This is a genomic window from Pseudonocardia sp. Ae331_Ps2 (assembly GCF_001932405.1).
GTDB lineage: Bacteria > Actinomycetota > Actinomycetes > Mycobacteriales > Pseudonocardiaceae > Pseudonocardia.
This window is the reverse complement of sequence record NZ_MCIM01000001.1, coordinates 5,387,350-5,444,872: the sequence shown is the minus strand read 5'-3', so window position 1 is coordinate 5,444,872 and position 57,523 is coordinate 5,387,350. Positions and strand designations below refer to the sequence as shown.

Below are 57,523 nucleotides of genomic sequence, written 5' to 3'. Positions count from 1 at the left end.
GCGAGTCCGCGGACGTCGGCGGGGGTGCGCGGACGAGAACAGAGCGGGCAACTCGGGATCGTGTCCATGCCCTGTGAGCATGCACGGGATCTGTTGCGAGGCGGTGACACCGCGCGTCCGCGGCGTTGCGTTCCGGCGACGATCCGGGGTCGGAGACGATCACGGTGCGTACGCGACGGTCACGAATCGGGGGCGAGCCGGTGAATTCGGCGCCGCCGCACCCGGTCCGCAACTAGGGTCCGCGCGCATGAGCAGCAACGAACCGCCGCGGGGCGAGGACCCGCAGGCCGGTCCCGGGGGCGCCGCGACGCCCGGTGGCGCCCAGGAGCCCGGCCACGCGGCCTGGAGCGGCGACCGGCCGGACACGCCGGAGGGTGGGCAGTACGGCCAGGCTCCCCACGGGCAGGACCCCGGCACGCAGCACGGGCAGCCGGGCCAGCAGTACGGGCAGGACCCGGGGCAGCAGTACGGCCAGCCCGGGCAGTACGGCCCGCCCGGCCAGCCCGGGCAGTACGGCCAGCCGGGGCAGTACGGCCAGCCGGGGTCGCAGTACGGTCAGCAGCCGTACCCCGGCCAGTACCCCGGCGCGGGCCAGCCCTACGGCGGCCAGCAGCCCGGGACCCCGTACCCCGGCCAGTACCCCGGGGCCGGGCAGCAGTACCCCGCCCAGTACCCGCCCGGCCAGCAGTACGGCGGTCCGTACCCCCAGGGCGGCTACGGCCAGCCCGCCTACCCCGCCGGCGGCGCCCCGCCCAGCGGCACCTCCCCGGATCCGCTGGTGCCGTTCTCCTTCGGCGACTGGTTCTCCAAGATCGTCGGCGTGCTGCAGCGGAGCTGGAAGCCGCTGCTGGTCATCAACCTGATCGTGCTGATCCCGACCGCGATCCTCAGCGCCCTCGGCTACGTCCTCGACGGGAGCACGCGGTCGTCGTTCGACCCCGTCGACCTCGACCTCAGCGCCGGCGTCGTGGCGGGCCTCGGCCTGACCACCCTGCTCCTGGCCGTGGTCACCCTCGTGCTGTCGGCTCTCGGCTATGCGGCGTCGGTCTTCGTCGTCGTGCGCGACGCGGCACAGCGCCCGTGGAACCAGGACCAGGTCATCGCGTTCGCGAAGAACCGCGCACTCCCGGTGATCGGCTGGTCGTTGCTGGCCGGGCTGCTGTTCGTCATCGGGTTCTTCCTGCTCGTCATCCCGGCCATCTACCTGGGCGTGGTGTTCACGGGCGCGCTGATGGGGGTCGTGGTGATCGAGCGGGCCGGGATCGGCCGGGCGTTCACCCTGGTCAACCCGCGTTTCTTCCCCGTACTCGGCCGGCTGGTGGTCTTCTTCCTGATCGCGGTCGTGTACTCGATGATCATCTCGCTGGTCATCGCCACGCCGCTGATGTTCCTCAGCCCCGTCCTGGGTGAGCTCGTGGCGGTCCTGCTGCAGCTGCCGCTGCAGATGGCCGGTGTCGCCGCCATGATCGTCACCTACGCGGAGTGCCGCTTCCACGAGCACAACCCGGTGCACACCCCCGTCCTCGCCGACGAGATCGACCGGGCCTGAGGCGCTCGTCCCCCGGGGCCGGTGTCCTGGCAGGCTGGATGCGATGAGCACCGACGGCCTGTTCGACATCGACCCGGGGGGCGACGAGCGCGACACCGGTGACGGCGACGCCGTCCGTCCCGACGCGCCGCTCGCCGCCCGGATGCGTCCGCGTACCCTCGACGAGGTCGTCGGCCAGGCCGACCTGCTGAAGTCCGGCGCCCCGCTGCGCCGCCTCCTCGACGGCGGTGCCGCGGCGTCGGTGCTGCTCTACGGCCCGCCCGGCACGGGCAAGACCACCCTCGCCCGGCTGATGGCCGGCGCCGGGGGAGCCGACCGGCACTTCGTCGCCCTGTCGGCGCTGTCGGCCGGGGTGAAGGAGCTGCGGGCGGTCATCGAGGAGGCACGCCGGCGTCGCGACCGCAGCGGCACGACCACGGTGCTGTTCATCGACGAGGTCCACCGCTTCTCCCGCACCCAGCAGGACGCCCTGCTCGGCGCGGTCGAGGACCGGCTCGTCCTGCTCGTCGCCGCGACCACCGAGAACCCGTCGTTCTCCGTCGTGTCCCCGCTGCTGTCCCGCTCCCTCGTGCTGCAGCTGCAGTCCCTCGGGGAGGAGGACGTGCGCACCCTGCTCCATCGCGCCGTCACCTCCGAGCGCGGCCTGAACGCGACCGTCGAGCTCGCCGAGGACGGCGAGGAGGCACTGGTCCGGCTCTCCGCGGGCGACGGGCGCCGCGCGCTCACCGCGCTGGAGGCGGCCGCCGACGGCGTCCTCGGCGCGGGCGGCGACCCGGTGATCGACCTCGCCGCCGTCGAGCGCGCCGTCACCGAGGTCGCCGTGCGCTACGACCGCGCCGGCGACCAGCACTACGACGTCATCAGCGCGTTCATCAAGTCCATCCGCGGCTCCGACCCCGACGCCGCCCTGCACTACCTGGCCCGGATGCTCGTCGCCGGGGAGGACGCCCGCTTCATCGCACGCCGGCTGATGATCCACGCCTCGGAGGACGTCGGGCTGGCCGACCCGACCGCGCTGCCCGCCGCCACCGCGGCCGCCCAGGTCGTGCAGCTCGTCGGGATGCCCGAGGCGCGGATCGCGCTCGCCCAGGTCACCGTGCACCTGGCGACCGCGCCCAAGTCGAACGCCGTGATCACCGCGATCGACGCCGCGATGGCAGACGTCCGCTCCGGCAAGGTCGGCGGGGTGCCCCCGCACCTGCGCGACGGCCACTACGCCGGCGCGCAGAAGCTCGGCAACGCCGTCGGCTACCGGTACCCGCACGACGACCCCGACGGCGTCCTGCGCCAGCAGTACCCGCCCGACGACGTCGTCGGCGTCGACTACTACGCGCCGTCCGGGCGTGGGCACGAGCGCGTCCTGGCCGAGCGGCTGCCGAAGCTGCGGCGCGTCGTGCGCGGTACCCGGGACTGAGCCCGGATCAGCCGGTGCGCAGGGTCAGCCCGAGCGCTCCGGTCGCGGTGCGGATCGGGGTGAAGTAGCTGGTGCAGTTGCCGTCGCCGCCGGCGCCGGTGTGCACGCCCTGGGCCTGCCCGGACGAGGTGATGTAGGGGGCGCCGGAGTCGCCCTCCTGGGCGCACGCCGCCACCGAGGTCAGCCCGGACTGGCTCTGGCCCTCGAAGTTCACCGTCATGTCGGTGCGCTGGATCGTGCCGCAGGACCGCCCGCTGGTGGAGCCGTAGAGACAGACCGAGGAGCCGACGGGCGCCGGACGGCTGCCGGCGACCCGGATGCCCGACACCGTCGGCGACACGCTGCCCGGGCCGACCGCGATCGCCCCGACGTCGACCCCGCCGCCCGCGGTCTCGACCTCCGAGCCGATCGTCGAGCCGTCGACGGCGTACCAGGACGACGAGTTCCGGGTGCAGTGCCCGGCGGTGATCAGCCAGTCGCTGCTGCCGTCCGAGGCGGCGAACCCGGCCGTGCAGCGGCGGGTCCCGTCGGTGATGGTGTCGCCCCCGCCGACCGCGGCCTGCCGGTGCGCCGGCGCCGCGACCCGTTCCACCCGTACCGCGGACGGGTCGAGCCCACCGGTCAGGCGCGCGGCCAGCGCGTCGGCACCCGGCCCGTCGACGACGCTCAGCACGACCTGCTCGGTGCGGGGGTCGACGCCGTAGGAGTCCAGGCCGGCGGGCATCCCGGTCGCGGTGCGGGCGGCCAGCGCCGACAGCACCGCGACCGGGTCGCGGCGCGGCTCGTCGCGCACCACCGGCGTCGCGCCGAGCGCGGTGATCAGCGGAGCCGTCCCGGCGTCCCAGGTGCCCACCATCAGCCGGTCGCCGGCCAGCCACGTCCCGGCCAGTGCGGGGCCGAGTGCCTCGGTCACCGCCGGCACCAGCGCCGCGGCCGCGTCGTCGCCGACCGTGACCGGGGCCGGCTCGGGCGCCGCGGTCGCCGGCACGGCCACCGCCACACCGATCGCGACGGTGCCGAGAGCGGCGAGCAGGAGACGGTGCGGGCGACGCAGAGGCACGAGCGTTCCTTCGGGCGGGCGGAGCGTGACACCCGGCCCAACGACGCTGCTCCGCATGGGTCACGCCCCGCAGACGGATGGCACCCCACTGTGAGATGGAGACGTCCGTCCGTGGCCTGGGTCACCCCCGTCAGGACCCGAGGCTCCTACTGTCCGTCGTCATATACCGCAAATTGTGCATATTAATTGACCCCGAAAGGGTGCACCGCGAGGGTTGAACGCAGGCCGGGGCGCGGCCGGGCGGACCTGCCGGCAGCGCCGACCACCACCGGCGGAGGACAGCGCGACAGTCGCGCCGCCCGACCTCTCCCGGGGTCGGACGGGCGGTGCCGGCGCCTGACGCGCCCCCCCCGGGGCGCGACCGAGGAGAGCTGGGTAGATGCACGACGGACCCGTGGCCATCGCGACCGCACCCGACGACACCGCACCCGACGACACCGTCGAGGAGACCGACCCCGGGCAGGCGCCGGACCTGCTCCCGCCGGAGATGCTGGCCGCCGCCGTCGCCGGCGACGAGCGCGCCGTCGCACTGCTCCTGGCCAAGGTGCATCCGCAGGTGGCGCGCTTCTGCCGCGCCCGGCTGGGCCGGCGCGAGACCATCCTCGGCTGCGCCGACGACGTCGCACAGGACGTCTGCATGGCCGTGCTCTCCGTACTGCCGGACTACCGGCCCTCGGGCATGTCGTTCCGCGCGTTCGTGTTCGGCATCGCCCGGCACAAGGTCGCCGACGCGTTCCGGGCGATGGCCCGCAACCGCTGCGACGCCGTCGAGGAGGTCCCCGAGCGGTTCAGCCGCGAGGAGGACCCGGAGCAGTTCGTGCTCCACGCCGAGCGCAACGACCGGCTGTCCGACCTCATGGGCCTGCTCGGCCCGCGCCAGGTCGAGATCCTCACGTTGCGCGTCGCGGTCGGGCTGAGCGCCGAGGAGACCGCCGACGTGCTCGGCTCCACCCCGGGTGCGGTCCGCGTCGCCCAGCACCGCGCGCTGCAGCGGCTGCGCCGCGAGCTGGAGGACCGCGCGTCCCGCCGGGCGGGTGCCCCGGTCGTCGCCGTCCCCGCCCCGCGGGCCCCCGTCCGCGCCCCCGCGGCCCTCGTCCCCGCGGTCCCCGCGCCGCGGCCCCCACTCGACGCCCCGCTGCCGGTCGCGGTGTGACCGCGGCGTGACGGCGGGCCCGCCCGCTCCCCGGTCGACCCCCCGGACCGGGAGCACGGCGCGGCCCGCAGGCGGCCGGTGCCGGTGCGCTCGGGCGCGCACCGGCACCGGCCGTCGCTGCTGCGGGTGCCGGTAACCTGGCACGACCGGCCTCCCGCGGCGTCCCCACGCCGCGCGGCCTACGGTGTGGCGCGGGCGCAGGGCGCCCGCCCCGTCGCCGACCCGTCGCCAGCCGTACCCGTCACGAGAGACCCACCGGTGCAGACCCACGAGATCGTCCGTCGTTTCACCGCCCACTTCGAGAGCAACGGGCACACGCCCGTCCCCAGCGCCTCGCTGATCCTCGAGGACCCGCAGCTGCTGTTCGTCAACGCGGGCATGGTGCAGTTCAAGCCGTACTTCCTCGGCGACGTCCCCGCGCCCTACCCGCGCGCCACGTCGATCCAGAAGTGCGTCCGCACGCCGGACATCGACGAGGTCGGCAAGACCACCCGGCACACCACGTTCTTCCAGATGGCCGGGAACTTCTCCTTCGGCGACTACTTCAAGCGCGGCGCCATCGAGTTCGCCTGGTCGCTGATCACCCGCAGCCAGGACGAGGGCGGCTACGGCTTCGACCCGGAGATCATCTGGGTCACCGTCTACCACGACGACGACGAGGCCATCGCGCTCTGGAAGGAGATCGCGGGCCTGCCCGAGGAGCGCATCCAGCGCCGCGGCGGCGACGACAACTACTGGGACATGGGCGTCCCCGGTCCCGGCGGACCCTGCTCGGAGATCTACGTCGACCGCGGCCCGGAGTTCGGCGCCGAGGGCGGCCCCGAGGCCGACGAGGACCGCTACCTCGAGATCTGGAACCTCGTCTTCATGCAGGACGAGCGCGGCGAGCTGTCCCCGAAGAAGGGGCATCCGCCGATCGGCACGCTGCCGCACAAGAACATCGACACCGGGATGGGCGTCGAGCGGGTCGCCTTCCTGCTGCAGGGCGTCAACAACGTCTACGAGACCGACCTCGTCCGACCGGTGATCGCCAAGGCCGAGCAGCTCTCGGGCCGCCGCTACGGCGAGAACGAGGCCGACGACGTCCGCTTCCGCGTCATCGCCGACCACGCCCGGTCCTCGATGATGATCGTCGGTGACGGCGTCACCCCGGGCAACGAGGGCCGCGGCTACGTGCTGCGCCGGCTGCTGCGCCGCATCGTGCGCTCCGCCCGGCTGCTCGGCGTCACCGGTCCCTGCCTGGGCGAGTTCGCCGAGGTCGTGCGCGAGACCATGTCGCCCACCTACCCCGAGCTCACCACCGACTTCGAGCGCATCTCCGCGGTCATCCGGGCCGAGGAGGACACCTTCCGCGCCACGTTGACCGCCGGGGAGCGGATCTTCGAGGGCGCGGTGTCGAAGGCGCGCTCCGCCGGGAGCGACACCCTGCCCGGCGACCAGGCGTTCGCGCTGCACGACACCTACGGCTTCCCGATCGACCTGACCCTGGAGATGGCCGCCGAGGCCGGACTCACCGTCGACCGGGAGCGGTTCACCGCGCTGATGGACGAGCAGCGTTCGCGGGCCAAGGCCGACGCCGCCGGGCGCAAGGTCGGCTTCGTCGACGCCTCGGTGTACCGCGCCGTCCTCGACACCCACGGCGCCACCGACTTCACCGGGTACCAGACGCTGCAGTCCGAGGCCCGGGTCGTCGGGCTGCTGCGCGACGGCGCCACCGTGCCCGCGGCCGAGGAGGGCGAGCAGGTCGAGGTGCTGCTCGACCGCACCCCGTTCTACGCCGAGGCCGGCGGCCAGCAGGCCGACACCGGTGTGCTCCGCGGTGCGTCGTTCGAGGTCCGGGTGGACGACGTCCAGTCGCCGGTGGCCGGGCTGCGGGTGCACCGCGGCGTCGTCACCGCCGGCACCGTGACCCTCGACGCCGAGGTCGTCGCCGACGTCGACCGCACCCGCCGGTCCGCGATCTCGCGCGCCCACACCGCCACCCACCTCGTGCACGCCGGGGTCCGCGGGGCGCTGGGCAGCGCCGCCGCGCAGGCCGGGTCGCTCAACGCCCCGGGCCGGCTGCGGTTCGACTTCACCTCCCCGACCGGGGCCGTGCCGCCCGCGGCGCTGGTCGAGATCGAGGAGGAGGTGAACTCGGTCCTGCAGGAGGACCGGGAGATCCAGACCTACGAGACCTCCATCGACTCCGCGCGCACGCTCGGCGCGATGATGCTGTTCGGCGAGAAGTACGGCGATCGCGTGCGCGTGGTCGACATGGGCGACTACTCGCGTGAGCTGTGCGGTGGCACCCACGTCGGGCGCACCGGCGAGCTCGGCCTGGTCCGGGTGCTGTCCGAGGCCTCCATCGGCTCCGGCGTGCGTCGGGTCGAGGCGCTCGTCGGACTGGACGCCTTCAAGCACGCCACGACCGAGCACCTGCTGGTCAACCAGCTCGCCGACCAGCTCAAGGCCCGCCCGGAGGAGCTGCCGGAACGGATCAACGGGATCGTCGAGCGGCTGCGGACGGCCGAGCGGGACCTGGAGAAGCACCGCGCCGACGCCGTCCTGGCCTCGGCCGGGGCGCTGGCCGAGCGGGCCGAGGACCTCGACGGCACCGCGCTCGTCGCCGTCACCGCCCCGGAGGGGGTGACCGGCAACGACCTGCGGACCCTCGCCGCCGACGTGCGCGGCAAGCTGGGAGACCGGCCCGGTGTGGTCGTGCTGTTCGGCGTCGACGGGGAGAAGGTGTCGTTCGTCGTCGCCACCACGAAGGCGGCACGGGACAACGGGGTCGCCGCCGGGAAGCTGATCGGCGAGTTCGCCCCGGCGGTCGGCGGGCGCGGCGGCGGCAAGCCCGACCTCGCCCAGGGTGGCGGCACCGACCCGGCCGGGATCGACGCCGCGGTGCAGAAGCTGCGCACCGCGCTGCGTCCGTGACGCCGGTCCGCGGGCGGCGCCTGGGCATCGACGTCGGCGCCGTCCGCGTCGGCGTCGCGATGTGCGACCCGGACGGGATCCTCGCGACCCCGGTCGAGACCGTCGCGCGCGACGCCGAGGGCGGCGCCGACGTGCGCCGGATCGCCGATCTGGTGGCCGAGCACGACGTCGTCGGCATCGTGCTCGGGCTGCCCCGGAACCTGCGCGGCGAGGACGGCCCGGCAGCCGTCGCCGCGCGGGAGTTCGCGGCCGCGCTGGAGGCGGGTCTCGCCGCCGCCGGCTGCGCGGTGCCGGTCGAGCTCACCGACGAGCGGATGACCACCGTCGTCGCGACCCGGCAGCTCGCCGGGCGCGGCGTGCGCGGCCGCAAGCAACGCTCCGTGATCGACCAGCAGGCCGCCGTCGCCATCCTGCAGGGCTGGCTGGATACCACCCGCGACGGCTGATCACCGCCACCGGGGGTGACCACCCGGCGGGCGCCGGGCCGTTACCCTCGTGCCCGTGACCGGCGCCGGCGAGTACGACGTGACGTCCCGGGGCCCGGTGTGAGCACGACCGCGGGCCCCGTGCGGCACCGTCCGACCCCGGTGCACTTCCGGCGGCGGCGGCTCGCCCTGCTGGGGTCGGCGCTGCTGGCCGGTGCGGTTCTCGTCGCGGCGGGTCTGTACCTGCGCGGCGCCGACGACTACACCGGTTCCGGCAGCGGCTCGGTGGTGGTGCGGGTCGAGTCCGGCGACTCCACCAGCGCGATCGGGGACACCCTGGTCGGGTTGGACGTGGTGAAGTCCCGGGCGGCCTTCGTCGAGGCCGCCGCCGAAGAGCCCGGCATCCAGCGGGTCCAGCCCGGCTACTACGAGCTCCGCTCGCACATGTCCGGCGACTCCGCGGTGGAAGCGCTGCTCGACCCGGAGCGGCGCGTCGGGTTCTTCGACGTCAAGGGCGGCGTCCAGCTCGACGACACCCGCGCCCCGGACGGCACCGTCTCCCCGGGTGTGCTGTCCCAGATCTCCCGCGCCACCTGCCTCGGCGCCGCCGACGGCGACCCCACCTGCACGAGCGTCGACGCCCTGCGCACCGCGATGGCCGACGCCGACCCGGCCGCGATCGCCGTCCCCGACTGGGCCCGCGCCGGCTACCGGGCCGCGGCGCCCGAGCGCCGGATGGAGGGCCTGGTCGCCCCCGGCCCCTACGACCTGGATCCGCGTGGCACCCCCGAGCAGGTGCTGCGGCAGGTCCTCACCGCCTCGGCGAAGCGGCTCGACGCCGCCGGGCTGGGCGGCGCGAACTCCTACCGCACCCTCGTGCTCGCCTCGGTCGTGGAGAAGGAGGCGCTCGTCCCCGACATGCCCAAGGTGGCACGGGTGATCGAGAACCGGCTCGCCGCGAACCAGCGACTGGAGATGGACTCCACCGTCAACTACCCGCTCGACGTGCAGGCGCTGCGCACCACCGCCGAGGCCCGCAACACCCCCGGCCCGTACAACACCTACCTCAACACCGGGCTGCCACCGACGCCCGTCGCCTCGGTGTCCACCGCCGCGCTGGCGGCCGCGGAGAAACCGGCCGCGGGGCCCTGGCTGTTCTTCGTGCGGTGCACGACCGAGGGCGCCTCCTGCTTCGCCACGACCTACCCCGAGCACCTCGGCAACGTCGACCGTGCCCGCGCCGCCGGAGCGTTCTGACCCATCACCGGGCGCGCATGCAACCCCGCCCCAACCCGTGACGGCGCTCACCCGCCACCGGTAGACCGGTCCCGACAACGACGTCAGGCGAGAGGAGCCAACGATGCGTGCGGTCGTCTACCGGGGACGCGGGGACCTCGACATCACCGACGTGCCCGAGGGCGAGGTGGGCCCCGGCGAGGTCCGGCTCAGGGTCGGGTTCAACGGCATCTGCGGCTCGGACCTGCACGAGTACTACGCGGGGCCGATCTTCATCCCGAACGGGCAGAAGCACCCGCTGACCGGCCGCGAGCTGCCGTTGACCCTCGGCCACGAGTTCTCCGGCACCGTCGTCGAGATCGGGTCGGGGGTCCAGGGCGTCACCGAGGGCGACCGGGTCGCGGTGATGCCGCTCTACAGCTGCGGGACGTGCTCGCGCTGCGCCGAGGGCCGCGAGAACGTGTGCGCGCAGATCGGCTTCCACGGGCTGATGGCCGACGGCGGCATGGCCGAGTCGACCGTCGTTCCGGCACACATGCTGCACCCGCTGCCGGAGAACGTGTCGCTGGAGATGGGCGCGCTCGTCGAGCCCATGTCGGTGGCCTACCACGCGGCGAAGCTCGGCGAGGTGGACCCGGGCGACACCGCCCTGGTGTTCGGCGCCGGGCCGATCGGGATCGGGCTGTGGTTCGCGCTGCGCGGCATGGGCGTGGAGAACGTCCGCGTCGTCGAGCCGTCGGCGACCCGGCGCGGCGCGATCGAGCGGCTCGGCGCCCAGACCCTCGACCCGACCTCCCAGGACGTGCCCGCGATCGTCGCCGACCTGACGAACGGCCGCGGCGCCGACGCCTGCTACGACGCCGCGGGCGTCGCCCCGGCCGTCGCGACGGCGCTGGACACCCTCGGTGCCGGCCGTCCGATGGTCAGCGTCGCGATCTACGAGACGCCCCTGGTGACCCCGCTGCTCAGCCTGGTCCTCGGGGAGTCCCGCATCCAGGGCTCGCTCTGCTACACCCACGACGACTACCGGGCGGTGATCGAACTGATGGCGGGCGGCCACTACGACACCACCGGCTGGACGGAGAGGATCGCGATGCGCGACGTCGTCGAGGAGGGCTTCGAGGCGCTGCACGCGGGCCGGAAGATGAAGGTCCTGGTCGACCCGTCCCTGGCCTGACCGGGGGTCCCTGACCGGGGATCACTGCCCCCAGAAGCCCTCCGGCGGCCGCGGTGAGGGGACCGCGTACGCATCGGTGACAACGCCCGCGCCGCGGCCGAGGGCGCGGGTGTCGGCGTCGTCGAGGACCCGGGCCGGGAACGGGTCCCCGGCCGCGCGGCGGGTCACGCCGGGCACCGGGAGCTCCCGGTCCGACGCGGCGAGCACGAGGTTCCCGAACCGGCGACCGTGCAGCACGTCCGGCGCGGCGACGAGTGCGAGCTCGGCGAACGCCGCGCCGGCCGTCGCGATCTGACCGGGCAGGAACGGCCACGGGGCGCCGTCGCCGAGGTTCGCCACGTGCATCCCGGTCGGCGCGAGCACCCGGCGGACGGCGGTGAGGAACTCCGCCGTCGTCACCTGGGCCGGGGTGCGGGCGCCGGCGAACACGTCGACGACGACGACGTCGAACGACCCGGGCGCGAACCGGCCCAGGGTGGCGCGTGCCTCCCCGGTGACCACGGCCAGCCCGTCCGCGACGCCGGGGCCCGGCAGCCGGTGTGCGACGAGGGCGGCCAGCTCGGCGTCGAGCTCGACGACGGTCTGGGCCGACCCGGGGCGGGTCGCGGCGACGTAGCGGGCCAGCGTCCAGGCCCCGCCGCCCAGGTGCAGCACCCGCAGCGGCACGGCGGGCGGCGCGGCGAGGTCCACGAGGTGGCCGATCCGGCGGACGTACTCGAACTCGAGGTGCTCGGGGGCGTCGAGGTCGACGTGGGACTGGGCGGTCCCGTCGAGCAGCAACGTCCACGACGCCGGCCGCGCCGCGTCCTGCACCAGCTCGGCGACGCCGTGGTCGACCTCGGCGCGGACCACCGCGCCGGCCCGACGGTCGTCCTGCGGTGCACGGGATCCCATTCCGGTCATCCTGCCCCGGGCCGACGAGTTGTCCACAGGCGGGCGATCGGTCGGTCCGGGCGGCGCCCCGGGCCCCAGGATCGGGGTATGAGCCTCGTCGTCCTCGCCGCCGCCCTGGGTCTCGTCGCCGGTGCGGGTACCCGGTACCTGCTGGCCCGGGCGCCCCGCGGGGCGCCGGTACCGGAGCGGTGGTGCGGGCCGGGGACGGCACTGTGCTGGGCGGCGGTTGCGCTGGCGGTGCAGACCGGACGGCTCGACCCGCGGTGGGCGGCGCTGCTCGCGGTGCTGTCCTGGCTGGCCGTGGCCGGGTCGGCGACCGACCTGCTGGTCCGCCGGCTGCCGAACGCGCTCACGGTGCCCGGGTTCGTGCTGGTGCTGGCCGCGCTCGTCCCGGCCGGGGGCGGCGCCGTGCTGCGCGGCCTGGCCGGCGCGGTGCTGCTCGGCGGCGCCTACCTGGTGGTGCACCTGGTCTCGCCGCACGCGATGGGCGGCGGCGACGTGAAGCTGGCCGCCCCGGTGGGAGCCGCGGCCGCCGGGACGGGGTGGGCGCTGCTGCCGGTGGTGGCGGTGGGCGCCGCGATCGCCTCGGCGGTGGTGGCGCTCGTCGTGGTTGCGGCCGGCCGGGCCGGGTGGGGGAGCAGGCTCCCGCACGGGCCGGTGCTGCTCGGTGCCGCCCTGGTGGTCGTCGCCGCGACGGTCGTGGTGCCGTCGGGTGCCGTCGGGGCCGGGTGAGAGGATGGTCGCCGTGCTGCGATGGATCACCGCCGGGGAATCCCACGGTCCGGCCCTGGTGGGCGTGCTGGAGGGCATGGTCGCCGGTGTCTCGGTCACCACGAAGGAGCTGCAGGCCGAGCTGGCCCGCCGCAAGCTCGGCTACGGCCGCAGCCCACGGATGGCGTTCGAGGCCGACGAGCTGGAGGTCCTGGGCGGCCTGCGGCACGGGGTCACCCAGGGCGGCCCGGTCGCGGTCCGGATCGGCAACACCGAGTGGCCCAAGTGGGAGACGGTGATGGCCGCCGACCCGGTGGACCCGGAGCTGATCGCGCACCGCGCCCGCAACGCGCCGCTGACCCGGCCCCGCCCCGGGCACGCCGACCTCGCCGGCATGACCAAGTACGGCTTCGACGAGGCCCGTCCGGTCCTGGAGCGGGCCAGCGCCCGCGAGACCGCGGCGCGCGTCGTGCTCGGCACCGTCGCGAAGGCGTTCCTGCAGCAGGCGCTCGGTGTGACGATCGTGTCCCACGTCGTGGGCATCGGTGCCGTCGACGCCCCGGACGACGAGCCGCTGCCCGGCCCCGCCGACCTCGACCGGATCGACGCCAACCCGGTGCGCGCGTTCACCGACGCCACGGGTGCCGCGATGGCCGCCGAGATCGACGCCGCCCACGACGCGGGCGACACCCTCGGTGGGGTCATCGAGGTCATCGCCTACGGGATGCCGGTCGGCGTCGGCACCTACGTGCAGGCCGACCGCCGCCTCGACGCCCGGCTCGCCGCCGCGCTGATGGGCATCCAGGCGATGAAGGGCGTCGAGATCGGTGACGGTTTCCGCACCGCGCACCGCCGCGGCTCCGTCGCCCACGACGAGATGGTCCCCGCCGGCTCGCCCGGGCAGGGCCCGGCGGGCACCGTCCCGGTCACCCGGCTCACCAACCGGGCCGGTGGCATCGAGGGCGGGATGACCAACGGCGAGCCGGTCCGGGTCCGGGTCGCGATGAAGCCGATCTCCACCGTGCCGCGGGCGCTGCGCACCATCGACACCACCACCGGTGAGGAGGCCACCGCCATCCACCAGCGCTCCGACGCCTGCGCCGTGCCGCGTGCCGGGGTCGTCGTCGAGACGATGGTGGCGCTGGTCCTGGCGCAGGCCGCGTTGGAGAAGTTCGGCGGGGACTCGCTCGACGAGACCCGCCGCAACGTCGCCTCCTACCTCGCGGGGCAGCGATGACCGCGCCGGGCCCCGATGCGCAGGGCCGCCCCTGGCTGGTGCTCGTCGGCCCGCCCGGGTGCGGCAAGAGCACCATCGGGACCCTGCTCGCCCAGCGGCTCGGGCTGAGCTTCGCCGACACCGACGCGGTGATCGTCGAGCGCATCGGCAGGCCGATCGCGGAGATGTTCGTGCAGGAGGGCGAGCCCGCGTTCCGCGCGCTGGAGCGGGAGGTCGTCGCCGAGCAGCTGCACGCCGGGCACGGCGTGCTCGCCCTCGGCGGCGGCTCGGTGCTCGCCGCCGAGACCCGGGCGCTGCTCGCCGGGCACCGCGTCGTCGCCCTGGAGGTGGACCTCGCCGACGGGATGCGCCGCACCGGCATGTCCACCGCGCGCCCGCTGCTGGCCGGGGTGAACCCGCGTGCCACCTTCCGCGCCCTGCTCGCCGAGCGCGCCCCGCTCTACGCGGAGGTCGCGACCGTGCAGGTGAGCACGGTGCGGCGCAGCCCCAACCAGGTCGTCGCCGCGGTGCTGGCCGCGTTCGGCCAGGGCCCGGACACCCTGCCCGAGGCCTCGCCCGACGCGGCCGACCCGTTCGACCGTCCCACCCCGCGCCAGGACTCGACGCTCCCGGCGCCCGGCTTCGGCTCACCACAGGACGCCACCGGGACCGGCACAGAGCGGGCGGAGGCCCGATGACCGACACCACCACGCTGCCCGACACCTCCGGCACCCTCGAGTCCGACGGTGCGGTCCGCATCGACGTGCGCACCGAGCAGCCCTACCCGGTGCTCGTCGGCGCAGGGGTCGCCGCCCGTCTCGCCGAGGTCGTCACCGGGACCGGCGCCGGCCGGGTGCTCGTGCTGCACCCGCCGACCCTCGCCGACCGCGCTGCCGCCGCCTGCGACGAGCTCGCCGCCGCCGGGCTGGCCGCCGCGCTGCACGAGGTCCCCGACGCCGAGGGCGGCAAGTCGCTGACCTCGCTGGCCGACTGCTGGGACGCCTGCGCCGAGGCCGGGCTGACCCGCGCCGACGTCGTCGTCGGGTTCGGCGGGGGAGCGGTCACCGACCTCGCCGGGTTCGTCGCCGCCACCTGGATGCGCGGGGTGAAGGTCGTGCACGTCCCGACCACGCTGCTCGCGATGGTCGACGCTGCCGTCGGCGGGAAGACCGGCATCAACACCGCCGCCGGGAAGAACTTGGTCGGCGCGTTCCACGAGCCGTCCGCGGTGCTGGTCGACCTCGACACGCTGCGCACGCTGCCGCGCGCGGAGCTCGTCGCCGGGTCCGCGGAGGTGTGGAAGGCCGGGTTCATCGCCGACCCGATCATCCTCGACCGCGTCCGCGCCGACCCGGCCGCCGCGCTGGACCCGACCGGGCCGGTGCTGGCCGAGCTGGTGCGCCGCGCGATCCGGGTGAAGGCCGACGTCGTCGGGGCGGATCTGCGCGAGTCGCACCTGCGCGAGATCCTCAACTACGGCCACACCCTCGGCCACGCCGTGGAGCGCCGCGAGCGCTACCGCTGGCGGCACGGGAACGCCGTCGCCGTCGGCCTGGTGTTCGCCGCCGAGCTCGCCCGCGCCGCCGGGCGGCTCGACGACGCCACCGCCGACCTGCACCGCGAGGTGCTGGAGCTGGTCGGGTTGCCGACGAGCTACGAGCCCGGCGTGCTCGACGAGCTGACGGAGACCATGCGCGGTGACAAGAAGTCCCGCGCCGGGACGCTGCGGTTCGTGGTCCTCGACGGGCTCGCCGAGCCCGGCCGCCTGGAGGGCCCGGACCCGGAGCTGTTGGCGACCGCGTACACCGCGATCTCCCGCTGAGACCGTGCCCGTGCCGCGGGCCGATGTCCTCGCTCCGCTCGCCGTGGTCGCCGGGGGGTCAGCGGGTCGCGTGGGACTCGTAGCGGTACAGGACGGCCAGCTGGGGGACCGAACGGCGCACGTCACGCGGGGACGCGACGGCCAGGGCCGTCAGGTCGTCCGCCGCGGCCCACAGCTGCTCGGCCGACGACAACTCGCCGTCGTGAGCGCGTGCGGTGAGATGGGCGATGGCGGCGTCGCCGCGCGGGTTCAGGTGCGCGACCCGCCACAGCAGATGACGGGCCGCGGCGAGGTAGGCGTCGTCCGACCTGGAGGCCTGTTGGTCGTCGAGATGGGCGAGCAGGTCCCAGGTCGGCTCGCCGGCGGCCGGACGTACCGCGAACAGCGGCCGTGCCCCCTCGCGCTCCCGGACCGCTCGCTCGCGGCTGCGCATGCGGCACGCCCAGGCGACGAAGCCGGTCGCAACAGTGAGCAGAAGGAGCACCAGCAGCGCTTCGGACGCCTGCAGGACTGCTGCGCCGAGCCCGCCACCGACCAGCAGCGAGACCACGATCAGGCGCGCCCGGCGGGGCCCCGGCGCGGACGCGGTGTCGGCGGCGTCGGACAACAACGCCATCATCAACGGCCGGGGCAACAGCGGATCGGCCACGATCAGCTGACCTGCGTGCGGCAGCGCTGCACCCCACCAGGTCAGCTCGGCGCCGACCCGTGACGGGGCAGCAGCTCCACCGAGCTGCCAGCTGTCGCGCGCGGTCACCTGCGCAGCCTCCGTGAACACGTCGCTTGCCCGCCCGAGCCCGTTGGCGCTCATCCGGCGGGATGGAGCAGCGAATACAACACATTGAGGTGTTCTCAGTAGCGGGTTGATCATGTCGTGCGGTCGTACTCGGTGTGGAGTAGTACGAGCGCAGCTGCGGTGATCGCGCCGGTGCGCCAGGGACATAGCGTGACTCGCCGCAACGCGGCGAAGGTGGTCTTGAGCAGGGCGTTTCCGCGTTCGGCCAGAGCACGAAGGGCTGAGTGCAGGGTGTTGACGGTGCGCTGGTTGACCGTCTGCCCGCGGCCGGGGACGGGTTTGATGGGCACGGTGAGCCGGTCGGCTTCGCCTTCGTAGCCGAGGTCGCCCAGCGCGGCGTGGGTGTCGTCGGTGAACGCGGCCAGGCCCTCGAGCAGCCCGGGGTGGGTACGGGCGCAGCGGGTGTCGTGCTCGCGGCCCGGCCGCACGTCGCTGGTCCATAGCGGCCATCCATCAGGTGCGGTGAGGACCTGGATGTTCCCGCCGTGGCGGCGGTGCTTGCCCGACCACCACAGGTCGACCCCGGGGGTGAGGCCGAGCGCGCGGCACCGGTCGGTGGCGATCAGGGTGCCGTCGAGATTCACGTGGGTGTGCCCGGCTGTGCGGGCGGCGAGCAGGGCTCCGTGCAGGCCGGGTGCGGCCGCGGCGAGGACGTCGATGCCTTCGTGCAGGTAACGGTAGGCCGTTGCAGTGCTGATCGCGTTGTCACCGGCCAAACATCGGACCCGGGTAGCATCACAGAACCAGCGGATCACCAGCACTGCCTGGGCGAACGGGGTCAACGCCCGCCGCCGGGTGCCACGTCGACGGCGTTGAAGGACCAGGAGCCGCGCCAGATAGGCCACGGTGCGCTCCCCGATCGGGAGGACAGCGGTGTAGGTGACAGGATCAGACATGCAGGACCTCGGTGACGGTGTCGATCTGTGCTGGACCGAACCGATCTACCGGGGTCCTGCCCCGTTCCCGCTCATCTCACCACCCTCGGCGTGTCGCCACGACCTGCCACCCCGCTACTGAGAACACCTCATTGCGTCCTGTAGGGCCATACGATCGAGCACTCCGTCACCTGGTGAGACCAACCGCCTACACGAAGCGCAACGGATCTTGTGACGCCAGGTAGTTGAAGGCGGCACGGGCAGCATGGCGGCAGTGATCGACCCGACCGTCGAGCTCGCCGAGGGCGTGACCCCGAACAGAGGCCGACACCGGTCGAGATCAGGTGGCGCCCGCGTCGTCGGTGCGTACGTCCCTCATGGTCCCGGGCGTGGTGACGGCACCGACGGGTTGGACGGAGGAGCGGCCGGGCCGTGGCTGACCAGGACCTGGTTACGGCCGGCGTTCTTCGCGGCGTAGAGGGCCTCGTCGGCGGCCGCGAGCAGGACGTCGAGCTCGCGACCGGCCTGCGGGTAGACCGCGGCCCCGATCGAGGCGGTGAGGTCGGTGACCGCGACCGGGGGGACCTCGTCGTCGACGTGGACCGCCAGGCGCTCGATCCTGCGTCGGATCCGCTCTCCCACCTCCAGGACCGCTTCTGCGTTGCGGCTTGCCGAGGTGAACATCCCGGCCAGCGCGATGATGAACTCCTCCCCGCCGAAGCGACCCGCCGCGTCGTCGTCGCGGATCTCGGCGACGATCGCCTCGCCGACCGCGCGGAGCACCGCGTCACCGACCAGGTGCCCGTAGCGGTCGTTGACCTCCTTGAAGAAGTCCAGGTCGAGGATGAGCACGCCGGCACAGGTGCAGTCGCGCTTCGCCGCGCCGAGCAGCTGCAGCGCGCGGGAACGCCAGCCCTCGGCGTTCAGCAGACCGGTCTTCGCGTCCGTCGATGCCCGTGTCTCCAGCTGCCTGATGAGGGTCGTCTGCTCCATCAACACGAGCGCAGGGATCAGCAGCCAGACGAGCAGGACGTGGTCGGGGACGATGACAGCCGCGACGATTCCGCCGAGGCTCAGTGTGGCGGTCTCCAGCGCGATCTCCCCTCCCGCGAGGATCGCGAGGAATGTGCTGCCCGGCTGCGCGAGCCGGATGACGCTCACGACCAGCAACATGTTCGTACCGGTGTAGGCCACCAGGCACGCGGCGATCTCGACGATCGCCCACCAGGAGTCGAATCCGCCGGATCCGGGAAAGATCAGTGTGACCGCGGAAACCAGGTAGACGGCCAGGACGACCGTCGACGTCGAATAGAGCTGTCGATGCGGGGGAGTTCCTGCGGGTCGGAACACGCGGAAGTACAGATGTGTGTAACTGGCGATCACCGTGGCCGCTGCCAGCATCGGCGGTAGCAACAACGCGCCCGCGAACGTCCACACCGAACTCAGGTCGACATATCTGGTCTCGGCGATGCGCCGCCGTAGTCGTTCGGCACGCAGTGAGATCTCGGCGTGGAACCCGCTCAAGATCACCAGTGTGCCTGCGATCAGCCATGCCGACAGATCGCGCGGGACGCCGCCGAGGACGATATCGACGGTGAGTAGGCACACAGCGGCGAGCTCTACCGCGACGAGTAGCGCTCGGACGCCGATCGGAAGTGACCACAGCTGCCACGCCGCCAGCCACGACCGGAGCGCACTCCGGTCGGTGTCTCGCGCGGCGGATGAGGTCACCGAAATCCCCGAATCGTAGATCGTTTTCTCTCGTGTCAGCATAGACGTCGTCCAGCGGTTTCATCCCTGCTCAGTCGTGTCGCTCTCACCGATCTGCTGGGCGCCACCCGGGCTCGAACGACCTGCCAAGATCAACTAAGAGGTCGCGCGGATTGATGGATGATCATGGGCGGCGGTGTGGTCGGCTGTCCCAGCGGTGCGTGGTCCAGGCCTGCCGGATCAGGCTACGGAGTGTGATGATGGTGTCGGCGAGGTCGAAGAACGCGTCGACGACGGTTTCGCGGCGTTCGTAGCAGCGCTGCAGCCGGTTGAAGCTGTTGTGCCAGGCGTTGGTGCGCTCGATGTGCCAGCGTTGGGTGGCCTGGATCGGTGCTTTCTCGCCCTTGCGCGCGATCTCGCTGTGCAGGCCCCGTTCGGTGAGTGTGTCGCGGGTCTTACCGGAGTCATAGCCGGCGTCGAGGTGCACGGTGATGTCGTCGGGCAGCGGGCCGAGAGCGTCGAGGTGGTCGAGAGTGGGGCCCAGTAGCGGGGAGTCGTGGCGGTGTGCCCCGGCCAGGACCCGGCCCAGTGGGATGCCATGGCCCTCGACGAGCACCGATCGCTTCATGCCCTGTTTACGCCGGTCAACCGGTGACGGTCCGGCGACCTCACCGCCGCCGGGGGCCTTGGTGATGGCGCCGTCGACGGCAACGTCGTCAAGCAACAGGCCGACGATGCGGTCGTAGGCGTCCAGGGCGATCCGGCGTAGCTGGGCGAAGACCCCGAGCCGGATCCACTCGTCACGGCGATCGCGGATGGTGGTCGCCGAGCAGGTGCTGTCGGAGACGCCCTGATACGGGCAGCCGAACCGCAGCACCTGCAGGAGCTTGTCGAACACGACCCGATCCGCGATCCGGCGGCGGTGACAGCCCCACGGATGAGTGGGATCGAACTCGCCCCGGGGCGGCAGCAGCGCGGCGAACTGGTCCCACAACGGCTCGGTCAACCATGATGGCAGGGCGGGCACGCGGCCTCCAGACGATCACGAAGAGTCAACAACTTCATGATCGACAGGCCCGTGCCCGCCCCTCACCATCGACACCCGGCCGCGACCCAGCTGTGATCAATCCGCGCGACCTCTAAGGCGCTGACGTGGTGATGCTTCTCGCCTACCCTGTCGAGGTCGCCGCGAGGCGGGGCTCGGCGCCTCGGCGGCTCGCCGTCGGCGGACGGTCGGCGACTGGGCCGTTCGCAGTAACCCGACAGAAGGGGCTGCCCGGAGAGGGGGAGTCGTGCGTAACTGGAACTGGTGACGGAGCGCGGTTCGGTGTAAAGATTCTCCACTCCATCGAAAAGGGGGCGTAATGCGCAACTGGAACTGGTGACTGCAGTGGTCGAGCGGAACGGTGTCTGCGATGAGGGGTGGGTGGCGAGCGTGCGCAACTGGAACTGGTGAATGCGACGACGTGTTGGTCACGATGGTCTGGGAGGTGTCGACATGCGTAACTGGAACTGGTGAGGCGTGGATGCAACGACGGGTCGAAGAAGCAGGCGGGGAGGTGTGGGCGATGCGCAACTGGAACTGGTGACGGTGACCGAGTCGGGGCGGGTGTCGAGCCATCCGGCTGTCGGCGCCGGCGGGGATCGTCGGAAAGGGGAATGCGGGATGCGCAACTGGAACTGGTGAGCGTTGTGATCGACGGACACGAGCGGAGAGGGGAGATGGCTGTGCGCAACTGGAACTGGTGACGTGGTACTGCCGTCCGAGATCGGGAAGAGGCAACTCGTGACATGTAGCCGTGTACGGATCTGAAGCACGCGCCGGCGACGTCCGGCCGGGGAAGGCGCGACGCGCGACGTCGATGAGGTGGCGGGGAGCCGTGAGTCGTCCGTGGCGACCCGCCCCTCAGAGTGCTCGCGCGGGCCGCGACATGGCCACGGCTGCGAGCCCCGCCGAGGCCACCGCGGCGGTCACCGCCACCGCCACGGCGGGGGAGGACCACTCGGCGAGCAGACCGGCAGCGAGAAGACCGAGCCCCTGCGCGCCGATCAGCCCCGCGGCCGCGAGGCCGGTCGCGCGCCCTCGCGCCTCGGCCGGGGTCCGGCGTACGAAACCGGCCTGTGCCTGGATCAGCGCGGCGGCCACGGCCGCGCCGCTGAGTGCCCACAACACGGTGATCGCCGCGACCGACGGTGCGAGCGCGCTCACCATCAACGGAACGCCGGCGGCCACGGCGAGCGGGAGCATCCACCGTTCCCGGGTTCGCTGGGGGACCCAACGCGTGAACACGATCGCCCCCACGACACTGCCGGCCGGGATGGCGGCCAGGAGCAACCCGACGGCGACCGGCCCGGCGCCGAGCTGCGCGGCATAGGGAGCAGCGACCCCCTCCGGGGCGATGTAGGTCCCGGCCAGCCAGACCACGACGGCCAGCGTGCGACGCGAGGGGTCCGCGAAGACCGTGTGCGCTCCGGCAGCGATGTCGCCCGACCAGGAACGGACCGCACCGGCGGCAGGGGCGGGCGCGGGACGAGGTGCGACCCCGTAGGCCAACACCGCCGCGGACAGTACGAAGGTCACCGCGTTCATGACCAGCGCGGCGTGCGGACTCAGCAGGGCCAGCAGCGCTCCGCCGGTCGCGAACCCGGCAACCTGCGCGAGCTGGCCCGTCACCTGACGGACGGCGTAACCGCGTTCGAGCAGGTCACCGCGCAGGATCTCCGGCAACAACGCCCCCTGCGCGGCCGAGTGCGGTGAACCTGCCAGCACCAGGACCACGATCAGGGCACACAGCACGGGCAGCGGGAGGCCGGGCCACGCCATCGGCATGACGAGCGCCGCTCTGGTGAGGTGACTGCCGATCATGACCCGCCGACGCGGATACCGGTCGGCGACCCAGCCCAACAGTGCGCCGCCCAGCAGCGCAGGGAGGAAGGTCAACGCGTACACCGCCGCCGACAGGGCCGCTGAGCTGGTGCGCTCGTAGACCAGCACCGAGAACGCCACCCGAGCGAGCTGGTCGCCCAGGATCGAGACGACCTCGGCAGACCAGAGCGCACGGAACTCGCGAAGCGTGAAGACCTCGGTCAGGCGCCGGGGCCTCGGCACGGCGGCTGCGGAGTCGGCATCGTTCATAGTCGGCCTGCTGACCATGTCACGAACAGCAACGCGTCGGACACTCAGGGTTCGAGCAAGCACACTACTAGGCGATCAACGATCGCGAACAGTCGACCACCGACCCCCGGACGTCGGCGCCGGAGGAGGAACTAGTCGCGCACCGCGGCGACCGCTTCGATCTCGACGAGCTGATCGTCATAACCGAGCACGGTCACTCCCATGAGGGTGCTGGGTGGGTCGTGGTCACCGAAGGCGTCACGGACCACTTCCCAGGCGGCCACGAGATCGGCCTGCTCGCTGGACGCGACGAGCACCCGGGTGCTGATGACGTCACTCAGCGACGCGCCGCTCTCGGCCAACGCGGTTCTCATGTTCTCGACGGCGTGCGCTGCTTGGCCTGCGACGTCCCCGACCGCCGCGGTCGAGCCGTCGGCGTGGAGGGGGCAGCTACCCGCCAGGAAGATCAGTCGTGCGTCCGCGGGCGCGGTCGCGGCGTAGGCGTACTCCGCCACGTCGGACAGGCGGGCAGAACGGATCAACCTCACGATCGTGGTCATCGGCGACGACCCTAGCCACGTCTGCCGATCCGCGCGGTCCGATTTCAGGCTCCGCCGAGCTGGTCAACCGATGTGCGCGACGAGCGTGGGGGCGGCGTCGGTCGTCGCCGGTCCGGAACCGGGCCTCCGTGGCCGCGGTGCGCTCATCGAAGGTCCAGGCCGGGGGTGATGAAGTCGCGGTAGTAGGCGACGACCGTGGAGCGGGGGATGTCGGGCCGGGTGAGCCACCAGCGTCCGAGCTGTTCGCCGACCCCGCTGATGGCGTAGGCGAAGGCGAGGCTGCGCTCGTCGTCGAAGGTCCCGAGGTGCCGGACCATCCCCGCGATCCGCGTGATGGTCTGCTCACGCAGCTCCGTGAGCTGTGCGTTCAGTTCCGGGGACAAGGCGGTGCTGGGGTTGAACAGCACCATCCAGCGGCGCGGATCGCGCTCGAGGATGCCGAAGAACACCTCGCCCGCCCGCGTGATCACGGTGCGGGCGTCGGCGCCGGCCTCGATGAGGATCTCCGGCTCGCGGACCCGGTCCTCGAGTTCGGCGCGGGCCTGTCGGACACATGCGACGAAGATGTCGTCCTTGGTGGCGTAGTGGGCGTAGACGATCGTGCGGCTGACCCCGGCCTCCCGGGCGATGTCCTCGATGCTCGTGCCCTCGAAGCCCCGATCGGCGAAGAGGCGCTCGGCGACGGCGACCAGCTGCGCTTGCCTGGCCTCGCGGGACAGGCGCCGTCGCGGGGGTCGCTCGGTCATGTACGAGACGGTACGTCGCCGCGCGGTATCGACCCGCGCCCACTCGACCGTCACCCCGAGAGCCGGCGCTCCGACACGAAATCCCACATCACAGCGGCAAGGTCGGGGCCGCGCCGGTCGACGAAGAGCCCTGTGCTGCGGGGCCCCGACCATGCGTGGCCCTGTCCGTGGATCAGTACCCGCTGGACGACGAGACCGGGGGTGGTGGGGCGGCGGTAGGTGTCGGTCTCGAAGGCGTGTCCGTCCGGCGGCGTGGAGTGCACCGCCGTGTCGGGTCGGACCGGAGTCGACGCGTCCGGGATGCGGCCCTCGATGAGTTCGCCGAGTGCGAGCCACTGCTGTACGAGTCGCTCCGCCATGACGGGCGGAACGGTGGTGTCCTGGTCACCCTGAACGACCAGGAGCGGGACCTGGCGGGCCCGTGGCCCCATCTCGGCGCGAGCCGGCACCGCCGTCTCGGCCGGTGACGGCGGGACGGGCTCCTCGGCGAACTCGCGCCGGAACCCGTACTCGCCTCCGGCCACGGACGTGACCGTCGCGAACAGGTCGGGATAGGTCACGCCGAGGATGACGGCCGTGCCTGCTCCGGAGGACACGCCGAGGGCGTGGACGCGGTCACCGTCGGCATGGTGCGTGGCCACGACCTGCCGCACGGCTCCGGCGATCAGCTCCGGCTCACCACGACCGCGGTGCTGGTGTTCGGGCGACAGCGAGTTCCAGCACAGCTGTGGGTTCCGCAGCACGGACTGTGTCGGGTAGACGACGATGAAGCCCTCTCGGTCGGCCAGATCGTCGAGCCGCGTCGTGTCCTTCATCGAGTTGAGCCCGAAGCCGGTCATCGCGCACCCGTGGATCGCGACGACGACCGCCGGCGGCGCGCCCGTCGAGCCTTCGGGCCGCGGCGGCGGGAGATGTACCTGGTAGCGCAGAACCCCTTCAGCGCTGGTGTAGGACTCGTTCCGGTCTTCGCCCCGTGGGCCTGACGGCCCGGGCAGCGCCGCCGCGAAGCCCGGCGCGACCGTCATCAGGACGAGCGCGACCGCCAGCACGATCGCGTGTCCCCTGAACCGACGTCCCGACATCCACCGACCTCCAGTAGCGCCATTGCCGTAGTTGGCACAGCGTAACTTATGGTGGACACCATGTTCAGTTGAGTTGCTCGGCACTTCGTTGCGACAGTGGGTCTCCGTGTGCGGGAGGCCCCGCGCTGCCGCGGGATGTCGAGTCCTCCCGAGCGAGCCAGCCCCGTCAGCGGCGACGACGACGGGCCAGGGCGTGGCGGCGATTCACTCGGAGAGGGCAGAGCTGCTCTCCTCCAGGGGGCTACGCGCAGGTGATCAGGTTGGTCTTCGTCATCTCTGCGCGCCGCTCCATGAAACGTGCGAGATCAGGAGTGCTGACTGTGGATTCGCGCTCGGTCACCTACGGTGACAGAGGTGGCCAGTAGTGGCCTGGAGTCGACCTCCGACGAGGGCGGCCGACCTCGCCCCACCGGCGGGCACGACGCCGTCCACCACGTCTGTCCGTTGAACGAGGTGCTGGACCGGGTCAGTGGGAAGTGGGCGATCGGTGTGCTCACGCTCATCGGTGCGGAGGAGGTCGCGCGGTTCACCGAGCTCGAGCGGGGCATCCCGGGGATCAGCAGGCGGATGCTCACGTTGACGTTGCGGAATCTGGAGCGGGACGGGTTGCTGACCCGCACGGTGTACGCGACGGTGCCGCCCAGGACGGAGTATCGGTTGACCGAGGCGGCTCGGGAGCTCGCGCGGACGCTGTCGCTGCTCACCGACTGGGCCAAGCGGCACCAGTCGCACGTCCAGATGTCTCGGCTCGACTACGACGAGACCCACTGAGGCAGCGTGAGCAGGCGGTCGCCGTCCGGGCCGTGATCACCGCCCACGACGCCGGGTTGGCTCAGGAGCCGAACGCCGCCACGAACTGCTCCGCCGACGTCGCCCGGTAGACGGTGTTCGTCCGCTGCACCTCGGCCAGCGGGGCGTGCGACGCCGGGGAGTAGCGGTGCCCCGGGTACACCGTCGGGTTGCCCTTCAGCCCCGCCAGCTGCTGCAGCGAGTGGTACATCTGCGCGGTGTCGCCGCCCGGGAAGTCGGTGCGCCCGCAGCCCTGCAGGAACAGGGTGTCCCCGGCGACGAGCCGGTCGCCGTCCGGGTCCGGCACCAGGAAGCACTGCGAGCCCGGGGTGTGGCCGGGTGTGTGCAGCAGCCGGATCGCGACGTTCCCGACCTCGACGACGTCGTCGTGGTCGTGTGGGGTCAGGTCGGTCGCCGACAGCCCGGTCACCCGGGTCACGTAGTCGGCCTCGGCGCGCTGCACGTGGATCGGCACCGGGTGCGACCCGATCAGCTGCGCGACGCCGACGAGGTCGAAGCCCATCATCGTGCCGCCGACGTGGTCGGGGTGGTGGTGGGTGGCGAGCACCCCGGTCAGGCGCATGCCGTCGGCGTCGAGGGTCGCGACCAGCTCGTCGGGGGAGTAGGCCGGGTCGACGACGACGGCCTCGCGGGTCTCGTCGTCGCCGATCAGGTACGAGAAGTTGACCATCTGGGTGGCCACCTGGTCGCCCACGGCGTAGTCCTGGCCCGACAGCAGCTGGCGGAAGTAGAGACCCATGGCCGCGACCCTAGACATAGGGTTCGTGGCATGTCCCACCCCGCCCGGCGCGACACCCTCCGCGCCCTGCTCCCCGCCGCTGGACTGGACGCGCTGCTGGTCACCGAGCTGCTCGACGTCCGGTACCTCACCGGGTTCACCGGCTCCAACGCCGCCGCGGTGATCGCCGCCGACCCGGGGGAGGACCTGCTCTGCACCGACGGGCGCTACCGCGTCCAGGCCGCCGAGCAGTGCCCCGGCCTGGAGATCCTCGTCGAGCGGCCGAGCGCCCCGGCTGCCGCAGCCCGCGTCCGGGCCGGGCGGACCCTCGGCTACGACTCCGCCACGCTCACCGTCGACGGCCTGGCCGCCGTGCGCGACGCCGTCCCCGGCCGCCGGCTGCGCCGGGCACCCGGCCTGGTCGGGCGGCTGCGCGCGGTCAAGGACGCCGACGAGGTCGAGCGGATCGCCGCCGCCTGCGCGCTCGCGGACACCGCGCTGCGCGGCCTGCTCGACGACGGCGGCCTGCGCCCGGGACGCACCGAGGCCGACGTCGCGCGTGAGCTCGACGACCGGATGCGCCGCCTGGGCGCCGACGGCCCCGCCTTCGACACCATCCTCGCCGCGGGCCCGCACTCCGCGGTGCCGCACCACCGCCCCACCGGCACCGAGCTGCGTCGCGGCGACCTCGTCAAGATCGACTTCGGGGCGGCGCTGGACGGCTACCACTCCGACACCACCCGGACGTTCTGCCTGGGCCCGGCCGCGGACTGGCAGCGTGAGCTGCACGCCCTGGTCGACGCCGCGGCGGCGGCCGGGCGGGCCGCGCTCGTCGACGGTGCCTCGGTGGCCGCCGTCGACGCGGCGGCCCGGGACATCGTCACCGCCGCCGGGCACAGCGAGCGGTTCCCGCACGGGCTCGGGCACGGGGTCGGGCTCGCGGTGCACGAGCCGCCGTGGCTCGCGACCACCGCCACCGGGCGGATCGACGCCGGCGCCGTCGTGACCGTCGAGCCGGGCGTCTACCTCGACGGTCGGGGCGGGGTGCGGATCGAGGACACCCTGCACGTGGCCGCGGGCGGCCCGGCCAGGGCACTGACCGGGCTGCCCCGCGAGCTCATCGAGATCTGAGTGCCTCCCGCCACGGCACCGTCGCCCCGATCCGCAGCACGGACCGCTCGTACACGCGGGCCCCGGCGCGGGCCAGCAACGCCACGGCGACGATCATGACCAGCGCCGAGCCGGCCACGTGCCAGGCCGAGACGGTGCCCTGGGCGACCATCAGCGGCATGAGCATCGCCGGGAACGGCGGGATCCACGACAGGACCTGCAGCGCCGTCGCGTCCGGCGAGCCGAGGTACCAGAACGAGGCGCCGTACATCGCGAACATCAGCATCATCAGCGGCCCGGTCGTCGAGTTGACGTCCTCCTGGCGCGACACCAGCGACCCGGCTGCGGCGTAGAGGACGGCGAAGAAGGCGTAGCCGAGCACGAACCAGGCCAGCGCCGCGCCGAACACCCCGACCGCGGTACCGGTGATCGTCAGCAGCCCGGTGGCGAGCCCGGTCGCGATCCCGACGACGCCGTAGAGCAGCAGCTGGACCAGCCCGACCGCGCCGATTCCCACTACCTTGCCCCAGAGCAGGTCCAGCGGGCGGATCGTGGACAGCAGCAGCTCCACCACCCGGCTGGACTTCTCCTCGACCACGCCCATCGCGACGGTCAGCCCGAAACCGACGATCTGCATGAACATCACGATCAGCACCGCGAACGACAGTGCCGACCGCTGCCCGGCCTCCGGGTCGGTGGGGTCGAGTGCGTCGACGGTCAGCCTGGCGGGCGGGGTCGCGGCGGCCAGCTGGGACGGGGTCACGCCCACCACGGCGAGCCCGACGCCGGTGGCCCGGTCGGCCAGTGCCGCGTCGAGGACGGCCCGGGTCGTCGGGGCGAGCTCGGAGTCGACGACGGCCGTCGCGCCCGGCCCTGATTCGTCGCCGAGCAGGGCGACGTCGAGGTCCCCGGCGGCGACGGCGGCCCGGCCGTCGCCGGCGGAGGCGATCTCCCGGACGTCGACGGGTGACCCGAGCCGCTCCGCGGCGGCGGTGACGGCCGCGGCCAGTGCCGGGTCACCGGCGACGCCGACCGAGGGCCGGTCGTCGCCCGTGCCGAACAGCGAGAAGGCGATCATGCTGCCCGCGATGAGCAGGAGCATGATCGCGTTGCTGACCCAGAAGCTGCGTTTGTGCACCTGCACGCGGAACTCGCGACGAGCGACCAGCGCGATGGCGCGCCGCGCCGGCAGGGTGGTGGACGGGGCGCTCATGCGACGACTTCCCGGTACAGATCGGTCAGCGACGGGGTGGTGACGGTGAAGCCGTGCACCGGTCCGGTGGACAGGGCGGCGGCGAGGACCCGCTGGTCGTCGACGCCGTCGCCGAGCGCCAGCACGGTGCGGCCGCGCTCCTCGGCGAGCACGGTGACCCCGGTCAGCCCGTGTGCCCAGCCGGGTCCGGCGGCGGGGGCGCGCACCTCCAGCCGGGTGCCGCCACCGCGGCGGACCTCACCGACGGTGCCGACGGTCCGCATCCGGCCGGCCACGAGGATCCCGACCCGGTCGCAGAGCCGCTGCACCAGGTCGAGCTGGTGGCTGGAGAACAGCACCGGCACCCCGGCGCGGGCCTTCTGCCGCAGCACCTCGCTCATCACGTCGACGGCGACCGGGTCCAGCCCGGAGAACGGTTCGTCGAGCACCAGCACGGCCGGGTCGTGCACGAGTGCCGCGGCCAGCTGGACGCGCTGCTGGTTGCCCAGGCTGAGCGCGTCGACGGTGTCGTCGAGCCGGTGGTCGACGCCGAGCTGCTCGGCCCAGCGCAGCACCGCCCGGCGCGCAGCGACCCGGTCGACGCCGTGCAGCTCGGCCAGGTAGGCGAGCTGCTCACCGACCTTCATCTTCGGGTACAGCCCGCGCTCCTCGGGCATGTAGCCGATCGTGCGGCGGACGTCGAGGTCGATCGGGCGCCCACCGAGACGGACCTGTCCGGAGTCCGCCGCCAGCACGCCCAGGGCGATCCGCATTGTCGTCGTCTTCCCGGCGCCGTTGGAGCCGACGAAGCCGAAGATCTCGCCCGGGCGGACGTCGAAGCTCACCCCGTCCAGGGCGACGGTGCCGCCGTAGCGCTTGGTCAGCGCGTCGATCTCGAGTGTGGCGCCGGTGTCCGCCACCGGCCCGGCCCGGAGCTGCTGCTGCTGTGTGGTCATCGGTCCCTCCCCCGCTGTGGGGACCGACGCTACGAGCCGGGGGTGCCCTCGCGGATCGGCGCGAAGGACGAGATCGGTGCCGCGGCGGGGTCGTCCTCGCGGACGAGCGGGCTGCGGGGCAGCACCGCGCGGACCGTCCACCCCTGCCCGTCGCCGGGGCCGGTGTACAGCTCGCCGCCGACCAGCGCGACCCGTTCCCGCATCCCGAGCAGGCCCAGGCGGGAGCCGGTGTCGTCGGGCCGGTGGCCGGGCACCGGGCCGTCGTCGTCGACCTCCACGACGAGCGGCTCGGCGGCGCCGCCGTGGACGACCCGCACCCGGGTGGGGGTGGGCCCGGCGTGGCGCAGGGTGTTGGTCAGTGCCTCGGTGACGATGCGCCGCGCGAACAGCTCGGCCTCGCCGGGCGTCGCCGTGGGGGAGCCCTCGACGGTCACCGCGACCGGCAGCCCTGCCGCGCGTGACGGCGCGACCAGGGCCTCCAACGCGGCGGGGGACAGGTCCGCGCCGTCCGGGTCCGGCCCCAGATCGGCGAGGGCGGGCAGCGCCTCGGCGACCCGGCGGACCGAGTCCGCGATGTGCCCGAGCGCCTCGGCGCGGGCCGCCGGGTCGGCGGCGAGCCGCGCCGCCCCGGCCTGCACCGCCACCGCGGAGACGTGGTGGGCGACGACGTCGTGCAGGTCGCGGGCCACTCGCAGGCGTTCGCGGGTGAGCGCCTCGCGCACCCCGGCCTCGGTGAGCGCGCGTCGCCGGGTCGCGGTGTCGAGCCGGTGGTGGCGGACCGCGACCCCGGCCGCCCACAGCGGCACCACGGCCAGGAAGCTGAGCACGACCACCGACGCCGGGGTCCCGAGCCGGTGCCACACCCCCGCGAGGGTGCCCCCGGTGAGGACGACCAGCGTCGACACCGCCACTGCCACCGCGGACGTCACGACCGGCGCCGTCGACGCCGCGCCCCACACCAGGAGTATCCAGGTGGACTCGGCGAACGTGTTGGAGCCGTCGAGCATGGTCGCGACGAACGACGCCACTCCGGCGAGCAGCAGCGCCGGCACCGGCGCGGTCCGCCACCACGCGACGAGTGCGAACTGCACCGCCACGACCAGCGCCGCGGCCGGGTTCCCCCACGGCAGCTGCAGCAGGCGCAGGAACCCGTCGACGACCACCAGCCCGGTGTCCACGTCGCCCGCCGAGGAGACGAGCGCACCGATCAGCAGAGCCGGGACGACGAACGCGACGAGCGCCCACAGCCCGGCCCGGTCGGGCAGCGGCACCCGGCGACACCGCGCGGGCGCGGCCGGGGCCGGCACCGGGACGGCGACGGGTCCCGGTTCGGCGGCGGGGGCGCGGAGCACACCCAGGACCCGGCGCATCGCGGCCAGCACGGACCGGGCCCGTTCCCGCACGGCCCGCAGGTCGGCCTCGGTCGCGTCGGGGCCCAGTGCCCCGGCCTGGGCGACCAGACGGCGCAGACCGCTGAGCACCCCACCGCCGATCTCCTCGGCGATCCGGGACCGCTCGGCGCCCAACGCGGTGCCGTGCTGCAGCCGGTCGGTCTCGGCCCGTTCGCGGTCGGCGCGCAGCGCCACGGACCGGCTCCAGCGCCCCGCGATGGTGGCGATCACCAGCATCGGCATGACCACCATCGCGCCGCCGACGATCAGCCCGGCGTCGGTCGCCACGTCCGGCGAGACCAGCAGGCGCAGCAGCCCGGCCAGTCCGAGCGAACCGAGCCAGGGCAGGGCCACCCACGCCGCAGCGCCGACCGGTCCGCGCTGCGGCGCCCGTGCGACGGAGAACGCGAGCAGCGGCCACACCAGCGCCGCGGCCCCGCCGAGGAACGCGATCCCCGGGGCGGAGATCACGGCCAGGACCAGATAGGCACACCGCGGCCGCCGGCGGCGCAGCAGCATCGCCGCGGCCGCCGCCAGACTCAGCCCGACCGCCAGGGCCACCTCCAGCGGCAGCGGCAGCCGGTGGACGTAGCCGTAGGTGTTGACGACCAGGGCCGTCACCATCTCCTGGGCGGCGAGGATCAGCGCCAGCACCGCGAGCGCGATGTCCCCGGCTCGGCTGCCGGGCAGCGGTGCCGGGGGAGCGTCCGCGCCGGGCTCAGCCGTCGGCACCGGCGGCCCCCACCAGCCCGTGCTCGTAGGCGAACACCACGAGCTGGACCCGGTCGCGCAGCCCCAGCTTGGTGAGCAGGTTCGACACGTGGGTCTTGACCGTCGTCCCGCCGAGCACCAGCCGGTCGGCGATCTCGGCGTTGGACAGCCCGGCGGCGACCAGCCCGAGCACCTCCCGCTCCCGCTCGGTCAGCGCGGCGGCGGGTCCGGCCTGCGCGGGCGGGTCGGTCGGGACGAACGAGCCGACGAGCCGCCGCGTGACCGACGGCGCGAACAGCTCATGGCCTGCGTGCACGGTGCGCACCGCGACCTGCAGGTCCTCCGGCTCGACGTCCTTCAGTACGAAGCCGGACGCGCCGGCCCGCAGCGCGTCGTAGACGTGGCGGTCCAGGTCGAAGGTCGTCACCACCAGCACGCGGATGCCGGGGTCGCGCAACGCCCGGATCCGCCGGGTCCCCTCGATGCCGTCGGTGCCGGGCATCCGGACGTCCATCAGGACGACGTCCGGACGCAGGGTCTCGGCCAGCTCGGCGGCCTCCGCACCGTCCCCTGCCTCCCCGACGACGTCGATGTCCGGTGCCGCCGCCAGCACCGTCCGCAGCCCCGCCCGCACCACGGCCTGGTCGTCGGCCACCACCACCCGCACCGTCATGGCGCCCATCCTGGCAGGTCGCCCGCCCCTCGGGCGGGCCGGTGAACCCGGTGGCGGTACCCTGACCGACGCACGAATCCGAGATCCGAGCAGGAGAGCGCGCACGTGGCGACCACGAACGACCTGAAGAACGGCCTGGTCCTGAACATCGAGGGCCAGCTGTGGACCGTGACGGCGTTCCAGCACGTCAAGCCCGGCAAGGGCGGTGCGTTCGTTCGCACCACGCTGAAGAACGTGATGTCCGGGAAGGTCGTGGACCGGACCTTCAACGCGGGCACCAAGGTCGACACCGCGACGGTGGACCGCCGCGACATGACCTACCTGTACCGCGAGGGCACCGACTTCGTCTTCATGGACGCCGACACCTTCGACCAGATCCCGATCCCGGAGAAGGCGGTCGGCGACGCAGCGCGCTACCTGCTGGAGAACGCCACCGCCCAGGTGTCGCTGCACGAGGGGGAGCCGCTGTTCGTCGAGCTCCCGACCTCGGTCGAGCTGGTCATCTCCCACACCGACCCGGGCCTGCAGGGCGACCGCTCCACCGGCGGCACCAAGCCCGCGACACTGGAGACCGGCGCCGAGATCCAGGTGCCGCTGTTCCTGGAGAGCGGCACCAAGGTCAAGGTCGACACCCGGGACGGCCGTTACCTCGGCCGCGTGAGCTGAGGTGCGCGCACGCACCAAGGCCCGTAAGCGGGCACTGGACATCCTGTTCGAGGCCGAGGCCCGCGGTGAGGACGCGCTGTCCGTGCTCACCGCGCGCCGCGAGACCGACGACGCGCCGCCCGTCCAGGACTACGCGGCGCGGCTCGTCGAGGGCGTCGCCACCCACCAGGAGCGGATCGACCAGCTGATCGCCGAGCACGCCGAGGGCTGGGACGTCGACCGGATGCCCGCGGTCGACCGCGGCCTGCTGCGGCTCGGGATCTACGAGCTGCTGTGGGTCGACGACGTCGACGACCCGGTCGCGATCACCGAGGCCGTCGAGCTGGCCCGGACGCTGTCGACCGACGACTCCCCGCGCTACGTCAACGGGGTGCTGGGCCAGATCTCCGACATCGCCGAGCACCTGCGCGCCACCCTGTAGGCCCCGGCCGCTCGGTGCCGGTGCCCGCGCGGTCCCGGGCGGACGGTGGCCGCGTCCCCGCCGCCCCGGGACCCGGGCGTGACCGCGGTGCGATCCGCACGGTGGGGCCTCTCAGGTGTTCGTGGGGAAGCCGAGGTTCAGCCCCGCGTGGCTGGGGTCGAGCCAGCGGGTGGTGACGACCTTGGCACGGGTGAAGAAGTGCACGCCCTCGGTGCCGTGGGCGTGGGTGTCGCCGAACAGGGAGTTCTTCCAGCCGCCGAAGCTGTAGTAGGCCATCGGGACGGGGACCGGGACGTTGACGCCGATCATGCCGACCTCGACCTCGTTCTGGAAGCGGCGGGCGGCGCCGCCGTCGTTGGTGAAGATCGCGGTGCCGTTGCCGTAGGGGTTGGCGTTGATCAGCTCCACGGCGTCGGTGTAGGTCGCGACGCGCACCACCGACAGCACCGGGCCGAAGATCTCGTCGGTGTAGACGCTCATGTCGGGGGTGACGTGGTCGAGCAGGGTGGGGCCGACGAAGAAGCCGGACCCGTCGGCGTCGAACTCGCCCTGCCTGCCGTCGACGACGACGGTGGCGCCCTCGGACTCGCCGGCGTCGATGTAGCCCGACACCCGCTCCTGGGCCGCCCGGGTCACGAGCGGCCCCATGTCGCAGGAGCGGCGGCCGTCACCGGTGCGCAGGTTGCGGGCGCGGTCGGCGATCTTCGCGACGAGGGTGTCGGCGACGTCGCCGACGGCCACCAGCGCGGACACGGCCATGCAGCGTTCGCCGGCGGAGCCGAACCCGGCGTTGACGGCCTGGTCGGCGGCGAGGTCGAGGTCGGCGTCGGGCAGCACGACCATGTGGTTCTTCGCCCCGCCGAGTGCCTGGACGCGCTTGCCGTGGGCGGTGCCGGTCTCGTAGACGTGGCGGGCGACCGGGGTGGAGCCGACGAAGCTGATCGACTTGACGTCCGAGCTGGTCAGCAGGGTGTCGACGGCGGTCCTGTCGCCGTGCAGGACGTTGAACACGCCGTCGGGCAGGCCGGCTTCCGACCAGAGCTCGGCGAGCCAGAGCGCCGCGGAGGGCACCTTCTCCGACGGCTTGAGCACCACGGTGTTGCCGGTGGCGATCGCGATGGGGAAGAACCACATCGGGACCATCGCCGGGAAGTTGAACGGGCTGATGATCCCGACGACGCCGAGTGGCTGGCGGATCGAGTGGACGTCGACGCCGGTGGAGGCGTTCTCGGTCGCCGAGCCCTTGAGCAGGTGCGGCATGCCGCAGGCGAACTCGACGACCTCCTGGCCGCGGGCGACCTCGCCGGCGGCGTCGGAGAGGACCTTGCCGTGTTCGGCGGTGATGAGTGCGGCCAGCTCCGGGGCACGGGCGTCGAGCAGCTCGCGGAAGCGGAACATGATCTGGGTGCGCTTGGCGAGGCTGGTGTCGCGCCAGGCGGGGAACGCGGCCTTCGCCGCGGCGATCACCGCGGCGGCCTCGTCGGCGCTCGCGAGGGGCAGGTGCGCGGTGACCTCGCAGGTGGCGGGGTCGGTGACCTCGCAGGTCCGCCCGGAGCTGCCCTCGACCCGCGTGCCCGCGACCCAGTGGTGGAGCGTCTTCTGCAGCGTGCTCGTCATGATCCTCTTCCGTGTCGGGGCCGTGGTCGGACGACGGACGCGGCGTCGCCGGTCGTCCGCCGTCGGATCCGCTCCATCTCGTCGGACTCGGTCTACCCGCAGACGAGCCGGAGAGCGACCTGCACGACGTCACCGCGGTCGTCGGGGCGAGTCGCTCGGCCCCGTTCGCTGTTGCCCACCGCGGCGGGCCGTACGGATCGTGGTGTCCGGACCGGTCGTGCCACGACCGTCACTGTGTCGGCAGATCTGCCGAAGAATGGTCACTGTGTCGGGGTCCGGCTAGGTTGGGGCGGTGCGGATGTCCCTCCGGGAGGTGCTGGAGCTCCCCTCGGTGCTCCGGGGCCGGCCGCGCGTGCGCGCCGGCTCGGCCGCTCTCGGGGCGGAGGTGCGCTGGGTGCACGTGAGCGAACTCCCCGACGTGGCGGGAACGTTGACCGGCGGCGAGCTGGTCCTGCAGATCGGGGTGGTGCTGTCCGAAGCGGGCACCGACCTCGTCCGGTACCTCGACTCGTTGCGCGCCAGCGGGGCGGTCGGTCTGGTGGTGGAACTGGGCCGGCACGTGGAGCGGCTGCCCGAGGAACTGGTGCAGTACGCCCGCTCCGTGGGGTTCCCCCTGGTCGAGCTGCGGTCGACGGTGCGTTTCGTGGAGATCACCGAAGCCGTGCACGGCCGCGTCATGCACGAGCAGTTCGCACGTCTGGACCTGACGCGCCGGGCACACCGGGTGCTCGGACCGCTGGGGGTCGAGGGCGCCCCCGTCGAGGTGATCCTGGCTCGCTGCGCGGAGCTGGTCGACCGGGCGGTCGTGCTGGAGGACCTCTCCCACCGGGTCATCGGGTTCGCGGGCGCATCCGCACCGGAGGACATCCTGCGCGACTGGACGGCGCGCTCACGGCAGGTCCCGCCGGCGGCGGACACGATCCGGGGCGGGCCGGAACGGTGGATGGCCATCCCGGTCGGGCTCCGCCGCGCCCGGTGGGGACGTCTGGTGGTGCCCACCCGGGTCGACCAGTTCGAGGCCGAGGACGTGGCACTGGTCCTCGAACGGGCGGCCGAGGCGGTGACGATCACCCGTCTGGTGGGCGGGCCTGCCGAGGAGCTCGAGGTGATGGCCGTCGAGCGGCTGATCCGGGACGTCATCGGCGGACACGGCGGCGACGAGGCGGCCGTCGGGGCCAGGGCACAGGCCCTCGGCTTCAGCCCGGCCGGGGAGATCGCGGTGCTGATGGCCCGCGGGCGTGGCGGGGACGGCGGGCCCGATGCCGAGCTCGTCGAGCAGTTCGGCGCGGCGGTGCACCGCATCCAACGAACGGCCCTGGTCGGACGGGTCCGCCGCAACCTGGTCGTGGCTCTGCTCGACGGGGGCGACGGGGTCGACGACCGGTTGGCGAGCGAGCTCGGGGCGGGTGCGGTGGCCGTCCTGGCGCTCGGGCCCCCGGTGCGACGATGGCGGGAGCTGGCCGAGGCCCTGACCGAGGCCGAACAGATCGCCGGGATCGCCCGGCCCACGCGGCCCGGTGAGGCGGTCCGGGTGTCGCGCGGGCGGCACCTCGGTGTCCGCAGGCTGCTGTGGCAGCTGCGCGGCGAGGTACGACTGCACGCCTTCGTCGACGAACAGCTCGGACGGGTCCTCGCGCTTCCCCACGGACGACGTGAGGACACGCTGCGCATGCTCGAGTCCTACCTGGACTGCAACGGGGTGATGGCGGTGTTCGCCCGCTCGCTGCACCTGAGCCGGGCCGGGGCCTACGCGCGGCTCGACACGCTGCGTCGTGTGCTCGGCGCGGACCTCGGTGACGCGGAGGTCCGTACCGGACTGCACCTGGCGATGCTGGCGCACCGGGCCGCGACCGGTGACCAGCCGGCGCCGACCCCACCGTGAGGTGCGCCGCGCGGCACACCGGCCCCGCGCGCGGTGGCCGGGCACCGCGGGACGAGGACGGCGGCCGGGGGACTGTGCGAAAACCCCGGCCGCCGTCGTGCCGGTCGCGTCACCCTTCCCCTGGGACGCGGCCGGCGGGGCAGATCATCCCACGTGCTGTCCGGGGCGTGCCTCGGGAGGCAGGACACCCCAGTCGATCAGCTGGTCGGTCAGCTCGCCGGGGGACATGTCGTAGATGATCGCGAGCGACCGCAGGTCCTCGGCGCGGATCGAGAGCACCTTGCCGTTGTAGTCGCCGCGCTGGCTCTGGATGGCCGCGGCGTAGCGGGCCAGCGGACCCACCTTGTCCGCGGGCAGCTGCTGCAGCCGCTCCAGGTTGATCACGATCTTCGTGGCGGGCTCGCTGCCGGACGGGATGCGGCCCTCGGGGAGCAGCTCGGCCACCGGGACGCCGTAGAAGGCGGCCAGCTCGGCCAGCTTCTGCACGGTGACCGCACGGTCCCCGCGCTCGTAGGAGCCCACGACGACCGCCTTCCAGCGTCCGCCCGACTTCTGCTCGACGCCGTGCAGGGAGAGCCCCTGTTGCTGCCTGATCGCCCGGAGCTTGCCCCCGAGCGCCTTGGCGTAGTCGCCCATCGATCTCCTCGTTCCTGACGGTCCGTGCCGGTGAGGACGGACCGGCGGTCACCGGCGGTGCACCGGTGGCGTGGTCGCGCCTGCCGCGTCATCGCCCCTGTGGGTGGTCCCGTTCGGGGCGGCAGCTCCGGCGGGGGGCCGGCCTCCCGGCCGTCCCGTGCGTCGCGGCGCTGCTGCACGCGTGCTGATTGATGCTGAGTGATTGCTGATTGATACGGAGAGTAATCCTCCGGGTCCGGTCCGGCGTGGTCAAGCTCGACCCCCTGCTCGGGGGGTTGACGAGCGGTTTCCCACACGAACGGGGCAGTCCGTGTCCCTCGACAGCGGTAGCGCAGGGTACGGGCGCCGACTCCGCCACCCGCCCCTGTGGGTGCGCCTGGGCGGAACCGGGTATCGCAAGTCCCGTCCGGCCCGGCCGTCGATCATCGCGCATCGTGACAGGAACGTGACCTCAAACGAGTGGTGCCGTTGTGGCGCGGCTCGCGTTGTGACGCGCTGCGGCCGACCCGCGCGGCACCTGCCGGGTTGATAGGTTGACGCACAGCTCTTGCACGACCGTCCTTTAAGACCCGTCCGGTGAGGCGGGGAAGGAGACCACCTCGTGGCGCAGAACCGCCGCGGGGACGCCGACGCGCAGCAGCCCGCACGGGAACTGCTGTCCGCCGCCGACGTCACCCGCACCGTCGCGCGCATCGCGCACCAGATCATCGAGAAGACCGCGTTCAGCGCCGAGGCCCCCGACGGGCTCGTGCTGATGGGCGTCCCCACCCGCGGCGTGCACCTGGCCCACCGGCTCGCCGCCGCGATCACCGACTTCGCCGGCGCCGCACCGGCGGTCGGCTCGGTCGACGCCACCCTCTACCGCGACGACCTGCGCCGCGGCCCGGCCCGTGCGCTGGAGTCCACCGCGGTGCCCGAGGGCGGTGTCGACGACCGGCTCGTCGTACTCGTCGACGACGTCCTCATGTCCGGGCGCACCACCCGCGCCGCGCTCGACGCCCTGCGCGACGAGGGCCGCCCGCGCGCGGTGCAGCTCGCCGTGCTGATCGACCGCGGCCACCGGGAGCTCCCGATCCGCGCCGACTACGTCGGCAAGAACGTCCCGACGTCGCGCTCGGAGCAGATCCTGGTCTCGCTGACCGAGATCGACGGCGGCGACGGCGTCTGGATCACCCAGGGAGAGGGGGACAGGTGAGGCACCTGCTCTCGGTCGCCGACCTCGACGCCGCCGAGGCCACCGCGCTGCTCGACACTTCCGACCGGCTGCGTCAGGCGCTGCTCGGCCGTGAGGTGCGCAAGCTGCCGACGCTGCGCGGCCGCACGGTCATCACGATGTTCTACGAGAACTCCACCCGCACCCGGGTGTCGTTCGAGATCGCCGGCAAGTGGATGAGCGCCGACACCGTGAACGTGTCGGCGTCGGGCTCGTCGGTGTCGAAGGGCGAGTCGCTGCGCGACACCGCGCTGACGCTGTCGTCGATGGGGGCGGACTGCGTGATCGTGCGCCACCCCGCGTCGGGGTCGGCGCACCGGCTGGCGCACTGGGTCGATGCCGACCGCGAGGTCACCGGCACGCCCACCGCGATCGTGAACGCCGGCGACGGCACCCACGAGCACCCCACCCAGGCGCTGCTCGACGCCGCGACCCTGCGCGACCGGCTCGGCGGCATCGCCGGGCGCCGGATCGGGATCGTCGGCGACGTCCTGCACTCGCGGGTGGCGCGGTCCAACGTGCTGCTGCTCGCGACCCTCGGCGCCGAGGTCGTGCTCGTCGCGCCGCCGACGCTGCTGCCCACCGGCGTCGAGTCCTGGCCGTGCCGGGTGTCGCACTCCCTCGACGCCGAGCTGCCCGCGCTCGACGCCGTCATGATGCTGCGCGTGCAGTCCGAGCGGATGCACGGCGGCTTCTTTCCCTCCGCGCGCGAGTACGCGGTGCGCTTCGGGCTGTCCGAGGACCGCGCGAAGCTCCTGCCCGACCACGCGGTCGTCCTGCACCCCGGCCCGATGATCCGCGGCATGGAGATCGCCCCCGCGGTCGCCGACGCCCCCAACGCCGCCGTCCTGGCCCAGGTCCGCAACGGCGTGCACGTGCGGATGGCCGTCCTCTACCACCTTCTCGCCGGAGCTCCCGAATGACCGACCTGCTGATCCGCAACACCCGGCCCTACGGCGGGGACCCGGTCGACGTGCTCGTCACCGACGGCGTCGTCGCCACCATCGGAACCGGGCTGACCACGCCCGAGGGCGCCGAGGTCCTCGACGCCGACGGCGCCGTGCTGCTGCCCGGCTTCGTCGACCTCCACGTGCACCTGCGCGAGCCCGGCGGCGAGGAGTCCGAGACCATCGAGACCGGCAGCCGGGCCGCCGCCCTCGGCGGGTTCACCGCCCTGTTCGCGATGCCGAACACCACCCCGGTCGCCGACTCCGACGTCGTCGTCGAGCACGTGCGCCGGCGCGGCGAGGAGATCGGGCTGGTCGACGTGCACCCGGTCGGCGCGGTCACCGTCGGCCTCGGCGGCGAGAAGCTCGCCGAGCTCGGCACGATGGCCGCCTCCCGCGCCGCGGTGCGGATGTTCTCCGACGACGGCCGCTGCGTGAACGACCCGCTGATCATGCGCCGGGCGCTGGAGTACGCCTCCGCGCTCGACGTCGTCATCGCCCAGCACGCCGAGGACCACCGCCTGACCGGCGGCGCCCAGGCGCACGAGGGCGCCGTCGCGGCCCGGCTCGGGCTCGCCGGATGGCCCGCGACGGCGGAGGAGACGATCGTCGCCCGGGACTGCGCGCTGGCCCGCGAGGCCGGGGCGCGGCTGCACGTCTGCCACATCTCCACCGCCCGCACGATCGACGTGCTGCGCGCGGCCAAGGCCCAGGGCGTGCGGGTGTCGGCCGAGGTCACCCCGCACCACCTGCTGCTCACCGACTCCCGGCTGACCGGCTACGACCCGGTGAACAAGGTCAACCCGCCGCTGCGCACCGCCGACGACACCCGCGCGATGCGCGAGGCACTGGCCGAGGGCGTGATCGACGTCGTCGCGACCGACCACGCCCCGCACGCCGCGCAGTACAAGGACACCGAGTGGCAGGCGGCGAAACCGGGCATGCTCGGCCTGCAGACCGCGCTGTCGGTGCTGGTCGAGACGATGGTGGAGCCGGGCCTGCTGGACTGGCACGGCGTCGCGCGGGTGCTCTCGGAGCGCCCCGCGGAGATCGGGAACCTGCCCGACCAGGGCCGTCCGATCGCGGAGGGGGAGCCGGCGACCTTCGCGCTGGTCGACCCGGACGGGGTCTGGACGGTCCGTGGAGCGGAGCTGGCGAGCAAGGCGGCGAACACGCCGTACGAGGGAATGCGGCTGCCCGGAACGGTGGTCGCGACGGTGCTGCGGGGACGCATCACCGCGCAGGACGGGAAGGTTGTGCAGTGACCGCGCTTTTGGTTCTCGAGGACGGGCGGATCTTCCGCGGTGAGGCCTACGGCGCCACCGGGCAGACCCTGGGTGAGGCCGTGTTCACCACGGCCATGACCGGCTACCAGGAGACCCTCACCGACCCGTCGTACCACCGACAGATCGTGCTGCAGACCGCACCGCAGATCGGCAACACCGGCTGGAACGACGAGGACGACGAGTCCTCCGGCATCCAGGTCGCCGGCTACGTCGTGCGCGACCCGGCCCGGCGGCCGTCGAACTGGCGGGCCACCGGCACCCTGGAGGACGCGCTGCGCACCCAGGGGGTCGTCGGCGTCGCCGGGATCGACACCCGCGCCGCGGTGCGCCACCTGCGTGAGCGCGGCGCCATGCGGGCCGGGATCTTCTCCGGCGACGCGATCGCCCCGGACGACGAGCTCGTCGAGCGGGTGCGGCAGTCCCCGCCGATGGAGGGCGCCGACCTCTACGGCGCCGTGACCACCGCCGAGACCTACGTGGTGCCCGCGGTGGGGGAGCGGCGCTTCGTCGTCGCCGCCCTCGACGTCGGCATCAAGTTCAACACCCCGCGGATGATGGCCGCCCGCGGCATCGAGGTGCACGTGCTGCCCGCCTCGAGCACCATCGAGACGGTCGAGTCGCTGCGTCCGGACGGCTTCTTCCTGGCCAACGGCCCCGGTGACCCGGCCACCGCGGACGGTCCGGTCGCGCTGGCCCGGCAGGTGCTGGAGCGCCGGATCCCGCTGTTCGGCATCTGCTTCGGCAACCAGATCCTGGGGCGCGCGCTGGGACGCGAGACCTACAAGCTCCGCTACGGCCACCGCGGCGTGAACATCCCGGTCGTCGAGCACGCCACCGGGCGGATCGCGATCACCTCGCAGAACCACGGGTTCGCGGTCGCCGGGTCGCCGGGGGAGGAGTTCGACACCCCCTACGGCCGGGCGCAGATCAGCCACTACTGCCCCAACGACGACACCGTCGAGGGCATGACCGGGCTGGACTTCCCCGCCTTCTCCGTGCAGTACCACCCCGAGGCCGCCGCGGGCCCGCACGACGCCGCGGACCTGTTCGACCGGTTCGTCGCGCTCATGACCGAGCACCCGGTCGGCTACGCCGGCGTCGCCGGGCAGCGGCCCGAGGGCACCGCGCCCGCGCCGTACCCGCAGCCCGAGTCCGACCCCGTGTCCGAGTCCGTGTCCGACTCCGAGCCGGAGCCCGAGCCGGCGCCCGCGCCGGGGATGACCGCCCAGCCCGACCCGGCCACGCCGCCGTCGGCGACCGCGGCCCCGTCGGTCGACCTGCGGCCCACCCCGCCCGCTCCGTCACCGGGCCCGGCCCCGGCCGCGGGCGGGTTCGAGCCGGGCAGCCCGGAGGTCCCGCACGGCGGGGTCCGGCCCGGCCCGGCGGCCGTCGAGCATCCTGCCGACGAGCACACCACCCGGCTGCCCGTCACCCCGCCGACCGGGACCCCGGTCTCCGGCCGCGACGAGGTCGAGCCGCCCACCAGCCGGATGCCCGCCCTCGGTCGTCCCGCCCCCCCGGACCCGCTGACGGCGCCGTTCTCCGACATCGAGGACGCGCTGCGCCGCGACGGCGGCACACCCGCCCACCCGGGCGCCACCGCGGACCCGGACGCGGCGGACGTCCCGGCCGACCCGGCACCGGGCGCCGACCCGGTGTCCGGCCGCGCCCGGCCCGTCGACGACCGCCCGTGGCCGCCGCCCCACGCAGCCCCATCCACCCCGCAGCACCCGGACCGGCACGACCAGGCCCGGCAGGAGGACCACTGATGCCCCGCCGCGACGACATCGACCACGTCATGGTGATCGGCTCCGGGCCGATCGTGATCGGCCAGGCCTGCGAGTTCGACTACTCCGGCACCCAGGCGTGCCGGGTGCTGCAGGCCGAGGGCATCCGGGTCTCGCTGGTCAACTCCAACCCGGCGACGATCATGACCGACCCGGAGTTCGCCGACGCCACCTACGTCGAGCCGATCACCCCGGAGTTCGTCGAGAAGGTGATCGCCGCCGAGCGCGACAACGGCACCCCGGTCACCGCGATGCTCGCGACCCTGGGCGGGCAGACCGCGCTCAACACCGCGATCGCGCTGCACGAGAACGGCGCCCTGGAGCGGCACGGCGTCGAGCTGATCGGCGCCGACGTCGACGCCATCGAGCGCGGCGAGGACCGGCTCAAGTTCAAGGACATCGTCATCGGGGTCGGCGGCGACGTCCCCCGCTCGCGGGTCTGCCACTCGATGGAGGAGGTCCGCGCCGCCGCCGACGAGCTCGGCCTGCCGGTGGTCATCCGGCCGTCGTTCACCATGGGCGGTCTCGGCTCGGGCATGGCGCACTCGGCGCAGGACCTGGAGCGCCTCGCCGGCGCCGGGCTCGACGCCTCCCCGGTCACCGAGGTCCTCATCGAGGAGTCGGTGCTCGGCTGGAAGGAGTACGAGCTCGAGCTCATGCGCGACCACCACGACAACGTGGTCGTCATCTGCTCGATCGAGAACATCGACCCGATGGGCGTGCACACCGGTGACTCGATCACCGTCGCCCCGGCGATGACGCTGACCGACCGCGAGTACCAGCACATGCGCGACGTCGGCATCGCCGTGCTGCGGGCCGTCGGCGTCGACACCGGTGGCTGCAACATCCAGTTCGCGATCCACCCCGAGACCGGGCGCCTGGTCGTGATCGAGATGAACCCGCGCGTCTCGCGGTCCTCCGCGCTGGCGTCGAAGGCCACCGGCTTCCCGATCGCCAAGATCGCCGCGAAGCTCGCCGTCGGCTACACCCTCGACGAGATCCGCAACGACATCACCGGCGAGACCATTGCCGCGTTCGAGCCGTCGCTGGACTACGTCGCGGTCAAGATCCCGCGGTTCGCCTTCGAGAAGTTCCCCGGCGCCGACCCCGAGCTGACCACGACCATGAAGTCGGTCGGCGAGGCGATGGCGCTGGGCCGCTCGTTCCCCGAGGCGCTGGGCAAGGCACTGCGCTCGATGGAGCGGGACCGGGCCGGTTTCTGGACCGCCCCCGACCCCGAGGGCGAGCCGGAGTACACCGTCCCGGTCGACGGCCGCATCTACGAGGTCGAGCGCGCCCTGCGCAGCGGCCAGTCGGTCGACGACGTCGCCAAGGCCTCCGGCATCGACCCCTGGTTCGTCGACCAGATCGCGCTGCTGGGGGAGATCCGCGCCGAGCTCGAGGCCGCACCCGTCCTCGACGCCGACCTGCTGCGCCGGGCCAAGCGCCACGGCCTGTCCGACCGCCAGCTCGCCGCCGTGCGCCCCGAGTTCGCCGGCGAGGACGGCGTGCGCACCCTGCGCCACCGCCTCGGCATCCGGCCGGTCTACAAGACCGTCGACACCTGTGCCGCCGAGTTCGCGGCGAAGACGCCCTACCACTACTCGGCCTACGAGACCGACCCCGCGGCCGAGTCGGAGATCGCCCCGCAGACCGAGAAGCCGAAGGTGCTGATCCTCGGCTCCGGCCCGAACCGCATCGGGCAGGGCATCGAGTTCGACTACTCCTGCGTGCACGCGGTCATGGCGCTGCGCGCCGCCGGGTTCGAGACCGTCATGGTCAACTGCAACCCGGAGACGGTGTCCACCGACTACGACACCGCCGACCGCCTCTACTTCGAGCCGCTGACCTTCGAGGACGTCCTGGAGGTCGTGCACGCCGAGCAGGCCTCCGGCACCGTCGCCGGGGTCATCGTGCAGCTCGGCGGGCAGACCCCGCTGGGGCTCGCCCAGCGCCTCACCGACGCCGGGGTGCCGGTCGTCGGGACGTCCGCGGCCGCGATCGACCTGGCCGAGGACCGCGGCGCGTTCGGCGAGGTCCTGCACAAGGCCGGCCTGCCCGCCCCGGAGTTCGGCATGGCCACCTCCTTCGAGCAGGCCAGGGGGATCGCCTCGCGGATCGGCTACCCGGTGCTCGTGCGGCCGTCCTACGTGCTCGGTGGACGCGGCATGGAGATCGTCTACGACGAGGCGACCCTGGCCGGCTACATCGCCCGCGCCACCACCATCTCCCCGGACCGCCCGGTGCTGGTCGACAAGTTCCTCGACGACGCCATCGAGATCGACGTCGACGCCCTGTGCGACGGTGAGGAGATCTACCTCGGCGGGGTCATGGAGCACATCGAGGAGGCCGGGGTCCACTCCGGTGACTCCTCCTGCACGCTGCCGCCGATCACGCTGGGCTCCTCGGTCCTGGCGAAGGTCCGCGAGGCCACCGCCGCCATCGCGCACGGCGTCGGCGTGCGCGGGCTGCTCAACGTCCAGTACGCCCTGCACGGCGACGTGCTCTACGTGCTGGAGGCCAACCCGCGGGCGTCGCGGACGGTGCCGTTCGTGTCCAAGGCGACGTCGGTGCCGCTGGCCAAGGCCGCCGCCCGGATCATGCTCGGTGCCACCATCGCCGAGCTGCGCGCCGAGGGCCTGCTCCCGGCCACCGGCGACGGCGGAGCGCTGCCCGCCGACTCCCCGGTCGCGGTCAAGGAGGCGGTGCTGCCGTTCAACCGGTTCCGCAACACCGCGGGCCAGGGCGTCGACCCGCTGCTCGGCCCGGAGATGAAGTCCACCGGCGAGGTCATGGGCTTCGACTCCGCCTTCGGTCCGGCCTTCGCCAAGTCCCAGGCCGCCGCCTACGGCTCGCTGCCCACCTCGGGCACGGTGTTCGTGTCGATCGCCGACCGCGACAAGCGGGCGATGGTCTTCCCGATCCGTCGCCTGGCCGACATGGGCTTCCAGGTCCTGGCCACCGAGGGCACCGCGGAGATGCTGCGCCGCAACGGGATCGACGTCACCGTGGTGCGCAAGCACAGCGAGGGATCCGGCCCGGACACCCCCACGATCGTCGACACCATCCTCGCCGGTGACGTCGACCTGATCGTCAACACCCCGGTCGGGAACCCCGGCCCGCGGGTGGACGGCTACGAGATCCGCGCCGCCGCGGTGTCCCGCGGTGTCCCGTGCATCACCACGGTGCAGGGGACCGCGGCCGCGGTGCAGGGCATCGAGGCGCTCGCCTCGGGCGGGCTCGGTGTGCGGTCGCTGCAGCAGGCGCACGCGGCGCTGAAGGCCAAGGCGTGAGCATCGCCGCCCGGCTCGGCGAGGCCGTTGCCGCCCACGGGCCGCTGTGCGTCGGGATCGACCCGCACCCGGCCCTGCTGGCGGCCTGGGACCTCACCGACGACGCCGACGGCCTCGCCGCGTTCGCCGACCGCTGCCACACCGCGTTCGCCGGGGCGGTGTCGGTGGTGAAGCCGCAGTCGGCGTTCTTCGAGCGGCACGGCTCGGCGGGCGTCGCGGTGCTGGAGCGGCTGCTCGCCGGGTACGCGGGCACGGGCACCCTGACCCTGCTCGACGCCAAGCGCGGCGACATCGGCTCCACCATGGACGGCTACGCCGACGCCTACCTGCGCGTCGGCGCGCCGCTCGGGGCTGACGCGCTCACGTTGTCGCCCTACCTGGGGTTCGGGTCGCTGGAACCGGCCCTGACCGCGGCCGACGAGGCCGGGCGCGGGGTGTTCGTGCTGGCCCGGACGTCCAACCCGGACGGTGCCGCGGTGCAGTGCGCCACGGCGCCGGGCGGGGTGTCCGTCGCCCAGCAGATGGTCGACGAGGCCGCCGCGCGCAACGCCGGCGCACAGCCCGGCGGGGCGGTGGGGGTCGTCGTCGGCGGCACCCACGACCACGGCCTGGACCTGAGCGCGCTGAACGGTCCGGTGCTGGTGCCCGGGCTCGGCGCCCAGGGCGCGAGCCCGGCCGACGTGGTGGCGCGGTTCGCGGGCACCACGGGCCCGGTGCTGCCGGTGTCGGCCCGCGGGGTGCTCCGGGCGGGCCCCGACCCGTCCGCGCTGCGTGACGCCGCGCACGCCCTGAGCGAGGAGCTGGCCTCGGCGACCGCCGGATCGCACTGAACCGGACCGGCCGACGTCGGTGTGCGGGGGACCGGTGCCACGTCCGGCACCGGTCCGCTCACCGACCGCGGCCGTGGCCGTCGGCGACGCCGGACGCGCCGGGAGGGCGTCCGGCGGTCCGTCGTGCCGGTCGGGAGCCCCCCGGCGCACCGGGACGTCGATCGGGCGCGCCCGACCGTGTCGGTGGGGTGCACCTCCGGCACGCCCACTGCGCCGACCCGCCGTCCGGCGGAGCCGGGTGGCGGTGGTGTGGCGGGACCGCCGGCGTGCCGTTGATCACCTCCGCACGGCCGAAACCGGAGGTGGGACCCCCATTGACGCTTCCGTGGAGGTCGTGGGTACGTTCGATCGCACCAGCCGGGACGTCCCCCGGACGGGTAGGTGCGACCCGCCGCCCGATCGCTGACGCGACACCCCGGCGCGAGCCGGGATCACGGCGGCGAGAACGACGAGAACGACACAGGAAAGTACGGAGGAACCAACCGTGGCCCTTCCCCAGCTGACCGAGGAACAGCGCGCCGCCGCGCTGGAGAAGGCTGCGGCCGCGCGCCGGGCCCGGGCCGAGCTGAAGGACCGCCTCAAGCGCGGCGGCACCACCCTCGAGGAGGTGCTGAAGAAGGCCGAGACCGACGAGGTGCTCGGCAAGATGAAGGTCTCGGCGCTGCTCGAGGCGCTGCCGAACGTCGGCAAGGTCCGTGCCCAGCAGATCATGGAGGAGCTGGAGATCGCGACCAGCCGCCGCCTGCGTGGCCTGGGCGACCGTCAGCGCAAGGCGCTGCTCGAGCGCTACCCGAGCTGATCCGGGCGTCCCGTGACCGACACCTCCTCCGTCATGTCCTCCGGCCGGACCGGCCCCGACCGCGGGCGGCTGCTCGTGCTGGCCGGGCCGTCCGGGGTGGGCAAGAGCAGCGTGGTCGCGGGACTGCGCGAGGCGTTGCCGGAGCTGCTGTTCAGCGTGTCCGCCACGACCCGGCCCCCGCGGCCGGGTGAGGTGGACGGCCGTGACTACCACTTCGTGTCCCGCGAGGAGTTCGACGCGCTCATCGAGCGCGGCGAACTCCTCGAGTGGGCCGAGGTGCACGGCGGTCTGCAGCGCTCCGGCACGCCACGGGTACCCGTCCAGCAGGCCCTCGACCAGGGCCGTCCGGTCCTGGTCGAGGTCGACCTGCAGGGCGCCCGGTCCGTCAAACGGGTCGTGCCCGAGGCCGTCACCGTCTTCGTCGCGCCGCCGTCGATGGAGGAGCTGACCCGTCGGCTCACCGACCGCGGCACCGACACCCCCGAGCAGCGCGAGCGCCGGCTGCGGACCGCCATCGAGGAGATGGACGCCCAGGGGGAGTTCGACGAGGTGGTCGTCAACGACGACCTGCAGGCCGTGATCGGCCGGTTGGTAGCATTGGCGGTCGACCGCGGCGCCGTCTGAGTGCCCCAGGTCCCCCTCGTTCTTCAGGAGTCCACCACGTGAGCACGCCCACCGGCACCTCCACCGCCCCCGAGGGCATCACCTACCCGCCGATCGACGACCTGCTCGGCCAGGTCAGCTCGAAGTACGCGCTGGTCATCTACGCGGCCAAGCGCGCCCGGCAGATCAACGACTACTACTCCCAGCTCGGTGAGGGCCTGCTCGAGTACGTCGGGCCGCTCGTCGAGCCGGGCCCGCGCGAGAAGCCGCTGTCGATCGCGATGCGCGAGATCCAGGCGGGGATGCTCGAGCACACCGAGGGCGAGTAAGACCTCTCGATGGCTCCTCCCGAGGTGCTCCTCGGCGTCTCCGGCGGCATCGCCGCCTACAAGAGCGCCGAGGTGCTGCGCCGTCTGACCGAGTCCGGCCACGCGGTGCGGGTGATCCCCACCGAGTCCGCGCTGCGGTTCGTCGGCGCCGCGACGTTCGAGGCTCTGTCCGGGCGGCCGGTGGCCACCGGGGTGTTCTCCGACGTCCACGAGGTGCCGCACGTGGCCCTGGGCAAGGGTGCGGACCTCGTCGTCGTCGCTCCGGCGACCGCGGACCTCATGGCCCGCCTGGCACACGGCCGCTCCGACGACCTGCTCACCGCCGCGCTGCTGACCGCCCGCTGCCCGGTGGTGCTGGCGCCCGCGATGCACACCGAGATGTGGGAGCACCCCGCGACGGTCGACAACGTCGCGCTGCTGCGCGCCCGGGGCACCGTGGTGATCGAACCCGCAGCGGGCCGGCTGACCGGCGCGGACACCGGCAAGGGCCGGCTGCCCGACCCGGCCGAGATCGTCGATCTGGCCCGGCTGCTGCTGGAGCGCCCGGACGCGCTGCCGCGCGACCTGGAGGGCCGCCACGTGGTGGTCAGCGCCGGCGGGACCCGGGAGAACCTCGACCCGGTCCGGTTCCTCGGCAACCGCTCCTCCGGCCGGCAGGGCTGGGCCCTGGCCCGGGTCGCCGCCCAGCGCGGCGCCCGGGTGACGCTCGTCGCCGGACACACCGCGGACCTCGGCGCCCCGGCCGGGGTGGACGTCGTCGCGGCGGGGACCGCCGTCGCGATGGAGGCCGCCGTCCGCGGCGCCGCCGCCGACGCCGACGCGGTGGTCATGGCCGCCGCCGTCGCGGACTTCCGCCCGGTCGACACGGCTGTCGACAAGATCAAGCGCGGTGACGCCGAGCCGGCGCCGCTGCGGCTGACCCAGAACCCCGACATCCTCGCCGGGCTCGTGGCCGACCCGCCACGGCCGGGTCAGGTGGTGGTCGGGTTCGCCGCCGAGACCGGCGACGCCGACGGCGACGTGCTCCACCACGGCCGCGCCAAGCTCGCCCGCAAGGGCTGCGACCTGCTCGTGGTGAACGCGGTCGGCGACGGCAAGGCCTTCGAGACCGCGGACAACGCCGGCTGGCTGCTCGCCCGCGACGGCGGCGAGGAGGAGCTGCCGTTCGGCTCCAAGGCGCTGCTCGCCTCCCGCATCTGGGACGCGGTCACCCCGCGCCTGCGCTGAGCCCCGCACACGACGACGTGCCCGCACCGGAGAGCTTCCGGCGCGGGCACGTCGTCGTACGGCCCCGGCTCAGTCCTCGTCGAAGAACGAGCTGCGGGTCGGCGTCGCCTCGCCGGAGGACGAGTCGGACCCCTCGCCCGACCCCTCGTCCGACGACGGCGTGGCCGACGAGGTCGACCGCGGCGTGGAGGTGGACGGCGTCGCCGAGGAGGTCGACCGCGGGCTCGTGGTCGACGGCGACGAGGTCGACGGGGTCGACCGCTCGCTGCTGCTCGGGGTCAGCGAGTCCTCCGAGGACCCGGAGCGCTCGGTGCCGGAGGTCGAGACGTACCGGGACATCGCCCAGCCGCCGTACTCGGGGAGCTCGACGAACCCGTCCTGGGTGTCCCCGGTCGAGGTGGTCTCCCCGCGCTCGCACACACCGACGATCGGGGCGTCGGTCTCGGGCTCGGAGCGGACGTTGACGCTCTGGGTGCACGTGCCGGTACCGGCGGCCGACGCGGTGCCGGCAACGATCCCGATGGTGGTGACGCCGGCCACGGCCAGGGCGCCGAGGACGGCAGCGACGCGTCGCGAGTTCGGCTTCATCGTGGAACAACCTCCGTGCCGCCGGGGCCGGGGAGGCCACCGTGCGGATCCGTTCGTGGGCGACCCCGCGGGGCGTGCGAGGTGTTGTCCGGCCCAACGAGCCGACCCCCGTTCGATTCGTGCGCGCAGGGTCAATCACCCCATCCGGCGACACTGAGTAGCGTCATTACCACGGCGCGTCACGCTCCGTGTGTGAGTTCGTCGCAGGTGGTCCCGTACGGGCGGCCGGTCTGCACTACCCTGCATGGCGAGGGGCGCCCGCGATCATGGGCGTGCGTCCGAGCGAGCGCGACGGGGCCGTCGCGCCGGTGCGGAGAACATTTCCAACGGGATGGAGAAACTGCGCGTGTCAACCACGAGCCGTCGCCTGTTCACCAGTGAGTCGGTCACCGAGGGCCACCCCGACAAGATCTGTGACGCGGTCAGCGACACCATCCTCGACGCGATGCTCGCGCAGGACCCGAGCAGCCGGGTGGCCGTCGAGACCCTGGTGACCACCGGCCAGGTCCACGTCGCCGGCGAGGTCACCACGGGCGCCTACGTCGAGATCCCGCAGCTGGTCCGGGACAAGATCCTCGAGATCGGCTACGACTCCTCCGCCAAGGGCTTCGACGGTGCCTCCTGCGGCGTCAACGTCGCGATCGGCGCGCAGTCGCCCGACATCGCGCAGGGCGTCGACACCGCCTACGAGAAGCGCGTCGAGTCCGCCGAGGACGAGATCGCCAAGCAGGGCGCCGGCGACCAGGGCCTGATGTTCGGCTACGCCTGCGAGGACACCCCCGAGCTCATGCCGCTGCCGATCGCGCTGGCCCACCGCCTGTCGCGCCGGCTGACCGAGGTCCGCAAGAACGGGACGCTGCCCTACCTGCGCCCGGACGGGAAGACCCAGGTCACGATCGAGTACGACGGCGACAAGCCGGTCCGGCTCGACACCGTGGTCCTGTCGTCGCAGCACGCCGCGGACGTCGACCTCGACGGCATGCTGGCCCCCGACATCCTCAAGCACGTCGTCACCCCCGAGGTGGAGGCGCTCGGCTGGGACCCGTCGGAGCCGCGGCTGCTGGTCAACCCGACCGGCCGGTTCGTGCTCGGTGGCCCGATGGGTGACGCCGGCCTCACCGGCCGCAAGATCATCGTCGACACCTACGGCGGCATGGCCCGCCACGGCGGCGGCGCCTTCTCCGGCAAGGACCCGTCGAAGGTCGACCGCTCCGCGGCGTACGCCATGCGGTGGGTCGCCAAGAACGCGGTCGCCGCCGGGCTCGCCGGGCGGATCGAGGTCCAGGTCGCCTACGCGATCGGCAAGGCCGCCCCGGTCGGGCTGTTCGTGGAGACCTTCGGCACGGAGAACGTCGACCCGGCGCGGATCCAGGCCGCCATCGAGGAGGTCTTCGACCTGCGCCCGGCCGCGATCATCCGCGACCTGAAGCTGCTGCGCCCGATCTACGGCCCGACCGCCGCCTACGGCCACTTCGGCCGTACCGACGTCGAGCTGCCGTGGGAGGACACCTCCCGCGCCGAGGCCCTGAAGTCGGTCGCCGGCGCCTGACCGCCGAGCACGTGCCCCGTGGCCGTCGACCGCACCGTGCGGTCGGCGGCCACAGGCGTCTCCGGGGGGAGTCGGTGCCTCGTGGTAGACCCTCGGCGTGAGCTCTCCGCGTCCGGCCCCGGCGGCCCGCGCCCGCCGCCCGGGGCGCAACCGGGGGGAGTGGCAGCCCGCCGCGGTCCGTCCGGTCGCGCGGGTGCTGGTCGACGTCGCGCTCCCGCACCTGGACCGGACCTTCGACTACCGCGTCCCGACCCATCTCGACGACGCCGCCGTCCCCGGCGTGCGGGTGCGGGTGCGGTTCGCCGGCCGGATGGTCGACGGCTTCCTGCTGGAACGCTCCGACGACACGGCCCACGTCGGGAAGCTCGCCTGGGTCGACAAGGTCGTCTCGCCCGAACCGGTGCTCACCGCCGAGGTGGCGGGCCTGGCCCGCGCCGTCGCCGACCGCTACGCCGGTGTGATGGCCGACGTCCTGCGCCTCGCGGTGCCCGCCCGGCACGCCCGCGTCGAGGCCGAGACCCCGCGCGAGCGCGCCACGACCGACCCCGCCCCGGTGGACCGCGCGGGCTGGGAGGCCTACCCGCGCGGCGGCGCCTTCCTCGACGCGCTGGCGGGCGGACGCGCCGCGCACGCCGTCTGGCAGGCACTGCCGGGGGAGGAGTGGGCGGCCCGGTTGGCCGAGGCCGCCGTCGCCACCCGGTCGGCCGGGCGTTCGGCGCTGCTCGTCGTGCCCGACCAGCGCGACGTGGCCCGGCTGCACGCGGCGTGCGCCGCGCTGCTCGGCGAGGACGGGGTGGTGGCCCTGACCGCGGAGCTCGGGCCCGCCGAGCGCTACCGGCGCTGGCTGGCGGTGCGGCGGGGGAGCGTGCGGGTCGTCGTCGGCACCCGGTCCGCGGCGTTCGTCCCGCTCGGCGAGCTGGGCCTGCTGGCCGTGTGGGACGACGGCGACGACTCCCACTCCGAGCCCCGCGCCCCCTACCCGCAGGTCCGCGACGTGCTGGTGCTGCGTGCGCACCGCGAGGGCGCCGCGCTGCTGCTCGCCGGGTTCGCCCGCACCGCCGAGGCACAGGTGCTCGTCGAGACCCGCTGGGCGAGTCCGGTCGCGGCCGACCGCGCCACCGTGCGGGCCCGGATGCCGCGGGTCACCGCGATCGGCGAGACCGACACCCAGCTCGTGCGCGACCCGGCCGCCCGCGCCGCCCGGGTCCCCGGCGTCGCGTTCGAGGCCGCCCGCGCCGCGTTGAGCGCCGGCCGCCCGGTGCTGGTGCAGGTGCCGCGGTCGGGGTACCTGCCGTTCCTGGCGTGCGCGACCTGCCGCGACGCCGCCCGCTGCCGGCACTGCGCGGGCCCGCTCGGCCTGCCCCGCTCCGGCGCCGGCTCCGAGGGCGCCTTGCCCGCCTGCCGCTGGTGCGGCCGCGCGGAGCCGGCGTTCCGCTGCGGGCACTGCGGGTCGCGGCGGCTGCGGGCCGGGGTCGTCGGTGCCGGGCGCACCGCGGAAGAGCTGGGCCGCGCGTTCCCCGGCGTCACCGTGCGCACCTCCGGCGGCGGCGCCGAGGTCCTCGACACCGTCCCGGCCTGGCCCTCACTGGTCGTCGCCACCCCGGGTGCGGAGCCCGTCGTCGAGGGCGGCGGCGGGGCGGGGTACGGCGCAGCGTTGCTGCTCGACGGCTGGGCGATGCTCGCCCGGCCGGATCTGCGCGTCGCCGAGGAGACGCTGCGCCGCTGGTTCGCCGCGGCCGCCGGGGTCGTCCCGCACACCGACGGCGGACGGGTGGTGGTCGTCGCCGAGGCGTCCCTGCCGACCGTGCAGGCACTGGTGCGCTGGGACCCGGCCGGGCACGCCGAGGCCGAGCTCGCCGAACGCGCCGAGGTGGGGTTCCCACCGGCCGTCCGGATGGCCGCGGTGGAGGGGCCGCCCGCCGCCGTCGCCGAGATCTGCGACGCGGTGCTCGGCACCGGGCGCGTCGACCCCTCCCCGCCCGAGGGGGTGGAGCTGCTCGGACCGGTCGAGATCGACCCGCCGGACCGCCCCGGGGCCGGCCACGGCGCCGCCGACGAGGTCCGGGAACGCGCGCTGCTGCGGGTCCCCCGGCGTGCCGGCCGCGACCTGGCCAGGGCCCTGCACGACGCGCAGGCCCTGCGCACCGCCCGCAAGGCCCCCGAGACCGTGCGGGTCCGGCTCGACCCCGACGAGATCGACTGAGCCGCGCGCACCGGGTCGCCGCCGCGACACCGGGCGGGACCGGCGGTGCCGCAGTGGCACAATGGAACGCTGATCACCGCACTCGTCCGCCCGAGGGAGAACCCGTGCCCATCCAGCCCGTCCGGCTGTTCGGCGACCCGGTCCTGCGCACCCGCGCCACCGAGGTCACCGACTTCGACGCGGAGCTGCGCAAGCTCGTCAGCGACCTGACCGACACCATGCACGACGAGGGCGGCGCCGGTCTGGCCGCGCCGCAGATCGGCGTCGGCAAGCGGGTGTTCGTCTACGACTGCGACGGCTTCTCCGGGCACCTGGTCAACCCGACCTGGGAGGCCGTCGGCGACGAGGAGCAGTTCGGCATGGAGGGCTGCCTGTCCATCCCCGGGCTCGGCTGGGACTGCCGGCGCAAGCTGCACGTCGTCGCACGGGGCTGGGACATGCACGGCGAGCCCCAGGTGATCGAGGGTTCCGAGCTGCTGGCGCGGGCGATCCAGCACGAGACCGACCACCTCGACGGCGTGCTGTTCGTCGACCGGCTCGACGCCGACACCCGCAAGCTGGCGATGCGCGAGATCCGCGAGGCCGCCTGGTTCGGCGAGCCCGAGCCGGTCGTCAAGGCGAGCCCGCACCCCATGTTCGGCAAGGCTCGATGAGGCTGCTGTTCGCCGGCACCCCCGACCCGGCGGTGCCGTCGCTGCGGACGCTGCTGGAGCACCCCGGCCACGAGGTCGTCGCGGTGCTGACCCGCCCCGACGCCCCCGCCGGGCGCGGCCGCAGGCTCACCCGCTCCCCGGTCGGCGAGCTCGCCGACGCCGCCGGGATCCCGGTGCTGACGCCCGCGAAGCCCTCGGACCCGAAGTTCCTCGACACGCTGCGCGCGCTCGCCCCGGACTGCGCACCGGTCGTCGCCTACGGCGCGCTGCTGCCCCGCCCGGTGCTCGACATCCCCGTCCACGGCTGGGTCAACCTGCACTTCTCGCTGCTGCCCGCCTGGCGCGGCGCGGCCCCGGTGCAGGCCGCGATCCGGCACGGCGACGACGTCACCGGCGCCACCACGTTCCGGCTCGAGGAGGGCATGGACACCGGGCCCACCTACGGCCTGGTCACCGAGACCGTCGGTGCCACCGACACCGCGGGGGACCTGCTGGGCCGGCTCGCCGAGTCCGGCGCCCGGCTGCTCGCCGCGACCCTGGACGGCATCGCCGACGGCTCGCTGACCGCCGTCCCGCAGCCCGCCGAGGGTGTCTCGCTCGCGCCGAAGGTCACGACCGCCGACGCCCGCGCCGACTTCACCACCCCGGCCGCGGCGCTGGACCGGCTGATCCGCTCGGTCACCCCCGAGCCCGGCGCGTGGTGCGGGTTCCGCGGGGACCGCCTCGGACTCGGCCCGGTCCGCCCGCTGCGCACCGGTGAGGTCGAGCTCGCGCCCGGGGAGCTGCGGGTCGAACGCCGCCGGGTGCTGGCCGGGACCGCGACCGTCCCGGTCGAGCTGGGCGAGGTGAAGCCGAAGGGCAAGCGGTCCATGCCCGCGCCGGACTGGGCCCGCGGCGCCCGGATCGACGGCGTCGAGTACCTCAGCTGACCGCCGACGCCCAGCCCGGTCCGGCGCACCGACCTCCCGACACCCACCGACTTCCCGACATCCCGGACGACGGCCGGACCCCGGCCACGGCGGACCACCGCCGAGGAGACCACGTGAGCGAGCAGGACCCCCGACCCGACCGCGACCGGCCGGACCGCCCCGAGCGGCGCTCCGGCGACGACCGGCACCGTGGCGGTGACCGAACGGGCGGTGACCGAACGGGCGGTGACCGGTCGCGCGGCGACCGCGGCCCGCGCGCCGGGTCCGGCTGGGGCGGCGGCCCGGGCTCCGGATCGGGGTCCGGCGACCGGCGCGGCGGGCCCGGTTCCGGTGGATCCGAGGAGCGTCGTGGTGGGCGCGACTCCGACCGGCCCGATCGGTCCCGGTCCGGCCGGGACGCGGCGTGCCCGCGCGACGGCGGTGACCGTCCGCGCGGTGACCGCCAGCGCGACGACCGACCCCGCGTCGACCGGCCGTTCCGGGGGCGCGACGACCGCCCGCGGGATGCGGACCGCCCCCGCGGCGACCGTTCCGACCGCCGTGACGACCGCCCGCGTGACGACCGCCCGCGTGACGACCGCCCCCGGGGTGGCCGCCCCGGCGTCGACCGCCCGCGGTACGACCGTGACGACCGGCCGCGCGGCGACCGGCCGCAGGGCGACCGCCCCCGGCCCGACCGGCACCGCGGCGACGACCGCCGCAGCCCCCGGGACGACCGGGGCGCCCCGCGCCGCGACGACCGGGGCGGCGACCGGGGTGGCGACCGCGGCCCCCGCCGCGAACGCACCTCCGGCCCCCGCAACTCCGGCCCGTCCCGCGGCCGCGGCGGCCCCACCAGGCCCCCGGCCGTCGACCCGGCCCGGCAGGCGGCCTACGAGCTGCTGACCGCCGTCCGCGAGCGCGACGCCTACGCCAACCTCGCCCTGCCCGGCATCCTGCGTCGCCACCGGCTGCGCGACCGCGACGCCGCGCTCGCCACCGAGCTCGGCTACGGCACCCTGCGCGCCCAGGGCCTGCTCGACGCGATCATCGACACCTGCACCGACCGTCCGCTGGCCAAGATCGAGCACGCGCTGCTCGACGCGCTGCGCCTGGGCGCCTACCAGCTGCTGCGCACCCGGGTGCCCGACCACGCGGCCGTCACCACCTGCGTCGAGCTGGTGCGCTCCGACCACGGGTCGCAGTCGGCCGGGTTCGTCAACGCGGTGCTGCGCCGCATCGGCGAGCACACCGAGGCCGAGTGGCTCGACCGCCTCGCGCCCGACCCCGCCGAGGACCCGGTCGGCGACGCCGCGCTGCGCCACGCCCACCCGCGCTGGATCGCACAGGCCTTCGCCGACGCGCTCGGCGGCACCGGCGAGGAGCTGACCGCCGCCCTCGCCGCCGACGACACCCGGCCCCGGGTGCACCTGCTCGCCCGCCCCGGCGAGATCACCGCCGAGGAGCTGGCCCTGGCCACCGGCGGTGAGCAGGCGCCGTACTCGCCCTACGGGGTGCACCTGGAGCCGGGCAGCGGGGACGTCGGCGAGCTCGACGCCGTCGCCGAGGGGCTCGCGATCGTCCAGGACGAGGGCAGCCAGCTCGTCGCGGCCGCGCTCGCCCGCGCCGAGCTGCTCGGCGAGGACACCGGGCGCTGGCTCGACCTGTGCGCCGGACCGGGCGGCAAGGCGTCGCTGCTGGGCGGGCTCGTCGCCGCCCGGGGCGGGACGCTGGACGCGGTCGAGTCCAGCGAGCACCGCGCCGACCTCGTCCGCCGGTCCGTGGCGGAGCTGCCGGTCACCGTGCACGTCGCCGACGGCCGGGAGGCCCCGCTGCCCGACGGCGGCTACGACCGGGTGCTCGTCGACGCGCCCTGCACCGGGCTGGGCGCGCTCCGCCGCCGCCCCGAGGCCCGCTGGCGGCGCCGCCCCGAGGACATCGCGACGCTGACCCGGCTGCAGCGCGAGCTGCTCACCGCCGCGTTGCGCCACGTCCGCCCCGGCGGCGTCGTCGCCTACGTCACCTGCTCGCCGCACGTGTCGGAGACCCTGGGCGTCGTCGGCCG

47 protein-coding genes and 3 pseudogenes (2 of these 50 running past the window's edge) are annotated in these 57,523 nt (G+C 73.9%); 31 read left to right on the top strand and 19 right to left on the bottom strand.

Annotated features, from left to right (window positions below):
- Window positions 1–68, bottom strand: the 5' end (the start) of a protein-coding gene (locus tag Ae331Ps2_RS31485; protein ID WP_139318704.1) for a hypothetical protein. The gene continues 151 nt to the left of window position 1, outside the view; only the first 68 of its 219 coding nucleotides appear in the window; it begins with the start codon at window positions 66–68; the stop codon falls past the left edge of the window.
- 179 nt (window positions 69–247) lie between these two features.
- Between Ae331Ps2_RS31485 and Ae331Ps2_RS25450 the strand changes: the two genes are divergently transcribed.
- Entirely contained in the window at window positions 248–1,549 is a 1,302-nt protein-coding gene (locus Ae331Ps2_RS25450) for a hypothetical protein (RefSeq protein ID WP_075306044.1), read from the top strand.
- A gap of 43 nt (window positions 1,550–1,592) precedes the next feature.
- On the top strand, window positions 1,593–2,963 hold the full coding sequence (locus Ae331Ps2_RS25445) for a replication-associated recombination protein A (protein ID WP_075306046.1): 1,371 nt from the start codon (window positions 1,593–1,595) through the stop codon (window positions 2,961–2,963).
- A 7-nt stretch (window positions 2,964–2,970) separates the two neighbouring features.
- Here Ae331Ps2_RS25445 and Ae331Ps2_RS25440 read toward each other — a convergent pair whose 3' ends face one another.
- Window positions 2,971–4,023, bottom strand: a complete 1,053-nt coding sequence (locus Ae331Ps2_RS25440) for a S1 family peptidase (RefSeq protein ID WP_075306047.1) — start codon at window positions 4,021–4,023, stop codon at window positions 2,971–2,973.
- Between the two features lie 487 nt (window positions 4,024–4,510).
- On the opposite strand from Ae331Ps2_RS25440, the pseudogene shbA reads away from it, so the two are divergent.
- The 5 genes and pseudogenes from shbA to Ae331Ps2_RS25415 form a co-directional block, all read left to right on the top strand.
- Window positions 4,511–5,032 (top strand): annotated as a pseudogene (gene shbA, locus Ae331Ps2_RS25435) (RNA polymerase sigma factor ShbA); the annotation flags it as partial.
- A gap of 402 nt (window positions 5,033–5,434) precedes the next feature.
- Window positions 5,435–8,095, top strand: coding sequence for an alanine--tRNA ligase (alaS, locus tag Ae331Ps2_RS25430; protein ID WP_075306051.1), 2,661 nt, complete (start codon window positions 5,435–5,437; stop codon window positions 8,093–8,095).
- On the top strand, window positions 8,092–8,541 hold the full coding sequence (ruvX, locus tag Ae331Ps2_RS25425) for a Holliday junction resolvase RuvX (protein ID WP_075306053.1): 450 nt from the start codon (window positions 8,092–8,094) through the stop codon (window positions 8,539–8,541). The genes alaS and ruvX overlap by 4 nt, the downstream gene beginning before the upstream one ends.
- A gap of 99 nt (window positions 8,542–8,640) precedes the next feature.
- On the top strand, window positions 8,641–9,777 hold the full coding sequence (gene mltG / locus Ae331Ps2_RS25420; RefSeq protein ID WP_158071495.1) for an endolytic transglycosylase MltG: 1,137 nt from the start codon (window positions 8,641–8,643) through the stop codon (window positions 9,775–9,777).
- 103 nt (window positions 9,778–9,880) lie between these two features.
- Complete coding sequence (locus Ae331Ps2_RS25415) at window positions 9,881–10,933, top strand: 2,3-butanediol dehydrogenase (RefSeq protein WP_075306055.1); 1,053 nt, start codon at window positions 9,881–9,883, stop codon at window positions 10,931–10,933.
- A 21-nt stretch (window positions 10,934–10,954) separates the two neighbouring features.
- Here the strand turns inward: Ae331Ps2_RS25415 and Ae331Ps2_RS25410 are convergent, their stop codons facing one another.
- The gene (locus tag Ae331Ps2_RS25410) at window positions 10,955–11,827 is read right to left on the bottom strand and encodes a spermidine synthase (protein ID WP_075306057.1); all 873 of its coding nucleotides are present in this window, start codon (window positions 11,825–11,827) and stop codon (window positions 10,955–10,957) included.
- Window positions 11,828–11,914: 87 nt separating this feature from the next.
- Here Ae331Ps2_RS25410 and Ae331Ps2_RS25405 point away from each other — a divergent pair, with 87 nt between their 5' ends.
- Genes Ae331Ps2_RS25405 through aroB form a run of 4 tightly spaced genes read left to right on the top strand, consistent with a single transcriptional unit; the run spans window position 11,915 to window position 15,576 of the window.
- Entirely contained in the window at window positions 11,915–12,559 is a 645-nt protein-coding gene (locus tag Ae331Ps2_RS25405; protein WP_075306059.1) for an A24 family peptidase, read from the top strand.
- Between the two features lie 13 nt (window positions 12,560–12,572).
- Window positions 12,573–13,775, top strand: a complete 1,203-nt coding sequence (aroC, locus tag Ae331Ps2_RS25400; RefSeq protein ID WP_075311707.1) for a chorismate synthase — start codon at window positions 12,573–12,575, stop codon at window positions 13,773–13,775.
- Window positions 13,772–14,452 (top strand): shikimate kinase, encoded by a 681-nt coding sequence (locus tag Ae331Ps2_RS25395; protein ID WP_020627275.1) that lies wholly within the window; start codon window positions 13,772–13,774, stop codon window positions 14,450–14,452. The genes aroC and Ae331Ps2_RS25395 overlap by 4 nt, the downstream gene beginning before the upstream one ends.
- Window positions 14,449–15,576, top strand: a complete 1,128-nt coding sequence (aroB, locus tag Ae331Ps2_RS25390; RefSeq protein WP_075306061.1) for a 3-dehydroquinate synthase — start codon at window positions 14,449–14,451, stop codon at window positions 15,574–15,576. The genes Ae331Ps2_RS25395 and aroB overlap by 4 nt, the downstream gene beginning before the upstream one ends.
- 58 nt (window positions 15,577–15,634) lie before the next feature.
- Here aroB and Ae331Ps2_RS25385 read toward each other — a convergent pair whose 3' ends face one another.
- The 8 genes from Ae331Ps2_RS25385 to Ae331Ps2_RS25350 all read right to left on the bottom strand — a co-directional run bounded on the left by Ae331Ps2_RS25385 (window position 15,635) and on the right by Ae331Ps2_RS25350 (window position 24,544).
- The gene (locus Ae331Ps2_RS25385) at window positions 15,635–16,333 is read right to left on the bottom strand and encodes a hypothetical protein (RefSeq protein ID WP_139318705.1); all 699 of its coding nucleotides are present in this window, start codon (window positions 16,331–16,333) and stop codon (window positions 15,635–15,637) included.
- Between the two features lie 110 nt (window positions 16,334–16,443).
- Window positions 16,444–17,268 carry a transposase family protein gene (locus tag Ae331Ps2_RS25380; protein ID WP_075329683.1) on the bottom strand — a complete coding sequence of 275 codons (825 nt, stop codon included), beginning with the start codon at window positions 17,266–17,268 and terminating at the stop codon, window positions 16,444–16,446.
- A 354-nt stretch (window positions 17,269–17,622) separates the two neighbouring features.
- Window positions 17,623–19,020 carry a GGDEF domain-containing protein gene (locus Ae331Ps2_RS25375; protein WP_083695976.1) on the bottom strand — a complete coding sequence of 466 codons (1,398 nt, stop codon included), beginning with the start codon at window positions 19,018–19,020 and terminating at the stop codon, window positions 17,623–17,625.
- A 121-nt stretch (window positions 19,021–19,141) separates the two neighbouring features.
- Window positions 19,142–19,984, bottom strand: coding sequence for an IS5 family transposase (locus Ae331Ps2_RS25370; protein WP_075305978.1), 843 nt, complete (start codon window positions 19,982–19,984; stop codon window positions 19,142–19,144).
- An 879-nt stretch (window positions 19,985–20,863) separates the two neighbouring features.
- Window positions 20,864–22,093 (bottom strand): MFS transporter, encoded by a 1,230-nt coding sequence (locus Ae331Ps2_RS25365; RefSeq protein ID WP_083695975.1) that lies wholly within the window; start codon window positions 22,091–22,093, stop codon window positions 20,864–20,866.
- A gap of 131 nt (window positions 22,094–22,224) precedes the next feature.
- Entirely contained in the window at window positions 22,225–22,632 is a 408-nt protein-coding gene (locus Ae331Ps2_RS25360; protein ID WP_020624299.1) for a RidA family protein, read from the bottom strand.
- Window positions 22,633–22,775: 143 nt separating this feature from the next.
- Window positions 22,776–23,378 (bottom strand): TetR/AcrR family transcriptional regulator, encoded by a 603-nt coding sequence (locus Ae331Ps2_RS25355; RefSeq protein WP_075306069.1) that lies wholly within the window; start codon window positions 23,376–23,378, stop codon window positions 22,776–22,778.
- 50 nt (window positions 23,379–23,428) lie between these two features.
- Window positions 23,429–24,544, bottom strand: a complete 1,116-nt coding sequence (locus Ae331Ps2_RS25350; protein WP_139318707.1) for a PHB depolymerase family esterase — start codon at window positions 24,542–24,544, stop codon at window positions 23,429–23,431.
- A 360-nt stretch (window positions 24,545–24,904) separates the two neighbouring features.
- Between Ae331Ps2_RS25350 and Ae331Ps2_RS25345 the strand changes: the two genes are divergently transcribed.
- Window positions 24,905–25,231, top strand: a complete 327-nt coding sequence (locus Ae331Ps2_RS25345; RefSeq protein WP_075311713.1) for a helix-turn-helix domain-containing protein — start codon at window positions 24,905–24,907, stop codon at window positions 25,229–25,231.
- 61 nt (window positions 25,232–25,292) lie between these two features.
- On the opposite strand, the gene Ae331Ps2_RS25340 is transcribed toward Ae331Ps2_RS25345, so the two are convergent.
- A complete protein-coding gene (locus Ae331Ps2_RS25340; RefSeq protein ID WP_075306073.1) occupies window positions 25,293–26,009 on the bottom strand; it encodes an MBL fold metallo-hydrolase in 717 nt (238 codons plus the stop codon).
- 30 nt (window positions 26,010–26,039) lie between these two features.
- On the opposite strand from Ae331Ps2_RS25340, the gene Ae331Ps2_RS25335 reads away from it, so the two are divergent.
- Entirely contained in the window at window positions 26,040–27,119 is a 1,080-nt protein-coding gene (locus Ae331Ps2_RS25335) for a Xaa-Pro peptidase family protein (protein ID WP_075306075.1), read from the top strand.
- On the opposite strand, the gene Ae331Ps2_RS25330 is transcribed toward Ae331Ps2_RS25335, so the two are convergent.
- The 4 genes from Ae331Ps2_RS25330 to Ae331Ps2_RS25315 are packed head-to-tail and all read right to left on the bottom strand — an operon-like array spanning window position 27,106 to window position 32,021.
- On the bottom strand, window positions 27,106–28,311 hold the full coding sequence (locus Ae331Ps2_RS25330) for an ABC transporter permease (protein ID WP_075306077.1): 1,206 nt from the start codon (window positions 28,309–28,311) through the stop codon (window positions 27,106–27,108). The genes Ae331Ps2_RS25335 and Ae331Ps2_RS25330 overlap by 14 nt on opposite strands.
- Complete coding sequence (locus Ae331Ps2_RS25325; protein ID WP_075306079.1) at window positions 28,308–29,246, bottom strand: ABC transporter ATP-binding protein; 939 nt, start codon at window positions 29,244–29,246, stop codon at window positions 28,308–28,310. Before Ae331Ps2_RS25325 ends, Ae331Ps2_RS25330 begins: the two co-directional genes overlap by 4 nt.
- Window positions 29,247–29,275: 29 nt before the next feature.
- Window positions 29,276–31,369 (bottom strand): histidine kinase, encoded by a 2,094-nt coding sequence (locus Ae331Ps2_RS25320; RefSeq protein WP_075306081.1) that lies wholly within the window; start codon window positions 31,367–31,369, stop codon window positions 29,276–29,278.
- Entirely contained in the window at window positions 31,356–32,021 is a 666-nt protein-coding gene (locus Ae331Ps2_RS25315) for a response regulator transcription factor (protein ID WP_075306083.1), read from the bottom strand. The genes Ae331Ps2_RS25320 and Ae331Ps2_RS25315 overlap by 14 nt, the downstream gene beginning before the upstream one ends.
- A 105-nt stretch (window positions 32,022–32,126) precedes the next feature.
- Between Ae331Ps2_RS25315 and efp the strand changes: the two genes are divergently transcribed.
- Both efp and nusB read left to right on the top strand, forming a co-directional pair.
- A complete protein-coding gene (gene efp, locus Ae331Ps2_RS25310) occupies window positions 32,127–32,687 on the top strand; it encodes an elongation factor P (RefSeq protein WP_020625794.1) in 561 nt (186 codons plus the stop codon).
- Window position 32,688: 1 nt separating this feature from the next.
- Window positions 32,689–33,108 (top strand): transcription antitermination factor NusB, encoded by a 420-nt coding sequence (gene nusB, locus Ae331Ps2_RS25305; RefSeq protein ID WP_020625793.1) that lies wholly within the window; start codon window positions 32,689–32,691, stop codon window positions 33,106–33,108.
- A 111-nt stretch (window positions 33,109–33,219) separates the two neighbouring features.
- Here nusB and Ae331Ps2_RS25300 read toward each other — a convergent pair whose 3' ends face one another.
- The gene (locus Ae331Ps2_RS25300) at window positions 33,220–34,725 is read right to left on the bottom strand and encodes a CoA-acylating methylmalonate-semialdehyde dehydrogenase (protein WP_075306084.1); all 1,506 of its coding nucleotides are present in this window, start codon (window positions 34,723–34,725) and stop codon (window positions 33,220–33,222) included.
- Between the two features lie 298 nt (window positions 34,726–35,023).
- Here Ae331Ps2_RS25300 and Ae331Ps2_RS25295 point away from each other — a divergent pair, with 298 nt between their 5' ends.
- Window positions 35,024–36,607 carry a PucR family transcriptional regulator gene (locus Ae331Ps2_RS25295; RefSeq protein WP_075311715.1) on the top strand — a complete coding sequence of 528 codons (1,584 nt, stop codon included), beginning with the start codon at window positions 35,024–35,026 and terminating at the stop codon, window positions 36,605–36,607.
- A gap of 144 nt (window positions 36,608–36,751) precedes the next feature.
- On the opposite strand, the gene Ae331Ps2_RS25290 is transcribed toward Ae331Ps2_RS25295, so the two are convergent.
- Complete coding sequence (locus tag Ae331Ps2_RS25290; protein ID WP_075306085.1) at window positions 36,752–37,243, bottom strand: transcriptional regulator; 492 nt, start codon at window positions 37,241–37,243, stop codon at window positions 36,752–36,754.
- Between the two features lie 601 nt (window positions 37,244–37,844).
- On the opposite strand from Ae331Ps2_RS25290, the gene pyrR reads away from it, so the two are divergent.
- The 10 genes and pseudogenes from pyrR to coaBC all read left to right on the top strand — a co-directional run bounded on the left by pyrR (window position 37,845) and on the right by coaBC (window position 49,557).
- Window positions 37,845–38,438 (top strand): bifunctional pyr operon transcriptional regulator/uracil phosphoribosyltransferase PyrR, encoded by a 594-nt coding sequence (pyrR, locus tag Ae331Ps2_RS25285; RefSeq protein WP_020625789.1) that lies wholly within the window; start codon window positions 37,845–37,847, stop codon window positions 38,436–38,438.
- Window positions 38,435–39,379 carry an aspartate carbamoyltransferase catalytic subunit gene (locus Ae331Ps2_RS25280; protein WP_075306086.1) on the top strand — a complete coding sequence of 315 codons (945 nt, stop codon included), beginning with the start codon at window positions 38,435–38,437 and terminating at the stop codon, window positions 39,377–39,379. Before pyrR ends, Ae331Ps2_RS25280 begins: the two co-directional genes overlap by 4 nt.
- Window positions 39,376–40,668: a dihydroorotase gene (locus tag Ae331Ps2_RS32765; RefSeq protein WP_075306088.1), complete on the top strand. Its 1,293-nt coding sequence runs from the start codon at window positions 39,376–39,378 to the stop codon at window positions 40,666–40,668. Before Ae331Ps2_RS25280 ends, Ae331Ps2_RS32765 begins: the two co-directional genes overlap by 4 nt.
- Window positions 40,665–41,759: pseudogene (gene carA / locus Ae331Ps2_RS33610) on the top strand (glutamine-hydrolyzing carbamoyl-phosphate synthase small subunit); the annotation flags it as partial. The gene Ae331Ps2_RS32765 and the pseudogene carA, both read left to right, overlap by 4 nt.
- Window positions 41,760–42,457: 698 nt before the next feature.
- Window positions 42,458–45,769: a carbamoyl-phosphate synthase large subunit gene (gene carB / locus Ae331Ps2_RS25265; RefSeq protein WP_075306090.1), complete on the top strand. Its 3,312-nt coding sequence runs from the start codon at window positions 42,458–42,460 to the stop codon at window positions 45,767–45,769.
- Entirely contained in the window at window positions 45,766–46,599 is an 834-nt protein-coding gene (pyrF, locus tag Ae331Ps2_RS25260) for an orotidine-5'-phosphate decarboxylase (RefSeq protein WP_075306092.1), read from the top strand. The genes carB and pyrF overlap by 4 nt, the downstream gene beginning before the upstream one ends.
- 484 nt (window positions 46,600–47,083) lie before the next feature.
- A complete protein-coding gene (gene mihF / locus Ae331Ps2_RS25255) occupies window positions 47,084–47,398 on the top strand; it encodes an integration host factor, actinobacterial type (RefSeq protein ID WP_020627642.1) in 315 nt (104 codons plus the stop codon).
- 33 nt (window positions 47,399–47,431) lie between these two features.
- Window positions 47,432–48,022, top strand: a complete 591-nt coding sequence (gene gmk, locus Ae331Ps2_RS25250; protein ID WP_075311717.1) for a guanylate kinase — start codon at window positions 47,432–47,434, stop codon at window positions 48,020–48,022.
- A gap of 38 nt (window positions 48,023–48,060) precedes the next feature.
- Entirely contained in the window at window positions 48,061–48,330 is a 270-nt protein-coding gene (rpoZ, locus tag Ae331Ps2_RS25245; protein ID WP_020627644.1) for a DNA-directed RNA polymerase subunit omega, read from the top strand.
- A 9-nt stretch (window positions 48,331–48,339) separates the two neighbouring features.
- The gene (coaBC, locus tag Ae331Ps2_RS25240; RefSeq protein WP_075306094.1) at window positions 48,340–49,557 is read left to right on the top strand and encodes a bifunctional phosphopantothenoylcysteine decarboxylase/phosphopantothenate--cysteine ligase CoaBC; all 1,218 of its coding nucleotides are present in this window, start codon (window positions 48,340–48,342) and stop codon (window positions 49,555–49,557) included.
- Between the two features lie 69 nt (window positions 49,558–49,626).
- Here the strand turns inward: coaBC and Ae331Ps2_RS25235 are convergent, their stop codons facing one another.
- Window positions 49,627–50,145 (bottom strand): SH3 domain-containing protein, encoded by a 519-nt coding sequence (locus tag Ae331Ps2_RS25235; RefSeq protein WP_060711960.1) that lies wholly within the window; start codon window positions 50,143–50,145, stop codon window positions 49,627–49,629.
- 346 nt (window positions 50,146–50,491) lie between these two features.
- Here Ae331Ps2_RS25235 and metK point away from each other — a divergent pair, with 346 nt between their 5' ends.
- The 5 genes and pseudogenes from metK to Ae331Ps2_RS33605 form a co-directional block, all read left to right on the top strand.
- Window positions 50,492–51,694 (top strand): methionine adenosyltransferase, encoded by a 1,203-nt coding sequence (gene metK, locus Ae331Ps2_RS25230; RefSeq protein ID WP_233147557.1) that lies wholly within the window; start codon window positions 50,492–50,494, stop codon window positions 51,692–51,694.
- Between the two features lie 97 nt (window positions 51,695–51,791).
- The gene (locus Ae331Ps2_RS25225; RefSeq protein WP_075306096.1) at window positions 51,792–53,897 is read left to right on the top strand and encodes a primosomal protein N'; all 2,106 of its coding nucleotides are present in this window, start codon (window positions 51,792–51,794) and stop codon (window positions 53,895–53,897) included.
- A 104-nt stretch (window positions 53,898–54,001) separates the two neighbouring features.
- A complete protein-coding gene (gene def, locus Ae331Ps2_RS25220; RefSeq protein ID WP_075306098.1) occupies window positions 54,002–54,550 on the top strand; it encodes a peptide deformylase in 549 nt (182 codons plus the stop codon).
- Window positions 54,547–55,479 (top strand): methionyl-tRNA formyltransferase, encoded by a 933-nt coding sequence (gene fmt / locus Ae331Ps2_RS25215; RefSeq protein WP_075306100.1) that lies wholly within the window; start codon window positions 54,547–54,549, stop codon window positions 55,477–55,479. Before def ends, fmt begins: the two co-directional genes overlap by 4 nt.
- A 773-nt stretch (window positions 55,480–56,252) precedes the next feature.
- A pseudogene (locus Ae331Ps2_RS33605) lies at window positions 56,253–57,523 on the top strand (RsmB/NOP family class I SAM-dependent RNA methyltransferase); its annotated part runs 181 nt beyond the window's last position; the annotation flags it as partial.

What these genes read in the sequence shown, in the direction of transcription:
- Ae331Ps2_RS25450 (WP_075306044.1), top strand. Translation starts at nt 248, where the DNA reads ATGAGCAGCAACGAACCGCCGCGGGGCGAGGACCCGCAGGCCGGTCCC.
- Ae331Ps2_RS25445 (WP_075306046.1), top strand. Translation starts at nt 1,593, where the DNA reads ATGAGCACCGACGGCCTGTTCGACATCGACCCGGGGGGCGACGAGCGC.
- Ae331Ps2_RS25415 (WP_075306055.1), top strand. Translation starts at nt 9,881, where the DNA reads ATGCGTGCGGTCGTCTACCGGGGACGCGGGGACCTCGACATCACCGAC.
- Ae331Ps2_RS25410 (WP_075306057.1), bottom strand. Translation starts at nt 11,827, where the DNA reads ATGGGATCCCGTGCACCGCAGGACGACCGTCGGGCCGGCGCGGTGGTC.
- Ae331Ps2_RS25405 (WP_075306059.1), top strand. Translation starts at nt 11,915, where the DNA reads ATGAGCCTCGTCGTCCTCGCCGCCGCCCTGGGTCTCGTCGCCGGTGCG.
- Ae331Ps2_RS25395 (WP_020627275.1), top strand. Translation starts at nt 13,772, where the DNA reads ATGACCGCGCCGGGCCCCGATGCGCAGGGCCGCCCCTGGCTGGTGCTC.
- aroB (WP_075306061.1), top strand. Translation starts at nt 14,449, where the DNA reads ATGACCGACACCACCACGCTGCCCGACACCTCCGGCACCCTCGAGTCC.
- Ae331Ps2_RS25380 (WP_075329683.1), bottom strand. Translation starts at nt 17,268, where the DNA reads ATGTCTGATCCTGTCACCTACACCGCTGTCCTCCCGATCGGGGAGCGC.
- Ae331Ps2_RS25375 (WP_083695976.1), bottom strand. Translation starts at nt 19,020, where the DNA reads ATGCTGACACGAGAGAAAACGATCTACGATTCGGGGATTTCGGTGACC.
- Ae331Ps2_RS25365 (WP_083695975.1), bottom strand. Translation starts at nt 22,093, where the DNA reads ATGAACGATGCCGACTCCGCAGCCGCCGTGCCGAGGCCCCGGCGCCTG.
- Ae331Ps2_RS25360 (WP_020624299.1), bottom strand. Translation starts at nt 22,632, where the DNA reads ATGACCACGATCGTGAGGTTGATCCGTTCTGCCCGCCTGTCCGACGTG.
- Ae331Ps2_RS25355 (WP_075306069.1), bottom strand. Translation starts at nt 23,378, where the DNA reads ATGACCGAGCGACCCCCGCGACGGCGCCTGTCCCGCGAGGCCAGGCAA.
- Ae331Ps2_RS25340 (WP_075306073.1), bottom strand. Translation starts at nt 26,009, where the DNA reads ATGGGTCTCTACTTCCGCCAGCTGCTGTCGGGCCAGGACTACGCCGTG.
- Ae331Ps2_RS25335 (WP_075306075.1), top strand. Translation starts at nt 26,040, where the DNA reads ATGTCCCACCCCGCCCGGCGCGACACCCTCCGCGCCCTGCTCCCCGCC.
- Ae331Ps2_RS25330 (WP_075306077.1), bottom strand. Translation starts at nt 28,311, where the DNA reads ATGAGCGCCCCGTCCACCACCCTGCCGGCGCGGCGCGCCATCGCGCTG.
- Ae331Ps2_RS25325 (WP_075306079.1), bottom strand. Translation starts at nt 29,246, where the DNA reads ATGACCACACAGCAGCAGCAGCTCCGGGCCGGGCCGGTGGCGGACACC.
- Ae331Ps2_RS25315 (WP_075306083.1), bottom strand. Translation starts at nt 32,021, where the DNA reads ATGACGGTGCGGGTGGTGGTGGCCGACGACCAGGCCGTGGTGCGGGCG.
- Ae331Ps2_RS25300 (WP_075306084.1), bottom strand. Translation starts at nt 34,725, where the DNA reads ATGACGAGCACGCTGCAGAAGACGCTCCACCACTGGGTCGCGGGCACG.
- Ae331Ps2_RS25295 (WP_075311715.1), top strand. Translation starts at nt 35,024, where the DNA reads ATGTCCCTCCGGGAGGTGCTGGAGCTCCCCTCGGTGCTCCGGGGCCGG.
- Ae331Ps2_RS25290 (WP_075306085.1), bottom strand. Translation starts at nt 37,243, where the DNA reads ATGGGCGACTACGCCAAGGCGCTCGGGGGCAAGCTCCGGGCGATCAGG.
- Ae331Ps2_RS32765 (WP_075306088.1), top strand. Translation starts at nt 39,376, where the DNA reads ATGACCGACCTGCTGATCCGCAACACCCGGCCCTACGGCGGGGACCCG.
- carB (WP_075306090.1), top strand. Translation starts at nt 42,458, where the DNA reads ATGCCCCGCCGCGACGACATCGACCACGTCATGGTGATCGGCTCCGGG.
- gmk (WP_075311717.1), top strand. Translation starts at nt 47,432, where the DNA reads ATGTCCTCCGGCCGGACCGGCCCCGACCGCGGGCGGCTGCTCGTGCTG.
- coaBC (WP_075306094.1), top strand. Translation starts at nt 48,340, where the DNA reads ATGGCTCCTCCCGAGGTGCTCCTCGGCGTCTCCGGCGGCATCGCCGCC.
- Ae331Ps2_RS25235 (WP_060711960.1), bottom strand. Translation starts at nt 50,145, where the DNA reads ATGAAGCCGAACTCGCGACGCGTCGCTGCCGTCCTCGGCGCCCTGGCC.
- fmt (WP_075306100.1), top strand. Translation starts at nt 54,547, where the DNA reads ATGAGGCTGCTGTTCGCCGGCACCCCCGACCCGGCGGTGCCGTCGCTG.